57 protein-coding genes (2 of these 57 only partly in view) are annotated in these 52,747 nt (G+C 64.9%); 13 read left to right on the top strand and 44 right to left on the bottom strand.

Features of this window, described 5'->3' with window-relative positions; all coding sequences use genetic code 11:
* A protein-coding gene (locus AC0WRY_RS21375; RefSeq protein WP_194402743.1) for a hypothetical protein crosses the window boundary here: on the bottom strand, positions 1 to 146 show its beginning. The gene continues 427 nt to the left of window position 1, outside the view; the window shows 146 of its 573 coding nt (coding positions 1–146); its start codon is at positions 144 to 146; its stop codon lies beyond the left edge, outside the window.
* Positions 147 to 326: 180 nt separating this feature from the next.
* Here AC0WRY_RS21375 and AC0WRY_RS21380 point away from each other — a divergent pair, with 180 nt between their 5' ends.
* Positions 327 to 710, top strand: coding sequence for a VOC family protein (locus tag AC0WRY_RS21380; protein WP_194402744.1), 384 nt, complete (start codon positions 327 to 329; stop codon positions 708 to 710).
* 38 nt (positions 711 to 748) lie between these two features.
* Here AC0WRY_RS21380 and AC0WRY_RS21385 read toward each other — a convergent pair whose 3' ends face one another.
* Positions 749 to 1,249, bottom strand: a complete 501-nt coding sequence (locus AC0WRY_RS21385; protein ID WP_194402745.1) for a hypothetical protein — start codon at positions 1,247 to 1,249, stop codon at positions 749 to 751.
* A gap of 247 nt (positions 1,250 to 1,496) precedes the next feature.
* Here AC0WRY_RS21385 and AC0WRY_RS21390 point away from each other — a divergent pair, with 247 nt between their 5' ends.
* Positions 1,497 to 1,850 (top strand): GrlR family regulatory protein, encoded by a 354-nt coding sequence (locus tag AC0WRY_RS21390; protein ID WP_174719379.1) that lies wholly within the window; start codon positions 1,497 to 1,499, stop codon positions 1,848 to 1,850.
* A gap of 87 nt (positions 1,851 to 1,937) precedes the next feature.
* On the opposite strand, the gene AC0WRY_RS21395 is transcribed toward AC0WRY_RS21390, so the two are convergent.
* The 9 genes from AC0WRY_RS21395 to AC0WRY_RS21435 form a co-directional block, all read right to left on the bottom strand.
* The gene (locus tag AC0WRY_RS21395; protein ID WP_194402746.1) at positions 1,938 to 4,625 is read right to left on the bottom strand and encodes a PAS domain S-box protein; all 2,688 of its coding nucleotides are present in this window, start codon (positions 4,623 to 4,625) and stop codon (positions 1,938 to 1,940) included.
* Positions 4,626 to 4,746: 121 nt separating this feature from the next.
* Entirely contained in the window at positions 4,747 to 5,661 is a 915-nt protein-coding gene (locus tag AC0WRY_RS21400; protein ID WP_194402747.1) for a DMT family transporter, read from the bottom strand.
* 81 nt (positions 5,662 to 5,742) lie between these two features.
* Positions 5,743 to 6,537: an NUDIX hydrolase gene (locus AC0WRY_RS21405; protein ID WP_194402748.1), complete on the bottom strand. Its 795-nt coding sequence runs from the start codon at positions 6,535 to 6,537 to the stop codon at positions 5,743 to 5,745.
* Positions 6,538 to 6,541: 4 nt separating this feature from the next.
* Positions 6,542 to 7,495: a dihydrodipicolinate synthase family protein gene (locus tag AC0WRY_RS21410; protein WP_194402749.1), complete on the bottom strand. Its 954-nt coding sequence runs from the start codon at positions 7,493 to 7,495 to the stop codon at positions 6,542 to 6,544.
* A 129-nt stretch (positions 7,496 to 7,624) separates the two neighbouring features.
* The gene (locus AC0WRY_RS21415; protein WP_194402750.1) at positions 7,625 to 8,503 is read right to left on the bottom strand and encodes an SDR family oxidoreductase; all 879 of its coding nucleotides are present in this window, start codon (positions 8,501 to 8,503) and stop codon (positions 7,625 to 7,627) included.
* A 123-nt stretch (positions 8,504 to 8,626) separates the two neighbouring features.
* A complete protein-coding gene (locus tag AC0WRY_RS21420; RefSeq protein WP_194402751.1) occupies positions 8,627 to 9,487 on the bottom strand; it encodes a MaoC family dehydratase in 861 nt (286 codons plus the stop codon).
* A gap of 252 nt (positions 9,488 to 9,739) precedes the next feature.
* On the bottom strand, positions 9,740 to 10,129 hold the full coding sequence (locus tag AC0WRY_RS21425; RefSeq protein ID WP_063195061.1) for a Zn-ribbon domain-containing OB-fold protein: 390 nt from the start codon (positions 10,127 to 10,129) through the stop codon (positions 9,740 to 9,742).
* Positions 10,129 to 11,286, bottom strand: a complete 1,158-nt coding sequence (locus AC0WRY_RS21430) for a thiolase family protein (RefSeq protein ID WP_194402752.1) — start codon at positions 11,284 to 11,286, stop codon at positions 10,129 to 10,131. Before AC0WRY_RS21430 ends, AC0WRY_RS21425 begins: the two co-directional genes overlap by 1 nt.
* 354 nt (positions 11,287 to 11,640) lie before the next feature.
* Positions 11,641 to 15,132, bottom strand: coding sequence for an indolepyruvate ferredoxin oxidoreductase family protein (locus tag AC0WRY_RS21435; protein ID WP_194402753.1), 3,492 nt, complete (start codon positions 15,130 to 15,132; stop codon positions 11,641 to 11,643).
* A gap of 293 nt (positions 15,133 to 15,425) precedes the next feature.
* Here AC0WRY_RS21435 and AC0WRY_RS21440 point away from each other — a divergent pair, with 293 nt between their 5' ends.
* Positions 15,426 to 16,661 carry a cytochrome c gene (locus tag AC0WRY_RS21440; RefSeq protein WP_194402754.1) on the top strand — a complete coding sequence of 412 codons (1,236 nt, stop codon included), beginning with the start codon at positions 15,426 to 15,428 and terminating at the stop codon, positions 16,659 to 16,661.
* A gap of 54 nt (positions 16,662 to 16,715) precedes the next feature.
* On the opposite strand, the gene AC0WRY_RS21445 is transcribed toward AC0WRY_RS21440, so the two are convergent.
* Positions 16,716 to 17,360: a trimeric intracellular cation channel family protein gene (locus AC0WRY_RS21445; protein WP_194402755.1), complete on the bottom strand. Its 645-nt coding sequence runs from the start codon at positions 17,358 to 17,360 to the stop codon at positions 16,716 to 16,718.
* Between the two features lie 179 nt (positions 17,361 to 17,539).
* On the opposite strand from AC0WRY_RS21445, the gene AC0WRY_RS21450 reads away from it, so the two are divergent.
* Positions 17,540 to 17,932, top strand: a complete 393-nt coding sequence (locus AC0WRY_RS21450; RefSeq protein ID WP_194402756.1) for a hypothetical protein — start codon at positions 17,540 to 17,542, stop codon at positions 17,930 to 17,932.
* Between the two features lie 61 nt (positions 17,933 to 17,993).
* On the opposite strand, the gene AC0WRY_RS21455 is transcribed toward AC0WRY_RS21450, so the two are convergent.
* The 3 genes from AC0WRY_RS21455 to AC0WRY_RS21465 form a co-directional block, all read right to left on the bottom strand.
* On the bottom strand, positions 17,994 to 18,803 hold the full coding sequence (locus tag AC0WRY_RS21455) for an isocitrate lyase/PEP mutase family protein (RefSeq protein WP_194402757.1): 810 nt from the start codon (positions 18,801 to 18,803) through the stop codon (positions 17,994 to 17,996).
* Positions 18,804 to 18,855: 52 nt separating this feature from the next.
* The gene (locus AC0WRY_RS21460; RefSeq protein ID WP_194402758.1) at positions 18,856 to 19,206 is read right to left on the bottom strand and encodes an antibiotic biosynthesis monooxygenase family protein; all 351 of its coding nucleotides are present in this window, start codon (positions 19,204 to 19,206) and stop codon (positions 18,856 to 18,858) included.
* A gap of 91 nt (positions 19,207 to 19,297) precedes the next feature.
* On the bottom strand, positions 19,298 to 19,606 hold the full coding sequence (locus AC0WRY_RS21465; protein WP_194402759.1) for an NIPSNAP family protein: 309 nt from the start codon (positions 19,604 to 19,606) through the stop codon (positions 19,298 to 19,300).
* Positions 19,607 to 19,799: 193 nt separating this feature from the next.
* On the opposite strand from AC0WRY_RS21465, the gene AC0WRY_RS21470 reads away from it, so the two are divergent.
* Positions 19,800 to 20,498: a winged helix-turn-helix domain-containing protein gene (locus AC0WRY_RS21470; RefSeq protein ID WP_194402760.1), complete on the top strand. Its 699-nt coding sequence runs from the start codon at positions 19,800 to 19,802 to the stop codon at positions 20,496 to 20,498.
* Positions 20,499 to 20,759: 261 nt separating this feature from the next.
* Positions 20,760 to 21,008 (top strand): GCG_CRPN prefix-to-repeats domain-containing protein, encoded by a 249-nt coding sequence (locus tag AC0WRY_RS21475; protein ID WP_194402761.1) that lies wholly within the window; start codon positions 20,760 to 20,762, stop codon positions 21,006 to 21,008.
* Between the two features lie 156 nt (positions 21,009 to 21,164).
* Here the strand turns inward: AC0WRY_RS21475 and AC0WRY_RS21480 are convergent, their stop codons facing one another.
* Positions 21,165 to 21,449 carry a twin-arginine translocation signal domain-containing protein gene (locus tag AC0WRY_RS21480; protein WP_194402762.1) on the bottom strand — a complete coding sequence of 95 codons (285 nt, stop codon included), beginning with the start codon at positions 21,447 to 21,449 and terminating at the stop codon, positions 21,165 to 21,167.
* A 116-nt stretch (positions 21,450 to 21,565) separates the two neighbouring features.
* A complete protein-coding gene (locus tag AC0WRY_RS21485; RefSeq protein ID WP_194402763.1) occupies positions 21,566 to 21,880 on the bottom strand; it encodes a hypothetical protein in 315 nt (104 codons plus the stop codon).
* 126 nt (positions 21,881 to 22,006) lie between these two features.
* Here AC0WRY_RS21485 and AC0WRY_RS21490 point away from each other — a divergent pair, with 126 nt between their 5' ends.
* A complete protein-coding gene (locus tag AC0WRY_RS21490; RefSeq protein WP_194402764.1) occupies positions 22,007 to 22,660 on the top strand; it encodes a glutathione S-transferase family protein in 654 nt (217 codons plus the stop codon).
* An 82-nt stretch (positions 22,661 to 22,742) separates the two neighbouring features.
* Here AC0WRY_RS21490 and AC0WRY_RS21495 read toward each other — a convergent pair whose 3' ends face one another.
* A complete protein-coding gene (locus AC0WRY_RS21495; protein ID WP_194402765.1) occupies positions 22,743 to 24,620 on the bottom strand; it encodes a phospholipase D-like domain-containing protein in 1,878 nt (625 codons plus the stop codon).
* A 185-nt stretch (positions 24,621 to 24,805) separates the two neighbouring features.
* On the opposite strand from AC0WRY_RS21495, the gene AC0WRY_RS21500 reads away from it, so the two are divergent.
* On the top strand, positions 24,806 to 24,958 hold the full coding sequence (locus AC0WRY_RS21500; protein ID WP_194402766.1) for a hypothetical protein: 153 nt from the start codon (positions 24,806 to 24,808) through the stop codon (positions 24,956 to 24,958).
* 112 nt (positions 24,959 to 25,070) lie between these two features.
* Here AC0WRY_RS21500 and AC0WRY_RS21505 read toward each other — a convergent pair whose 3' ends face one another.
* Together AC0WRY_RS21505 and AC0WRY_RS21510 are read right to left on the bottom strand one after the other, a co-directional pair.
* Positions 25,071 to 25,418, bottom strand: a complete 348-nt coding sequence (locus AC0WRY_RS21505) for a hypothetical protein (protein WP_194402767.1) — start codon at positions 25,416 to 25,418, stop codon at positions 25,071 to 25,073.
* A gap of 102 nt (positions 25,419 to 25,520) precedes the next feature.
* Positions 25,521 to 27,053 carry an acyl-CoA carboxylase subunit beta gene (locus AC0WRY_RS21510; protein WP_194402768.1) on the bottom strand — a complete coding sequence of 511 codons (1,533 nt, stop codon included), beginning with the start codon at positions 27,051 to 27,053 and terminating at the stop codon, positions 25,521 to 25,523.
* Between the two features lie 379 nt (positions 27,054 to 27,432).
* Between AC0WRY_RS21510 and AC0WRY_RS21515 the strand changes: the two genes are divergently transcribed.
* Both AC0WRY_RS21515 and AC0WRY_RS21520 read left to right on the top strand, forming a co-directional pair.
* Positions 27,433 to 28,029: a hypothetical protein gene (locus AC0WRY_RS21515; RefSeq protein ID WP_194402769.1), complete on the top strand. Its 597-nt coding sequence runs from the start codon at positions 27,433 to 27,435 to the stop codon at positions 28,027 to 28,029.
* A gap of 183 nt (positions 28,030 to 28,212) precedes the next feature.
* Positions 28,213 to 29,205: a dienelactone hydrolase family protein gene (locus AC0WRY_RS21520; RefSeq protein WP_491120819.1), complete on the top strand. Its 993-nt coding sequence runs from the start codon at positions 28,213 to 28,215 to the stop codon at positions 29,203 to 29,205.
* 276 nt (positions 29,206 to 29,481) lie between these two features.
* Here AC0WRY_RS21520 and AC0WRY_RS21525 read toward each other — a convergent pair whose 3' ends face one another.
* From AC0WRY_RS21525 to AC0WRY_RS21545, 5 genes are all read right to left on the bottom strand, one after another.
* Entirely contained in the window at positions 29,482 to 30,138 is a 657-nt protein-coding gene (locus tag AC0WRY_RS21525; RefSeq protein WP_194402771.1) for a carboxymuconolactone decarboxylase family protein, read from the bottom strand.
* Between the two features lie 66 nt (positions 30,139 to 30,204).
* Positions 30,205 to 31,062 (bottom strand): class D beta-lactamase, encoded by an 858-nt coding sequence (gene blaOXA, locus AC0WRY_RS21530; RefSeq protein WP_371746108.1) that lies wholly within the window; start codon positions 31,060 to 31,062, stop codon positions 30,205 to 30,207.
* 36 nt (positions 31,063 to 31,098) lie between these two features.
* Positions 31,099 to 31,362 carry an EscU/YscU/HrcU family type III secretion system export apparatus switch protein gene (locus AC0WRY_RS21535; RefSeq protein ID WP_063195078.1) on the bottom strand — a complete coding sequence of 88 codons (264 nt, stop codon included), beginning with the start codon at positions 31,360 to 31,362 and terminating at the stop codon, positions 31,099 to 31,101.
* Positions 31,359 to 32,975: a flagellar hook-length control protein FliK gene (fliK, locus tag AC0WRY_RS21540; protein WP_194402772.1), complete on the bottom strand. Its 1,617-nt coding sequence runs from the start codon at positions 32,973 to 32,975 to the stop codon at positions 31,359 to 31,361. The genes AC0WRY_RS21535 and fliK overlap by 4 nt, the downstream gene beginning before the upstream one ends.
* Positions 32,976 to 33,057: 82 nt before the next feature.
* Complete coding sequence (locus AC0WRY_RS21545) at positions 33,058 to 33,852, bottom strand: ATP12 family chaperone protein (protein WP_194402773.1); 795 nt, start codon at positions 33,850 to 33,852, stop codon at positions 33,058 to 33,060.
* A gap of 75 nt (positions 33,853 to 33,927) precedes the next feature.
* On the opposite strand from AC0WRY_RS21545, the gene AC0WRY_RS21550 reads away from it, so the two are divergent.
* Positions 33,928 to 34,374 (top strand): hypothetical protein, encoded by a 447-nt coding sequence (locus tag AC0WRY_RS21550; protein WP_194402774.1) that lies wholly within the window; start codon positions 33,928 to 33,930, stop codon positions 34,372 to 34,374.
* A 138-nt stretch (positions 34,375 to 34,512) separates the two neighbouring features.
* Here AC0WRY_RS21550 and AC0WRY_RS21555 read toward each other — a convergent pair whose 3' ends face one another.
* The 4 genes from AC0WRY_RS21555 to AC0WRY_RS21570 all read right to left on the bottom strand — a co-directional run bounded on the left by AC0WRY_RS21555 (position 34,513) and on the right by AC0WRY_RS21570 (position 39,096).
* Positions 34,513 to 35,736, bottom strand: coding sequence for an RluA family pseudouridine synthase (locus AC0WRY_RS21555; RefSeq protein ID WP_194402775.1), 1,224 nt, complete (start codon positions 35,734 to 35,736; stop codon positions 34,513 to 34,515).
* Between the two features lie 52 nt (positions 35,737 to 35,788).
* Positions 35,789 to 37,126, bottom strand: a complete 1,338-nt coding sequence (locus AC0WRY_RS21560; RefSeq protein WP_194402776.1) for a replication-associated recombination protein A — start codon at positions 37,124 to 37,126, stop codon at positions 35,789 to 35,791.
* Positions 37,123 to 38,529 carry a DegQ family serine endoprotease gene (locus AC0WRY_RS21565; protein WP_194402777.1) on the bottom strand — a complete coding sequence of 469 codons (1,407 nt, stop codon included), beginning with the start codon at positions 38,527 to 38,529 and terminating at the stop codon, positions 37,123 to 37,125. Before AC0WRY_RS21565 ends, AC0WRY_RS21560 begins: the two co-directional genes overlap by 4 nt.
* A 183-nt stretch (positions 38,530 to 38,712) precedes the next feature.
* Positions 38,713 to 39,096, bottom strand: coding sequence for a winged helix-turn-helix transcriptional regulator (locus AC0WRY_RS21570; RefSeq protein ID WP_194402778.1), 384 nt, complete (start codon positions 39,094 to 39,096; stop codon positions 38,713 to 38,715).
* Positions 39,097 to 39,217: 121 nt separating this feature from the next.
* On the opposite strand from AC0WRY_RS21570, the gene AC0WRY_RS21575 reads away from it, so the two are divergent.
* Positions 39,218 to 40,231 carry a zinc-binding alcohol dehydrogenase family protein gene (locus AC0WRY_RS21575; protein ID WP_194402779.1) on the top strand — a complete coding sequence of 338 codons (1,014 nt, stop codon included), beginning with the start codon at positions 39,218 to 39,220 and terminating at the stop codon, positions 40,229 to 40,231.
* A 103-nt stretch (positions 40,232 to 40,334) separates the two neighbouring features.
* On the opposite strand, the gene AC0WRY_RS21580 is transcribed toward AC0WRY_RS21575, so the two are convergent.
* The 3 genes from AC0WRY_RS21580 to AC0WRY_RS21590 are packed head-to-tail and all read right to left on the bottom strand — an operon-like array spanning position 40,335 to position 42,802.
* Positions 40,335 to 41,651, bottom strand: a complete 1,317-nt coding sequence (locus AC0WRY_RS21580) for a chloride channel protein (RefSeq protein ID WP_194402780.1) — start codon at positions 41,649 to 41,651, stop codon at positions 40,335 to 40,337.
* A gap of 57 nt (positions 41,652 to 41,708) precedes the next feature.
* Positions 41,709 to 42,005 (bottom strand): DUF1330 domain-containing protein, encoded by a 297-nt coding sequence (locus AC0WRY_RS21585; protein WP_194402781.1) that lies wholly within the window; start codon positions 42,003 to 42,005, stop codon positions 41,709 to 41,711.
* Between the two features lie 8 nt (positions 42,006 to 42,013).
* Entirely contained in the window at positions 42,014 to 42,802 is a 789-nt protein-coding gene (locus tag AC0WRY_RS21590) for an SDR family NAD(P)-dependent oxidoreductase (protein WP_194402782.1), read from the bottom strand.
* A 202-nt stretch (positions 42,803 to 43,004) separates the two neighbouring features.
* Between AC0WRY_RS21590 and AC0WRY_RS21595 the strand changes: the two genes are divergently transcribed.
* A complete protein-coding gene (locus tag AC0WRY_RS21595) occupies positions 43,005 to 43,982 on the top strand; it encodes a Bug family tripartite tricarboxylate transporter substrate binding protein (RefSeq protein WP_194402783.1) in 978 nt (325 codons plus the stop codon).
* A gap of 78 nt (positions 43,983 to 44,060) precedes the next feature.
* Here AC0WRY_RS21595 and rplQ read toward each other — a convergent pair whose 3' ends face one another.
* From rplQ to rplF, 12 genes are all read right to left on the bottom strand, one after another.
* Complete coding sequence (rplQ, locus tag AC0WRY_RS21600) at positions 44,061 to 44,477, bottom strand: 50S ribosomal protein L17 (protein WP_011088131.1); 417 nt, start codon at positions 44,475 to 44,477, stop codon at positions 44,061 to 44,063.
* Between the two features lie 121 nt (positions 44,478 to 44,598).
* Positions 44,599 to 45,630 (bottom strand): DNA-directed RNA polymerase subunit alpha, encoded by a 1,032-nt coding sequence (locus AC0WRY_RS21605; protein ID WP_194402784.1) that lies wholly within the window; start codon positions 45,628 to 45,630, stop codon positions 44,599 to 44,601.
* A gap of 114 nt (positions 45,631 to 45,744) precedes the next feature.
* Positions 45,745 to 46,134 carry a 30S ribosomal protein S11 gene (gene rpsK, locus AC0WRY_RS21610; RefSeq protein ID WP_007603045.1) on the bottom strand — a complete coding sequence of 130 codons (390 nt, stop codon included), beginning with the start codon at positions 46,132 to 46,134 and terminating at the stop codon, positions 45,745 to 45,747.
* Between the two features lie 124 nt (positions 46,135 to 46,258).
* On the bottom strand, positions 46,259 to 46,627 hold the full coding sequence (rpsM, locus tag AC0WRY_RS21615) for a 30S ribosomal protein S13 (RefSeq protein WP_008549231.1): 369 nt from the start codon (positions 46,625 to 46,627) through the stop codon (positions 46,259 to 46,261).
* A 185-nt stretch (positions 46,628 to 46,812) separates the two neighbouring features.
* Positions 46,813 to 47,724: an adenylate kinase gene (locus tag AC0WRY_RS21620; protein WP_194402785.1), complete on the bottom strand. Its 912-nt coding sequence runs from the start codon at positions 47,722 to 47,724 to the stop codon at positions 46,813 to 46,815.
* Entirely contained in the window at positions 47,721 to 48,932 is a 1,212-nt protein-coding gene (locus AC0WRY_RS21625; protein WP_194402786.1) for a preprotein translocase subunit SecY, read from the bottom strand. Before AC0WRY_RS21625 ends, AC0WRY_RS21620 begins: the two co-directional genes overlap by 4 nt.
* 12 nt (positions 48,933 to 48,944) lie before the next feature.
* Entirely contained in the window at positions 48,945 to 50,276 is a 1,332-nt protein-coding gene (gene secY / locus AC0WRY_RS21630) for a preprotein translocase subunit SecY (RefSeq protein WP_100176995.1), read from the bottom strand.
* Between the two features lie 231 nt (positions 50,277 to 50,507).
* On the bottom strand, positions 50,508 to 50,993 hold the full coding sequence (rplO, locus tag AC0WRY_RS21635) for a 50S ribosomal protein L15 (protein ID WP_194402787.1): 486 nt from the start codon (positions 50,991 to 50,993) through the stop codon (positions 50,508 to 50,510).
* A gap of 75 nt (positions 50,994 to 51,068) precedes the next feature.
* On the bottom strand, positions 51,069 to 51,263 hold the full coding sequence (gene rpmD / locus AC0WRY_RS21640) for a 50S ribosomal protein L30 (RefSeq protein WP_011088137.1): 195 nt from the start codon (positions 51,261 to 51,263) through the stop codon (positions 51,069 to 51,071).
* Positions 51,264 to 51,286: 23 nt separating this feature from the next.
* Positions 51,287 to 51,880: a 30S ribosomal protein S5 gene (rpsE, locus tag AC0WRY_RS21645; RefSeq protein WP_025036985.1), complete on the bottom strand. Its 594-nt coding sequence runs from the start codon at positions 51,878 to 51,880 to the stop codon at positions 51,287 to 51,289.
* 47 nt (positions 51,881 to 51,927) lie between these two features.
* Positions 51,928 to 52,290 (bottom strand): 50S ribosomal protein L18, encoded by a 363-nt coding sequence (gene rplR / locus AC0WRY_RS21650; RefSeq protein WP_007603036.1) that lies wholly within the window; start codon positions 52,288 to 52,290, stop codon positions 51,928 to 51,930.
* A gap of 11 nt (positions 52,291 to 52,301) precedes the next feature.
* Positions 52,302 to 52,747: the 3' portion of a 50S ribosomal protein L6 gene (gene rplF, locus AC0WRY_RS21655; RefSeq protein ID WP_027549201.1), read on the bottom strand. The gene runs 88 nt beyond the window's last position; only the last 446 of its 534 coding nucleotides appear in the window; its start codon lies beyond the right edge, outside the window — the gene reads right to left on this strand; the stop codon is at positions 52,302 to 52,304.

Genomic DNA, 52,747 nt, shown 5'->3' on the forward strand with positions numbered 1-52,747 from the left:
CAGACGCCGCAGCCGACGATGATGGCGGCCAGCAACCACAACAGGCTGCGGCCAAATGAGACGCTGGCGATCGTGACGGCCCGCGCCAGCCGCTCGCCGGTCCCGGCAAAGCGTCCCAATCCGATCCGATCGAACCTGGCGTTCATGGTTGCATCACCAATCGCGGCCGAACCTCGTCGAGCGACGGAATAGGCCACTGCTTACTTAAATCGGGAAGACGACCTAAGGTTCCCGCACAGTTGCGAATCGGCGAGGACGGTGGCGATCACCGATCACGGCCGCTAACATGCGCTGCAACATCGCGAACGACCATCGGGAGCATCGAAATGCCAGTCGTCACTTGGGATCACGTCCATCTGCGCAGCCCCGATCCGGAGGCGACCGCAGCCTGGTTGCGGGACATCCTCGGTGGCGAGATCGTACGCGCGCCAGGACGCATCGACGTGAACCTTGGCGGTGCCAGGATCTTCATCGCGCCGCTCGAGGGCGACGGCGCGGTCAACCCGCCGCCTCCGCACCCGCATCAGGGCCTCGACCATTTCGGGTTGACGGTGAAGGACATCGATGCCGTCGCGGCCGAGATCAAGGCCAAGGGCGTCACCTTCACGCGCGAGCCGACCACGATCCGGCCCGGCGTACGCATCTGCTTCATCCGCGGCCCCGAAGGCATCTCCATCGAGCTGCTCGAGCGCGACCAGAAATATACCTGACGCCGCGCGCCGGACCCGACGAGTTGCCGGCGGCGTGGCTAGGTCATGCTGCCGGGCATGAAGCAGCGGATGGAGACGCCCATATAGCCGTAGATCGGCCAGACCATGGTGCGCCCCACCCGGTTCGGCTCGGAGATCACGGCCTCCGTGGGAACGTCGACCCAGACGAGCTCCTGCGGCTGCCCTTCGAGGCCGGAGGCATAGCGCGGGAGGCGGACACGATAGTGTCCGTCCTTGCTGTCCCAGTCGGTATCGGAGAGCGCCGAACCGTCGGCATCGGAGCAGCACGGCCCCTTTCCGCTGCGCAGGCCGTCGAACCAGGCTTTCAAATCCGCATTGGTATTGGCGAACTGGCCGCGATTGCGCGCATGGCCGATGGGGGCGGCGAGCGCAATCAAGGCCAAAACGCAAGCCAGCCTTGCTGTCGTGCTTCGCCAGCGTGTTGCGCTGCCGGAGCGCCCTCGTTCGCTTTTGCAATTGGTGGGACGCGCACTGTACAGACGCGGCTCATCGCCGCCGGAATCGATCCAGTTGCTCATCGTCTTGCTCCAGCACCCCGCGGCCAGTGCAACAAATGTTATGCATTTCGCGGGCCAAACCTGATTCGCAACGACCGGCCTCGCCCCATCATCAGGCCGTCATGAGGGCGTCACGCACAAGCCGGGACAAATACGGCTCGCGGCGGCGGCCGGCCGGCAAACTGCCGCGTTGCGCGAGGCGACACGCTTTGGCATAAAAGCCGGACCGGTTGCGCCATTGGGCGATGGCGGCCGACTGCGGGACGTTATGAAGAACGGCCTTTATTCGATTCACGTGACCCTGCTCGATGGTCGAGTCGGCAAGGGCAGCGGCGTGATTCTTTTTCGCGACGGCAAGATTCTTGGCGGCGATGCCTACCTCTATTACACCGGCAGCTACGTGGTGAAGGACGACACCACCTTCAAAGGCGAGGTCTTGGTGCAACGGCACACCTCGCCGCGGGGCGACGACAATCCGCTGTTCGGCGGCCCCGCTCCGGTCGGCATCGGTGTCAGCGGGACCTATACCGATACCCGTGCGGAGATGACGGGCACGGCACTGGTCGGCAAGGCCAGCCTGATTTTCGGCGCAACGCTGCACAAGCTCGCCGAGGCCGATTAGAGCATCATCCGGAAAACTGTGCTGCGGTTTTCTCTCGCGACAAACGCGGAACGCGTTTGCGCGGAGATCATGCTTGGACAACAGAAGCTATTCCGCAGCCTGCTCGAGCGGCGCCACGCGCGGCAGGATGATCTGGATGCGCGTGCCACTGCCCGGTTCGGAATCGAGATCGAGCCGCCCGCCGAGCCGGTTGGTGACGATGCTGTAGACGATGTGCAGGCCGAGGCCTGTGCCGCCCTGGTCGCGCCGCGTCGTGAAGAACGGATCGAAGGCGCGGCGGCGGACGTCGAGCGACATGCCGCAGCCGTTGTCGGAGAAGATGATCTCGACATTGTCCTTGCCGGACTCCCGCACCTGGATGTCGATGGTCCCCGGCCGGCCGTCCGGGAAGGCGTGCGCCACCGAGTTGAGAAACAGGTTGGTCAGCACCTGGCCGTACGGGCCGGGATAGCTGTTCATGGTCAGATCAGGCTGGCACTCGACATTGAGCGTGAGGTTGTGCTTGCGCAGGCCCGGCCGCAGGCTCATCACCACCTGCTCGGTGAGGTCGCCGAGATCGAACGTGCGCTGGTCCGAATAGTTGCGGTCGGCCGCGACCTGCTTGAACGACTGGATCAGTTCGGCCGCGCGGTTGAGGTTGGAGACGAGCTGCGAGGACGCATCGCGGCTGGTGCTGAGGAAATCGTTGAGCGTGGAGCGGCGGAGCTCGCCGCGCTCGACCTCAGCGGTGAAGATCGCGGTCTTGCGCTCCAGCGCGGATGCGACCGTGAGGCTGATGCCGACGGGATTGTTGACCTCGTGCGCGACGCCAGCAACGAGGCGCCCGAGCGCGGCGAGCTTCTCGGCCTCGATCAGCGAGGCCTGCGTCTGGCGCAGATTGCGCAGCGCCGTCTCGGCGGCTTCCTTGGCCTTGCGCATCTCCTGCTCGCCGCGCTTGCGCTCGCCGATGTCGAGCGCGACGGTGACGATCCGTTCGATCTCGCCCTCGGCGTCGAGCAGCGGCAGCTTGTTGACCAGCCATTGCCGCATGTTGCCGGAGGCGTCCTTGTACTCCTCCTCGTAGAAGCCGAGCCCCTTGCGGATGCTGAGCACGCGCTTGTCGTTCTCGTCGGTCTTGGCCGCGCCATAGCGCGACATCAGGTCCGCCGTGGTGCGGCCGAGCGCGTCGCCGGGCTCGATGCCGAAGATGCCCGCCATGTAGCGGTTCATCAGCACATAGCGAAGGTCGCGATCCTTGACGTTGATCACCGCCGGCACGGTGTCGATGACCTGCTGCAGCAGGCGCCGGCCTTCGGCAATGGCGTCTTCCGCCCGCTTCTGGTCGGTGATGTCGCGTAGCGTGCCCTCGTAGCGGACAATGTGGCCCGCTTCGTCCCGCACGCCGGTGGCGCTGTCGGAGAGCCACAGGATGTCGCCGCTGCGCTGGCGCACCTGATACTCGAACTCCCGCACCATGCCGTCGCGCGCCATCAGCCGCTGGTATTCGACGCGCGCCTCGGGATGGACGTAGATGGTATGGGCGATGTCGCTGATGCTGGCGATGAGTTGCTGCGGGCTGTCGTAGCCCATCATCCGCGCCAGCGCGGGATTGGCGTTGAGCAGATCGCCGGCCGGCGTCGTCACGTAGATGCCGTCGATCGAGCCCTCGAACAGTTTGCGGTAGCTCTCTTCGGCGAGGCGCTGCTCGGTCAGCGCGCGCACCGCCGCCTCGCGTGCCGTGTCGGCCTCCTCCAGCGCGCGGCGGAACACTTCGGCGGCACGCGCGATGTCGCCGATCTCGTTGTCGAGGTCGGCGGACGGAATGGAAGTGTCCTTGCGGCCGGCGGCGAGCGCGCGGATCGAGCGTGCGATCTGGGCGAGCGGACGGACCGTCCTGCGCACAACGAACAAGGCAGCCCCGATGCCGATCAGGACGCCTATGGTGCCGAGCACGATGCTCTGCCAGCGCGCCTCCGTCAGCGTCCGGGCGAAGTCGCGCGACAGCACGTGGCCGCGCCGGTCGCTGACCTCGCGCAGCAATTCGGTGACGCGGCCGATCAGCCGGCCCTCGGTTCCCAGCACCTCGCGGTCGATGTCGGCAATCTGCCGCTCGCGCACGGCCACGGCCATGATGGCCTCGGCATAATCGTTCACCGCCGAGCTCAGCCCGGCATCGGCGATGTTCAGTGCCCGCATGCTCTGGGCGGCCTGCTCCGCCGCGGACGGGTTGCGGGCAAGCAACCCGAGCGCGATGCGGCTCTGCGCCTCCGACAGGCGCGAGGCGAGCTCACGGTCGGCCGTGCCGGAGACGGCGACATCGAACCGGTCGCGCAGCGGCGGCAGGCCGGCGAGCAGCTGGGCGCGGCGGTCGATCAGGGTCGAGATCCGCTCGAGGCCGGTCCGGTAGGTCGCGAGGCGTTCGGTGACGCCGTCGATCATGTCCTGCTGCTCGGGCGCGAGCTCGATGCGGGTCTTCTTCAGGATCTCGCTGAGGGTCGAGGCCGCCTCACCCACCTGCTTGAACTGGATGCCGGCGCCGGGATCGGTGACGAAGTCGCGCGCGGCGAGGCGCAATTCGTTCATGCGGCGGTCGATGTCCTCGGCGAGGTCGCCGACGCTCTGGAGCCGCTGCAGCTCGGCGAAGGTCGTGTCGATGTGCCGGATCGCGATCACGCTCGCGGTCGAGGTGACGATGATCACCGCCAGCACGAGCAGGAAGCTGCCGAAGGTGAGCTGGCCGATGGAGAGCGAGAAGGTACGCTTTTTCTCAGGGATCGGCGTCAATTCGGCGGACATTGGTGATGAGAGGACCGGGCTACTGGGGGTCCAATATACGACGTATTGCCGCCCGGGGGGAACATGCCTCCGGACGCCGTTTATCCCAAATATCGCGGTCCCGGAGCCCTCTTCCCCCGGCCTATGACGGTTTGACGCTCGCCAGCCGCCGGGCCGGAATGGTCATGGCGGCGACGCCGAGGACCACGCAGGCCAGCCCCATCCAGGCGGTCCGACTCAGGCTCTCGCCGAGGAAGGCGACGCTGATGGCGACGCCGATGGGCACCCGGAGATAGGCCTGCGCGGTGGTGCCGACCGAGCCCAGGGTCTGGATCAGGCGGAAGTAGATCACGAAGGCCGCGGCGGTCGAGAACAATGCGAGCGCAAGCAACGCCAGCACGGAGCTCAGCGACGGCGACAGCGTCCAGGGCTGCTCGACCGCGAGCGAGGCCGGAAGCAGGACCGCGGCCCCGGCCAGCAGCGAGCCGGCGGCCGGCGCCATCGGATCGAGGCCCTTGAAGCTGCGGCCGAAGATCGCGGCGCAGGCGTAGCAGATGGTGGCGGCGACGATGGCGGCCTCCGCAATGAGGCCGCCGCCGATGTCGTGAAAGGCGTCGACGCCGACGATCAGCAGGATCCCGGCCATTCCGGCGACCACGCCGAACAGTTTCCGCGGGCTCGTCGCCTCGTGGCGGGTGACGACGGCCGTGAGCAGGAAGGTGAAGATCGGTCCGGCCGAGTTGAGGATGGTGGCGAGCGCGGCGTCGACATGGCGCTCGCCCCAGGCGATCAGCGTCCAGGGGATGACGCTGTTGAGCACGGCCTGGAAGCCGAAGCGCCGCCAGGTCGCGGCATCCGCGGGCATCTTGATGCCGCGCGCCCACATGACGAGGACGAGCAGCAGGCCCGCGATCGTGGTTCGCGCCGCGATCAGCGTGATCGGTGGGATGGTGGCAACGCCGAGCTTGATGAAGGTGTAGGAGCCGCCCCAGAGCGTTGCGAGCGCGAGTAGGAGCGCTAGCTCGACCGCGATGTTGGTGTCCTGCCGGTTGTCCATTCGGTGCGTCCCGTCCATTCCACGATGGACGGAACCTAGCGCGCCCGCAGGCGAAAATACTTCGTTGCTTGTCGAAGTGTATTAGCCGACCGCCCCGACCTCGAACACCTCACCGTCATAGCCGGCCTCGCGGGGGATGTGGAGCTGGCGGCCGGTTTCGGTCTTGGTCATGACCGGCATTACCGTAACGATCGACATGCCGCGGGCATGGTCGAGTGCAGCGCTCACGTTCGGCTGCTTGGCGAGCCGGATCAGATTGCGCGTGGTCGGGAACGGCAGCTTGAAGCGGCCGCTCTCGCCGCCCTCCACCGCCTCGCGCGCTGACAGCCAGATCGAGTCGGTGGACTCCCTACCGTCATGGGCTCCGAGCTGGTCGGGCGGCGCGGCGGCGAGGAAGAACCAGGTGTCGAAACGCTTTGGCATGCCCTCCGGCGTGATCCAGTGCGCGTAAGGCACCAGCGTGTCGAGCGCCAGTTGGAGGTTGTTGTCAGCCAATATACTGAGGAAGCTGACCTTGTGCTCGTTGAGCGCGACGCGATGCGCATCGGCGATCTCGCCGGCACGCCGGGCATCGACAGGCGCGCCCGTGTCTTTCGCGCGCGCCAGCAGAATGCCGCTCTCCTCGAACGTCTCGCGGATCGCGGCGATGCGAAAACCGCGGTCCGCTTCGCTGAGACCTTCACCGCCGGAATAAAGGTCGGCACGGGCGACGATCTCCTTGTCGCCGGCATCGACGCTGCCGCCGGGAAACACCAGCGCGCCCGAGTTGAACTCGATCTGATGATGGCGGACCATCATGAAGATTTCGATGTCCTTCTCGCCGTCGCGCAGCAGGAGGATCGTCGAGGCCGGGCGTGATGCTGATGCTTCGGCCATGCAACTAACCCGCGGCGCTGGATTGCGGGCCGAGATTGGCGCGCTTGTCGACCCGGGCAACACGCGACAAGAGGTACTCGACCTCCGCCTTCGCTGTCGCCGTGATCGTCGCGCCCGGCTTGCGCTGCGCGCTGGAGGCGATGATGCCGCGCTTCTGCAGCACGTATTTGCGGATGGTCAGGCCGACACCGGGCTGCTGCTCATAGCGGATCAGCGGCAGATGCGCGTCGAACAGATCATGCGCGGCATCGCGCTTGCCGGCCTTGGAGAGATTCACGACGTCGATCAGAAGCTCCGGGAAGGCGTAACCGGTCATGGCGCCGTCGGCGCCGCGCTCCATCTCGAAGTCCAGGAAGGTGCCGCCATTGCCGCAGAGGATCGAGAGCGGACGGAGCGAGCAGTCCTTCTGGAAGCCGCGCAGGGTCGTGATCTTCTCCAGGCCCGGCCAGTCCTCGTGCTTGAGCATCACGCAGTTCGGATTGTCCATGACGATCTTGCGGATCACGGCCGGCGTGAACACCACCGAGAGCGTCAGCGGATAGTCCTGCAGGACCCAGGGCACATCCGGGCCGATCGCCTCGGCCGCCTGCTTGAAATAGGTGACGATCTGGTCGTCGGTGCGCAAGGACGGAGGCGGCGCGATCATGACGCCGGCCGCGCCCGCGTCCATCGAGGCCTTCGCCAGCGAGCGCATGGTGGCAAAGCCCGGCGCGGAGACGCCGACGATCACCTGCATTTTCTTCGCGCGCTTGACGAAGCGCACCGCCACCTGCTCGGCCTCGGCGGCATCGAGCTTGGGGGCCTCGCCGAGGATGCCCAGCACCGTCACGCCGTCGCAGCCGACCTCTTCGTAAAAATCGGTCAGGCGGTCGATCGAGCGCTCGTCGATGCGGCCGTCGTCGTGGAATGGCGTCGGCGCGATTGCGAAAGTGCCCTTGGCGTCGGCGGTGAGTTTCATCAGTCCATTATCCCTTGTTCGTCATTCCGGGGCGGCTCGCAGAACGGAACTCTGGTGCGCAATTGCGCACCTGAGAATCTCGAGGTTCCGGGTTCGCTTCATCGAAGCGCCCCGGAACGACAACAACGGCTAAAACCGTCGCGCGCCCATCTTGATCTGCTCCTCGGAGAAGAAGATCTCCTTAGCATGATCGGCGATGTCCTGGGCCTTCCAGCCCGTGTGCGGCGGTTTCCAGCCTTCCATCTCCATCATCCGCATCTCGCGCACGCCGCGGGGCCCGGACACGCCCAGCACCTTGCCGGTCTGGTCGCCCGACAAGTCGCTGACCATGTATAGCACGGCCGGCGCGATGCCGTCCGGCCCCAGCGCCGCCCCCGGGTTCTCCTTATAGCGGGGCAGGTCTGCGGTCATGCGGGTCAGCGCGCCCGGAGCGAGCGTCCAGATCCGGATGTTGTATTTGCGGCCCTCGATCGCCAGCACGTTGGACAGGCCCCAGATGCCGCCCTTGGCCGCGCCGTAATTGGTCTGGCCGAAATTGCCGATCAGGCCTGAGGTCGAGGAGGTGTTGACGATCACGCCGCCGCCGTTTTCCCGCATCCAGCGAAACACCGGCATGGTGCAACAAAAGGTGCCCTTCAGGTGGACCTTGATGACCTTGTCCCAGTCGGATTCGGACGCCTTGTGAAAGGTCTGGTCGCGCAAAATGCCGGCATTGTTGACCAGGATGTCGGCACGGCCGAAATGCTTGATGGCGTCGTCGAAGACGGACTGGCCGCCCTCCATGGTGGAGATGTCGGCGCCGTTGGCGACCGCCTTGCCGCCCTCGGCCTTGATCGCATCCACGACTTGCTGCGCCATGGAGGTGTCGGCGCCGGAGCCGTCACGGGGCCCGCCGAGGTCGTTGACGACGACCGAGGCCCCTTCCCGCGCGAACAGCTTTGCGTAGGCCTCACCGAGCCCGCCGCCCGCGCCGGTGATCAGCGCAACCTTGCCGTCGAGTAGTCCCATGGTGGCGTCTCCCTGTTTGCTTCTTTCGGGTCCCGGCTCTTTCTTCGCCTGGTACTCTGGGCCCCCGGCTCTGCAGCGCACCGCTGAAGAAGCGCTGCGCTGCGTCCGGGGCACGAGAGAGTCCTAGCCCAGCACCGTCCTGCCGTTCTTGATCACCGTGACGCCCCTCGCCTTCACCTTGGCTTCGAACGAGATCGTGTTGCCGTCCTTCCAAAGGTCCATGGTCACGGTCTCGCCGGGATAGACCGGCGAGGAGAACCGAGCGACGTGCTGGCGGAAGGCGCTGGCGTCGTAGTCGGCATAGGTCTGGAGCACGCCGCGGCAGGTGATGCCGTAAGTGCACATGCCGTGCAGGATCGGGCGCGGGAAGCCGGCCTTCTTGGCGAACTCGGGATCCGAGTGCAGCGGGTTGCGGTCGCCGCAGAGGCGGTAGACCAGGGCCTGGTCGGGGCGGGTCGTGATGTCGATGGTCTTGTCAGGCTCGCGCGATGGGATCTTGTGCGGATCGGGCTGGGTCAGGTTCGGCCCGCCGAAGCCGCCATCGCCGCGGGCGAAGCGCGAGGCGACCAGCGTTGCCAACTTCTCGCCCTTCCCGTTCTTCAGCACGGTCTGGTGCACGATCACGACGCCCTTGTCCTTGCCCTTGTCGTAGACCTCGAGCACGGAGGAATCGGCGGTGATGTTGGCGGCCACCGGCAGCGGCTGGTGGAAGGTGATGTCGCGCTCGCCGTCGACCACCATGACGCGGTTGAGGTTCATCTCGCCCGGCCCCGAGCCCCACGCCGCGACGGAGGCAAAAGTCGGCACCACCTTCAGCGGTCGCGGCGTAAACGTGCCCTCGTTGACGAAGGCGAGCTCGTTCTCGTCCATGGGGTCAGCGCCGAGCCCGATGCCGTAGGCGTAGAGCATCACCTCGCGATCGCTATAGGCGTATTTCTGGCCGAGGTTCTTGAGGGATTTGAGCTCTTCGTATCGGGCGGACATTTTTCTGGTTTCCTCTCCGGATTCTTATGCGCCGCTGCCAGTCGAAGTGCCCTCTTCCCTTGTGGGAGAGGGCTGCGAGAGCCATGCGGCAAACTCGTTTGGGTGAGGGGTTGCCTCTGCAGGGAAAGTCTTTCCGCGGAGCGATACCCCTCATCCGGCGCCAAAGCCGAAGCTTCGCTTCGGCGTCCCTGTTAGAACGGCCGCTGGAGGCGGCCTACGCCACCTTCTCCCACAGGGGGAGAAGGGAAAAGGTCAGGCCACCGTGAAGAACGGCAGCGGGGCGCCGTCCGTCGGCTTGAACACCACCTTCACCTTCTGGCCGATCTTCAGCGTCGTCAGATCGCAGTCGACGAAATTGGTCTGCACCGACGGCCCCTCCTTCAGCGTGACGTAGCCGATGGCGTAAGGACCGGTCGGCGACTTCCGCATCAGGCTGTAGGTGTAGATCGTGCCTTCACCCGACGCCTCTTCCCACACCGTCTTGTCGGAGTAACAGAACGGACAGATCGAGCGCGGGAAGTAATGCGCCTCGCCGCACGCCGTGCAGCGCTTGATCATGAACTTGCCCTCTTTCGCCGCGTCCCAGAACGCAGCGGTCTCGGGGTTGGTCACCGGGGCCGGATACTTTTTCGTCTCGCTCATCACACGCGCTCCAGAATGGCCGTCGAGGCGGCGTGGCGAACACCCAAGAGGCCGCCGGTGCCGTGGGCGATGGCGAGATCGCAATTCGGAACCTGCACCTTGGGATGCGCCTCGCCGCGCAGCTGGCGCACAGCCTCGAGGATCTTGGTCATGCCGCCGCGGTTGACCGGATGGTTGCTGCAGAGGCCGCCGCCGTCGGTGTTGAACGGCAGCTTGCCGACGCCCGAGATCAGATTGCCGTCGGCGACGAACTTGCCGCCCTCGCCCTTCTTGCAGAACCCGAGGTCCTCGAGCTGCATCAGCACCGTGATGGTGAAGCTGTCATAGATCGAGGCGTATTTGATGTCCTTCGGCGTGATGCCGGCTTCCTCGAACGCGCGCGGGCCGGACCAGATTCCGGCCGAGTACGTGAGGTCGAGATCCTTTCCGCCGCGCGGGCCCTTCATCGCTTCGCCATGGCCGATCAGGCGCACGAGCGGCTTCTTCAAGCTCTTGGCGATCTCCGGCGTCGTCACGATCAGCGCGCCGCCGCCGTCGGAGACGACGCAGCAATCCATGCGATGCAAGGGATCGGAGATCATCGGCGAGTTGAGGACATCCTCGACGGTCACGACGTCCTTGAGCATCGCATGCGGATTGTATTGCGCGTGATGCGAGGCTGCGACCTTGATCCAGGCGAGCTGCTCCGAGGTGGTGCCATAGTCGTGCATGTGGCGCATGGCACACATGCCGTAGGCATTGTGCGTGGTCGCCCCATAAGCCGACTCGAAATCAGCTTCCGCGCCGGCCGCGCGCGGCGGCATCACACCGGTGCGCGGCTTGCCGGCCAGCGTGATCAGCGCGATCGAGCATTTGCCCGCGGCGATCGCCTCGGCGGCATGGCCGAGATGGATGATGTAGGAACAGCCGCCGGTCTCGGTGGAATCGACGTGCCGCAGCTTCTTGGTGTTGAGGCCGAGATAGTCGACCATGGGCCAGGCGCCGCCGGGCGCATCGCCCGCGCAGAAATAGCCGTCGACATCGTCCTTGCTGAGCCCGGCATCCTCGATCGCCCCCTTGGCGACCTCGGCGTGGAGCTGGGCGGTGGATTTGTCCGGCGCATGCCGGGTCGGGTGTTCGTAGATCCCGGCAATGTAGGCCTTGCCCTTGATGGTCAAAACAGAAGTCTCCGCTCGCGTTTTTTATTGCCCCGTTTTTCTGAACCGCGGTGGGCGGATTGGCAAGCGCGGAAATATTCCGCCCAGCGAGAGAGCAGCGGGTTGGCGCAACTGGGACGAACAGGACCGAGCTCACAGCGGCTGCGGCTTTCCCATTTCTCGAAAACAACCTCATGCACAGTAGAACGGGGATTGATTCCACTTGAGAATTCGCAAGGCAGAAAAGCGACTTTGCGAGCTCATCATGGTGACGCGGTGTAGAGCGGATTAGCCAAAGGCGTAACCCGCCACGTCGATCTCGACCCTTATGGTCGTGGCGGATTACGCTTCGCCAATCCGCCCGACGAGACCGCCCTACTCCGCCGCTATCTGCCTTGGCGCGGGCGGCGGGCTCGCCAAATCCGCCGCGAGCTGCGCGTAACGCACCTTGGCATCCGCCACGGCCTTCTCCTTCACCGGGCCGTAGCCGCGGATGCGGTCGGGCAGCGACAACAGCTCGACGGCGGTGTCGATCGTAACAGGCGACAACAGGCCGAGCACGGTGGCGACGTCCTTCTCGTAGCCGGCGATCAGGTCGCGCTCGAGCTTGCGATCGGCGCTGCGGCCGAAGATGTCGAGTGCCGTGCCGCGCAGGAACTTGAACTTTGCCAGCACGCGGAAGACGTTCAGCATCCACGGGCCGAAGGCGCGCTTCTTCGGGCGGCCGAGCGCGTCGAGGCCGCCGCCGAGGATTGGCGGGGCAAGATTGAAGTTGAACTTGAAGTCGCCCTCGAATTGGTCGCGGAGCTGCTGCTCGAAGGCGCCGTCGGTGTAGAGGCGCGCGACCTCGTACTCGTCCTTGTAGGCCAGCAGCTTGGCATAGTTCACGGCGACCGCGCGCGGCAGCGCATCGCCGTAGCCACCCTTCACCGCGGCATCGCGAACCTGCTCGACCAGCTTGCGATAGCGTTTGGACAGACGGTTGTTCTGATAGGCGGTCAGGTGCCTGGCGCGATGCTCGATGACTTCATCGAGCGTCATCGCGTCCAGCGTTTTGGGCGCAACGACCTCGTCGGTGCCTTTCAGCATGTCAGCAAGACGTTGGGGATCGGCGACCGCGAGGCGGCCGAGGCGGAAGGCTTCCTTGTTCATCTTGATCGAGACGCCGTTGACCTCGATCGCCTGCTCGATCGCTTCAGCCGACAGCGGGAACAGTCCCTTCTGATAGGCATAGCCCATCATCATCATGTTGGTGGCGATGGCATCGCCGAGCAGCTGCTCGGCGGGCTTGGTGAAGTCGAAGAAGACGGAGTCCTTGTGCAGAGCCGTCTCCAAGAGCCCGGTCAGCTTGCGGGTCTGGAAGTTGAAGTCGCGGTTGAGCACGAAATCGGCGGTCGGAATGACGTGGCTGTTGATGACGCCGCGGGTGCGGCTGGAGTCGCAGAGCGAGATCGTGTCCTTGGCGACGGCAACGACTTCGTCGGCGGCGAGCACGAGATCGGCCGTGCCGGTGACGATGCGCGAGCACGTCACCTCCGCCGGATGATCGGACAGGCGGACATGGCTGAGCACCGCGCCACCTTTCTGCGCAAGACCCGACATGTCGAGGATCATCGAGGCCTTGCCCTCGATATGCGCGGCCATGCCGAGCAGCGCGCCGATGGTGAGCACGCCGGTGCCGCCGACGCCGCCGACCGCGATGTTATAGGGCTTGTCAAGCGTCGGCCGCGACGCCGGCTCGGGCAATTCGCCGATATCGGCGAGCTCCGCCGGCGCGCGATGGCGCGGCTTGCCGCCGTCCACGGTGACGAAGGACGGGCAGAATCCCTTGAGGCAGGAATAATCCTTGTTGCAGGAGGACTGGTTGATGGCGCGCTTGCGGCCGAACTCGGTCTCCAGCGGCTCGACGGAGATGCAGTTCGACTGCACCGAGCAGTCGCCACAGCCTTCGCAGACGGCCGGGTTGATCATGACGCGGCGCGCCGGATCCTCCATCAGGCCGCGCTTGCGGCGGCGGCGCTTTTCGGCCGCGCAGGTCTGCACGAACACGATGGCCGATGTGCCCTTGAACTCGCGGCACATCTTCATGACGTTCTGCAGCTCGTCGCGGTGATACAGCTTCACGCCCGGGGCGATGGTGTCGGCCGGATAGGAGTCGGGCGCCTCCGAGACCAGATAGATCTCGCGAATGCCTTCGGCATGGAGCTGGAAGGTGATCTGCTGCGGCGAGAGATCGCCGTCATGACGCTGGCCGCCGGTCATGGCCACCGCGTCGTTGTAAAGGATCTTGTAGGTGATATTGGTCTTGGAGGCGACTGCCTGCCGGATCGCCAGCAGCCCGGAATGGAAATAGGTGCCGTCGCCGAGGTTCGCAAAAATGTGGTTCTCGTTGGTGAAGGGTGCGATGCCGACCCACGGCACGCCCTCGCCGCCCATATGCGTGAAGGTCTCGGTCGAGCGGTCCATCCACAGCGCCATGAAGTGGCAGCCGATGCCGGCGAGCGCGCGGCTGCCTTCAGGGACTTTCGTCGAGGTGTTGTGGGGACAGCCGGAGCAGAAGTAAGGCGTGCGGGAAACGGGCGCGACCGCCTGCATCTGGGTCGCCTGGCGGCCGTTGAACCAGTCGGCCTTGGCGCGGAGCATCTCCGCGATCTCGGGGTTGAGATCGAGCTTGAGAAGTCGCTCGGTAAGCGAGGTCGCGAGCGAGGCGACGCTGAGCTCGGCAGCGAAGGTCAGGAAGCGCTTGTCGTGCTCGTCCATCTTGCCAACGATGCGCGGACGGACGTCGTCGCGCCAGTTGAACAGCACCTGCTTGACCTGGTTCTCGACGATCTCGCGGCGCTCCTCGACGATGAAAATCTCCTCCAGGCCGACCGCGAATTCATGCACACCTTCCGGCTCCAGCGGCCAGGGCATGCCGATCTTGTAGAGGCGAAGGCCGATCTTGGCCGCGACCTGCTCGGTGATGCCGAGTTCGCGCAACGCCTGGCGCACGTCCTCATAGCTCTTGCCCGAGGCCATGATGCCGAAGCGAGCATTCGGCGAATCCATGGTGACGCGGTTGACCTTGTTGGCGCGTGCAAAGGCGATCGCGGCGAAGCCCTTGTAGTCCTGCAGGCGGCGGTCCTGCTCGAAGCGGTCGTCGGGCCAGCGCAGGTTGAGGCCACCGGGCGGCAGCTCGAAATCGGCGGGGATGATGAACGGCTTCATCTCGTCGGTGAGGTCGATCTCGGCGGTGGTCTCCACCGTCTCCGTGATCACCTTCATGCCGACCCAGCAGCCGGAATAGCGCGACATCGCGATGCCGAGCAGGCCCATCTCGATCATCTCATGGATGCTCGAGGGATAAAGATACGGCATCAGCGCGGACATGAAGGCGTGGTCGGACTGATGCGGGACGGTCGAGGATTTGGCGCCGTGGTCGTCACCGGCAAGGCACAGCACGCCGCCGTTCTTGGCCGAGCCTGCCGCATTGCCGTGGCGGAACACGTCGCCGCAGCGGTCGACGCCCGGGCCCTTGCCGTACCAGATGCCGACCACGCCGTCATATTTGGCGCCGGGCGAGAGGTTGAGCTGCTGCGAGCCCCAGACGGCTGTCGCCGCGAGGTCCTCGTTCACGCCGGGCTGGAACTTGATGTTGTACTGCTCGAGATGCTTTCGCGCGGCGAACAGCTGCTGGTCGTAGCCGCCGAGCGGCGATCCGCGATAGCCGGAGATGAAACCCGCGGTGTTGAGGCCGCTGGCGCGGTCGCGCCGGATCTGGGCCATGGGCAGGCGGACCAGGGCCTGGATGCCCGTGGTGAAGACGTGTCCGGTTTCCTGGGTGTATTTTTGATCGAGACTGATCGGACCCTGGTTGATGCCCATGCTGTCCTCTTTTGCCGCCCTGTTCAGGTCTTTGTCACTTCGCGTCGCTTAAGCCGTTGCCGTCCCGTTGTTTTTAGCTAGGGCGCGCCGACCAGTTTCGCCACTCTATGTCGGATAATTCACGATCCGCATCACAAATCTGGAGCAAAGGGAGGCCCGGGTAAAAATCGCAATTTCGTGGCCTGAAACACGCATGCCATTTTCAATTTGTGTCACCATACCCCCGCCATCGCGAAATGAATTGATGGCGCGCTTGCGTCGGTGCGGTCGATTGGTCGCAGGAGAAGCTTGGGATGCGGACGATTCTGACGGGCTTGGCTGTTGCGGGCGTGGCGTTGTGCAGTGCGGTTGCAGGCATGGCCCTCGCCGCCGAGCCGTCGCCGGAGCTGATCGCCTACGGCAAGACGCTGGTCGAGGCCGGCGACTGCGCGGGCTGCCACACCGCCGATCCCGCAAGACCGTTCGCGGGCGGCAAGCGCATCGACACCCCCTTCGGCGCGATCTATGCGCCGAACCTGACCCCGGAGCGCGACACCGGGATCGGCGCCTGGACGGACGCCGACTTCGTGCGCGCCGTGCGCACCGGCATCGCGCCTGACGGCTCGAACTATTACCCGGCCTTTCCCTATCCCTTCTTCACGAAGATGACGAAGGACGACACGCTGGCGATCCGCGCCTATCTCGGCACGCTCGCGCCTGACGTGAGCCGCAACAAGCCGCCGGAGCTGCGCTGGCCGTTCGGCTATCGCGGCCTGATGCGGATCTGGAACGCGATGTATTTCAAGCCCGGCCTGTTCGAGCCGGACCAGAGCAAGAGCGCGGCCTGGAACAGGGGCGGCTACCTCGTCACCGGTCTCGGCCATTGCGGCGCCTGCCACACCCCGAAGAATTATTTCGGCGCGGACAAGAGCGCGCAAGCCTTGTCGGGCAGCGAGGTCGGCGGATGGTACGCGCCGCGGCTCGATGGCGCGGCACGCACGGGATTGCAGTCGTGGAGTGCGCAAGACATCGCCGAATATCTGCAGAGCGGGCGCAATGCCAAAAGCCATGCCGGCGGACCGATGGCGGAAGTCATCGTCAACTCGACGTCCAAGATGAGCGAGGCCGATGTGCGCGCCATCGCGGTTTACTTGAAGGGCCTGCCGCCAGCGCGACGCGAGACCATCGTCACGCCGCCGGATGAGGCCGAGATGAAGGCGGGCCAGGCGGTCTATGCAAAACTCTGCATCGCCTGCCACGAAGCCGACGGCTCAGGCGCCCCGCGCATCTATCCGCCGCTGCCGGGCAATGCGCTGCTGCAATCCAACAATCCCTCCTCCACCTTGCGCATCATCCTCGACGGCGCCCACACCCTGACCACGCCGCGCGCGCCCAACACCGGTGAGATGCCGGGCTATGCCAAGCAGCTGTCCGATGCGGAGATCGCGGCCGTGACGAACTACATCCGCAATTCCTGGGGCAATGCGGGTCTGCTGGTCACGCCGGCGCAGGTCGCGAAGGCGAGGATGCGAGAGGCGAATGGCGAGTAGTGATTGGCGAATGGCCACCTCTATTCGCAATTCGCCGTTCACGCGCGACAGCGCTCACCTCTCCTCATCTCCCGTGAACACGAATTTCGGCATCTCCCATTTGTAGCGCACTGCCAGCAGACGGAAGCCGATGCCGAGCGCGAAGGTCAGGAGGGTCGAGAGCTCGGGGTTGAGCTTGAGGCCGAACGCGGTCGCATAGAACAGGCCGGTCACCACCGAGACGCTGGCGTAGAGCTCGGATCGGAACAAGAGCGGCACGTCGTTGCAGAGCACGTCGCGGAGCACGCCGCCGGCGCAGCCGGTCACCATGCCCGAGACGATGACGATCGGCAGCGAGGCATCCATCTGCCAGGCGACGTCACAGCCTGCCATGGTGAAGACGACGAGGCCGATGGCGTCGAGCACGATGAAGGCGACCTTCAGCCGGTGCACGAGACGCGCGAACAGGATTGTGAGGAAGGCCGCGCCGCCGGCGAGCGCGAGATAGGTCGGGTTTTGCACCCAGACCAGCGGATAATGCCCGAGGAAGAGATCGCGCAGCGTTCCGCCGCCGAGCGCGGTGATGCAACCGAGGAAGCAGACCCCGAGCCAGTCCATGCTGCGCCGCCCCGCGGCAAGCGCGGCCGTCATGCCTTGGGCGGCGATCGCGACCAGGGACAGGAAATGCAGCACGCTATCTGTCGGCGGCAGACTCCACATCGGTGTTTCCCCCGGGCTTGTTCCCTCGTCGCGACCATGGAACTCGCGCTCGGTTCCCGGAAGTGACAGGTTCCCGATTCCCGGTGGCGGAGCAACATGCGACGAAAGCATAAGGCGGGGCGGAACGGAATCTCGCATCCACGGGTTGTCGAGGCGTCTTAACCGAGGAGATCCAATCGATGGCTGACGACCGTTTTCCCAACGATCCGTACCGCCCGAACCTCGCCGACGATGAGTATCTTCGCGCGGCGCGCCGGGATGCCGACCTACAGGCCGATCCCGAGCTTGGCGAAGGCCCCGCCTCCAGCGGCAAGGTTGCGTTGTTCGCCGTTGCGATCGCACTGGTGCTGGGTGCCGTGTTCTACGGCCTGAACAATACCAGCACCGGAAATCAGGCGAGCACCACGCCCGCAACGCAAACCGCCCAGCAGGCGCCCGCGACCAATCCCGCGGCACCTCCCGGCATGCGCGACGTGACGCCGCGCACCAACACCTCGCCGGGCGTGACCACGGGTGCGGCACCAAGCAAGCCGGCCCCGGATACGCAGACGCCGTCTGACGGCGCGAAGTAAGAGATCACGACGAGTGCGAAGGCGGCGGGACGCAAAGCCCCGCCGCCTTTTCGTTGTGCCGCTAGCTGAACATCTTGTTGAGCTCGCCGCCGGGATAGCCGCTGCCGAGCTCGGTGAACGTGCCCTTCTCCGCCATCTCTTTGGCCGCGCGCATGAAGCCGCCCCAGGCGGCGCGGGCGAGCGAGCCGCCGACGCTGATCCGGCGCACGCCGAGATCCTCGGCCTCCTTCAGTGACAGGCCGGACGCGCCGATCAACAGGTTGAACGGCTTTGGCGCGACAGCCTTCACCACGGCGCTGATGTCCTCGCGGGTCTTCAGGCCTGGTGCATAAAGGCAGTCGGCCCCTGCGTCGGCATAAGCGGTGAGCCGGTCGATCACCAGCTTGAGATCGGTCACGCCCCACAAATAGGCTTCGCAGCGGCCGACCAGCAACGTGCCGCTGTCGCCGATCGCCTTGCGCGAGGCCTTGATGCGGTCGACCGCGAGTGCGCGCTCGTAGATCGGCTTGTCCTTGTCGCCGGTGGAATCCTCGATCGAGAGGCCGGCAACGCCGGTGCGCACGCAGCGCTCGACATTGTCAGCGACCCTGTCCGGCTCGACCGCGAAGCCCCCCTCGAAATCGGCGTTCACGGGAATATCGACCGCCGAGCTCAATGCTGCCAGATGCTGACAGATGTCCTCGACGCTGACATGGTTGTCGGCCTTGCCGATGGTCCAGGCAAAGCCCGCGCTCGACGAGGCGATCGCCTTGAAACCGAGATGCTGCAACGCCTTGGCGCTGCCGACGTCGACCGGATTGGGCAGGATGAAGCAGCCGCTCTCGTGCATCTTCTTGAAGGTCGCGCGCTTGTCCGCCGTCGTGACGTGCATTTTTGTTCTCCATTGTTGGCCGCGCAGAGATAGGCGCGCATGAATGCCTACGCTAGTGCGCGTCGTGCACGGCGCGACTGTCCTTGGGCGCTTCGTCCCGGTCGGTCATGCTGTAGTCCCTGACGATACTCGCAATGCGCAGATGATAGTCGGCAAAGATCTGCGCCCTGCCCTTGGCCTGGGTGCGGCGGTGCTCCATCGTGTTACGCCAGGCCGCAACCGCCGCCTCGTCCCGCCAGAACGACACCGACAGGATCTTGCCCTTGTCGGTCAGGCTCTCGAAACGCTCGACCGAGATGAAGCCGTCGATGGTTTGCAGGATCGGCTTCAGATCGGCGGCGAGGTCGAAATAATCCTGGCGATGTTCGGGCTTGGGCCAGACCTCGAAGATCACGGCGATCATGGGCGTCTCCTTTTGTTTGAGCATGATCCGGAAAACCGCGCTGCACTTTGCGCGAACGCGGCCCTTCGGGTCCGGATCATGCTGGCGTGGCCTACAATACCACCTGACGCAGGAAGGTGCGCTCTTCGGCGAGGATGAATTTGTGCTCCTCGGCGAAATGGAAATTGGCCATGCCCTCAGTGTCCTGTCGCAACCGGGCGCGATAGGCCTCATAGGCGGCCAGACTCTCGAAGGTGATCAGCCCAAAGGCGATGTTGTTGGTGCCCTCGTGCGGCATGAAATAGCCGATCAGGTCGCCACCGCATTTCGGGATGATGGTGAGCCAGCGCTTCGAGTACTCCTCGAATTGCGCGCGCTTGAAGGGATCGAGCTGGTAGCGGATGAAAACGGTGACGGACATGGTGGGCTCCTTGTTTCCACGCCGTCATTGCGAGCGCAGCGAAGCGATCCAGGAACCTCACCGCGGAGACAGCCTGGATTGCTTCGTCGCCCCGTGCAAATTGCTTCGCAATTTGTCACGGGCTCCTCGCAATGACGAACTGGTGACACGCTACGGCCTTGCCCGACCACAATGCTTCGGCTACCATCGAAGCATGAAATCAGGCCCCGACATCGCCATGGTCGCCTCGCTGGTCGGCGACCCCGCCCGCGCCAACATGCTCACGGCGCTGATGAACGGACGCGCGCTGACGGCGAGCGAGCTGGCGCAGGAAGCCGGCATCACGCCGCAGACCGCGAGCTCGCATCTGGCCAAGCTCGAGGCCGGCGGGTTGGTCGAGCCGGAGAAGCAGGGCCGCCACCGCTACTATCGCCTCACCGACGACGACGTCGCGGGCGTGCTCGAAGGTCTTGCAGGGCTTGCCGCGCGCACCGGCCATATGCGGGTGCGCACCGGACCGAAGGACCCGGCGCTGCGGCGCGCGCGGATCTGCTACGACCATCTCGCCGGCGATCTCGGCGTGCAGATGCTCGATTCCTTGCGCGAGCGGAATCTGGTCAGGCAGAAGAAGCAGGACATCGAGCTGACCGCCGAGGGCGAGCGTTTTCTCGCCAGGCATCTGCAGATCTCGCCCGACATGCTCACCCATCCGCGGCGCCCGGTGTGCAAGGCGTGCCTGGACTGGAGCGAGCGGAGGCATCACCTCGCCGGCACGCTGGGGGCTGCCATGATGCAGCGCTTCGCCGAGCTGAAATGGGCGGCGCGCGACGCCACGCCCGGCAGCCGCGTCGTGAACTTCACCCGCACCGGCGAGAAGCAGTTTGCCGCGCTGTTCGGCAACGTAAGGGACTGACCGGCGCGCGCTCCCATTGCGTCCTGGAGTGCTCCGGCGGCACGGCAGCTTGGAGGCCCCCGGCCGCCGGCGCCATTTCTGTCGCCTCAGGCCCTGTGCGAGGGAACGTTCATGCCGCATTCAGGTCATGATTGGCAGGTTTGGATCGCGCTGTGCCGATATGTTGCAAGATTTGACATGTCGAATCGCGTCTTTTGATTCATTGTGCGCCGCGAGCGCCGCCCCCAAAGACTTTCCCCCAAGGACGAGAAGGAAGATCAAATGAAATACCTGTTCGCCGCCGCCGTGCTTGCCACCGCTGTCGTCGGATTCGGTGAGGCGGCCAGCGCCGCTGAGGGCTGCGGCCGCGGCTTCTATCGCGGTCCCTATGGCAATTGCCGCCCGATGCGCGGCGCGGTCGTGGTGCGCCCCGCCCCGGTGGTGGTCGCCCCGCCGGTCGTGGTCGTGCCCCGCGCGCGCGTATGCCCCTATGGCTTCCGCTGGTACGCCGGCCGCTGCCGCCCGTTCTGATCTCTTCGCATCGCAAGATGGCCGCGCGGCGAAAGCCTGCGCGGCCATCTTCGTTTCGCGGCTCACCTGACGATTCGCATCGAAATTGAAGCACCTCCGAATCGAAACGGGGACCGCTGGCTGCGATCCCCGTCCAATTCACGCGCTCTGGCGAGCTTACCAGTAATGGCGGCGGTGCCAGCGCCGGTGATGCCGGCGCCAATGACGGCGGCGCCATCCCCAATGGCCGTGATGGCCATGCCAGTGCACCTGCTCGGGCGTCAGCTTGGCGGCTTCCTCACTGGTGGTGACGGCGGGATGAGCGTCGGCATTGCCTTGCGGCGCACGTGCGGGATCAATGACGGGCTGCGGTGACAGCGGCGCGGCCCGCGCGGTCGCGGCGAAGGCGGCGGCGCCCGCCGTCACCCCCAATGCAAGCTTCAAAAAGTTCCGGCGCTCCATGGCTTCTTCCTCTTGGATCTTCGTGCAAGTGATGCAGAGGAAGTGTCGCGGCCACGACATGAACCGAAGCTGAATCGCATGTTCAGACTCGGTGCGAAGCGAACATTCGCTGTGCCTCACGTGGAAACTTCCTGCGCCAGCACCAGCGTCTCGCGCGAGCGCTTCACGTCGGGCCAGTCGCGGTTGAAATCGACGACGAGCTTCTGCAACGCATCACCTTCCAGCATGGCCGCAAGTCTGGCCTCGTCGTCGAACTGATACATCGCCACGTGCAGCGAGGGATCATCGAGGCTCCAGAACCGCGACGCTCGGCTCACGCCGAAGGTCTCCATCGCGTCGGGCAGATGTTCCGTCTCGTACCATTTGTCGAAGGCAGCGCGCTTGCCGGCGTCGGGGACGATGGCGCGGACGACGAAGAAGGCGGCGGGCATCGGGTTCCTCCTGGTGTTGGCGCGAGCCTAACCGGTCAAATCGCCGGCGGCAAAAAGAGTGGCACCGGTGTCGGAACGGGCGCCCTTCGCTCGTCCTTTGTTCGAACCAGGACACGGAGACAGCAAATGGCCGACCTCACCCTCACCACCTTCAATTGGGTTCCGGAACCGCCGCGTGGCCTCGTGCGCGATCTCAGAGTGCGCTGGGCGCTGGAAGAAGCCGCCTTGCCCTATCGCGTCGCCAGCACGCCGTTCGACGATCGCAGGCCTGCGCACCTCGCGCACCAGCCGTTCGGCCAGGTGCCGTGGCTGACCGACGGCGACATCTCGATCTTCGAGACCGGCGCAATCCTGCTTCATCTCGGCGAACGCAGCGAGAAGCTGATGCCCACAGATCCGCGCGGCCGCGCCGAGGCGACGGCTTGGGTATTCGCGGCGCTCAATTCGGTGGAGATGGCCAGCCTGCCCTGGGGAATGTCGAAGTTCATGGGACATCCGACCGACACGGCAGCCTGGAAATTCGTCGACGACTTCCTCAAGCTTCGCTTGAAGCATCTCGAGCCGGTGCTAGCGGGGCGCGAATGGCTGGCGGGCTCCTTCTCGGTCGCCGACATCCTGATGGCGGACGTGCTGCGTCTCGTCGACATGTTCGGCGGGCTGGCGGACAGCCCCGCCTGCCGCGCCTACGTCGCGCGCGCCACCGGCCGCCCGGCGTTCATCAAGGCGCACGCCGACCAGATGGCGCATTTCGCGGCGGCGGACGCTGACCACAAGCATTAGGCAAAGGCAGCAATTTGCCGTTCCATCACCTAGACGAGCGCGGGTCGCGTCGGCAGATGCCCGCGCTCCAGGGATGACTGCTCTAGGTCGCCAGGCCGGCGAACGCCAGGCGATCGGTCTCCTCGCGACTTCCGGACTTGTAGTACGGGTCCGTCCAGCTATCATCCTTCTTCAATCCCGCGATGCGCGCCTCGACGCTCTTTTTCTTCTTGCCGCCTTTGGTCTTTCCCTCCACATGCGCGCGAAACCAATAGTGCTCGAACATGCGCATGAATTCCGTGATGTAGATGTCCATCACGGCGGTATCGCCACGAATGATCAGGCTGTTCTCGTCGTTGGTTTTCGTCGAGTTGTTGGAGAAATTGGCTGACCCCGTGACCAGGATCGGGTCCTGCCCAAACGGATCGATCGCGATGATCTTGGAGTGGATGTGAACTCCGGAATGGTGGAAGCTCTCCTCATGCTCGAGCAGCCGCCCCTGGAAATCGTGCAGCGCCGAGCTCAGCGTGGTTGCAACCGAGACCTGGTTGGCAGCGTCGTGCTCGAGCAGCTTCACGGCTCCCGCCTTGCCGAACGAACTGCCCTTGTCCGCCATCAGAAAGCGCAGCGTGCCCTTCGGCGTCTTCTTGAAGGTTGCGAGAATCTTCGGATGCAGGACGAAGGGCGCACTGACCATCACGATCTTCCCGGTCCGGCAAAGCTCCGCGTAGAGATCGATCATCTCCAGCTTCGACTGGGGAGAGAAGATCGGCGTGACCCCGTGTGGAATGCTGTCGCGATCCCTCGGCACCGGCGTCAAGAACTGGGTGTGCTTCTTGATGTCCCTGGCTGAATCGTTGTTGTACAGCGACTGGAAATAGTCGTTGTACGCCGTGGCGATCTTCACATTGTAGCTGGCGTGTCCCAGGTTGAGCTGGCCGTAGATCGCACCGTCGGTCCAGTTTGTCGATCCGGTCCACACCGCGATCGGCTGCATCGATCCATTCGCCCCCTTCTTCAGCAGAACGACGAATTTGTTGTGCATGATCGCGCCTTGTGGATCCGCATCGCGAGGTTTGGCGAATGTGATCCCTGCCGCCGCGATGGCCGCGCGATTCCTGGCCGCCGTCTTGTCCGCTGGATCAGGCTTGCCCTGCTTGCTCTTCTGTCGCGCGTGGTAGGCGACCTTGACGTCCACGCCACGGCCCGCCGCACGCGTCAATGCTTCGAGCAGCTTGGGCTTCTGAAATTCGTAGATCGCGGCATGAACGGCATAGCTGGAATCGACCGCCTGGCCGATAAACCCGATCAGCGCTTCCTCGAGCCCGCGCGAAAGCCACCATAGAGCGTCGGGGATCCTGGCGGGGTCGTTGTCGCCATAGCGGCTATTATAGGCGCGGCTCGCGGCAGCTCCGCGATTGAAGAACACCGAAGCATCATGGCCGTGGTTGTTTTCCGTTTTGACCTCGACCGTCACGCCGCCCTGAATGGTGTCGAATTCGCGGCGCCGCTCGGCTTCCTTGCCATCCTGGACGATCTTCGCCGCCGGATCGTAGCGCGGAACGACGCGGTAGCGATAAGACTTTCCGGGATCGACCGTGTAGTCGCCCCAGCGGAATTTCTGCAACGGAGCGCGAGCGGTCGACACCATCGGAGCGTCCTGATCCGGCGCCCGCGGCGCAGCGTTCTTGGCTGCTCCCCTTTTCTTGGCGGCCTTCTTGGCGGCCGGCACCGGCTTCGGGTCCGCCTCGACCGCTGGAATGGCGGCCTGCGCGATGTCGGCTGCGTCGAGCGGATCGACGTCGAACCGAAGCATGTTGGGCAGCCAGCGCCGCGCGCCGGTGTCGACATCCGTCCGCTCAATGGTGAATCCGAGGCAGCCCTTTCGCTTCGGCTCCTCGAGATCCATCGCCAGCAACACGTTGTTTGAGCCAGCAATGACACGCAGTGTCAGTCCATCCTTCGATGCCCGCGCTCGCATGGGAAAATTCCTTATGAAAAACTCAAAATCTACCCCTAGGTTATACGATTTATCATGTGTCGCAATACGTGTGCATTCTTCCGCCGCGGCGACAAGGCCCGCGGAGCGTGATCCGCCTCACATAATCAATCCAGCACCCGGCCTACGGTCGCCAGCACCGGACGGAAGCAATTGGAAGGTGACCCATGGTCCGCATCGAATATCTCAAGCGACAGATCGCCCGCGCCGAGCGGCTGGCCAAAGCCATCCTCGACCGCCAGACCGCCGACCGGCTGCAAGCCTTCGCCGCCGAATGCCGCACGGAATTGTCGGAGCTGACGCTCAAGACCGCCGCGTGAGGCGTGTTGACGCTGGATGCGTCGGGCGGATTAGTGCCAGCGTAATCCGCCACTTCCCCATCCAATAACGCAAACCTTGGCGGATTACGCTATCGCTAATCCGTCCTACACCTCACACCAGCTTCAACGGCGCATCGGCAACGACGCGCAGGTCAATACTGCCGATCAGCGCCGCACGGCGCGCCTCCGCCGCGCTGATGGCCTCGTCCGTCTGCCGCAGCGTCGAGACGTTCGAGCCGAGCGAGACGATCCCGCCGAGCACCAGCGCGATCGATCCGAGTGCGGCGGTCTGACCGAACCCGAACACGCCGAGGATCGTCACCACCAGCAGCGCCGCCCCTGCACCGATGGCGATCTTCGACGCCAGGATGTACTTGCGGCAACGCTCGGCGATCTCGGCGAGAGCCTCGATGCGATCTTCAATGTCGGAGATTTCGTCGGTCGGATCGTCTTCGGTCATTGGATCGAGGATGCCGATTGTAGGGCGGATTAGGCGTAGCCGTAATCCGCCGCGTTCGGATGAGTGGCGGGTTACGCTTCGCTAACCCGCCCTACGCGGTCCTCACAAGGGCAAATTGTCGTGCTTCTTCGCCGGCGCTTCCACCTTCTTGTCCTTCAGCATCGCCAGCGCTCGCGCGATCCGCTTCCTCGTCGAATGCGGCATGATGACGTCGTCGATGTAGCCGCGTTCGGCGGCGATGAACGGGGACAGGAAGCGGTCTTCGTATTCCTTGGTGCGGGCGGCGATCTTGTCGGGGTCGCCGATGTCACTGCGGAAGATGATCTCGACCGCGCCCTTGGCGCCCATCACGGCGATCTGGGCGGTCGGCCAGGCGTAGTTCATGTCGGCGCCGATCTCCTTGGAGGCCATGACGTCGAAGGCGCCGCCATAGGCCTTGCGGGTGATGATGGTGACCAGCGGCACCGTGCACTGCGAATAGGCGAACAGCAGCTTGGCGCCGTGCTTGATCAGGCCGCCATATTCCTGCGCGGTGCCCGGCAGGAAGCCTGGCACGTCGACGAAGGTGACGATCGGGATGTTGAAGGCATCGCAGAAGCGCACGAAACGCGCGGCCTTGCGCGAGGCGTCCGAGTCGAGCACGCCGGCCAACACCATCGGCTGGTTGGCGACGAAGCCGACGGTGCGGCCCGCAATGCGGCCGAAGCCGGTGACGATGTTCTTGGCGAAGCTCTCCGCGATCTCGAAGAAGTCGCCCTCGTCCACGACCTTCAGGATCAGCTCCTTCATGTCGTAAGGCTTGTTCGGATTGTCGGGGATCAGCGTGTCCAAGGACATGTCGACACGGCCGATGTCGTCGAAGCTCGGCCATTCCGGCACGCCGTCGGTGTTGTTGGACGGCAGGAAGTCGATCAGACGCCGCATCTGCAGCAGCGTCTCGACGTCGTTCTCGAAGGCGCCATCGGCGATCGAGGAGCGCGTGGCGTGCACCGAGGCGCCGCCGAGCTCTTCGGCGGTGACGACCTCGTTGGTGACGGTCTTCACGACGTCGGGGCCGGTGACGAACATGTAGCTGGTGTTCTTCACCATGAAGATGAAGTCGGTCATCGCGGGCGAATAGACGTCGCCGCCGGCGCAGGGGCCCATGATGACGGAGATCTGCGGGATCACGCCGGAGGCGAGCACATTGCGGCGGAACACGTAGGAATAACCGGCGAGCGCGGCGACGCCTTCCTGGATGCGGGCGCCGCCGGCATCATAGAGGCCGATGATGGGCGCCCTCGCCTTCATCGCCATGTCCTGGAGTTTCGTGATCTTCAGCGCGTGCGTTTCCGACAGCGAGCCGCCGAACACCGTGAAGTCTTTGGCGAAGACAAACGTCTTGCGGCCGTTGACGGTGCCCCACCCCGTGACGACGCCGTCGCCGGGGATCTTGTTCTTCTCCATGCCGAACTCGGTGGAGCGGTGCTGGACGAACATGTCGAACTCCTCGAACGATCCCTTGTCGAGGAGCAGCTCGATCCGCTCGCGCGCGGTCAGCTTGCCGCGGGCGTGCTGCGCCTCGATGCGCTTCTCCCCGCCGCCGAGCTTGGCGCCGGCGCGACGATCTTCAAGGGCGTCCAGGATGTGCTTCATTTGCTCCCGCCAGTTCTTAAGCCTAAATGCGATTGCCGGGGGTTCTAACACGGCATTTTGCAAGCCGGAAAGCGCCTTTCGGCGCCGCAGGGCTGCCTTGAAGCAGCGGGAAAGCGCAAGGAATTCCAAAGTTTTACCGGCTAGCCGATGGCGGACGCGGGAATGGCCGGACGGCCCGGCTTCCCCATTCACCCGGCCCGGCCGGGGCGGCTCGCAGAGGCGCGCCTGATCCCGGCCGGGGCCTCGCAAATTGGTGTCCCCGCCCGGTTGACCGGGCCTGCCGATTCAGGCTTGCTCCGCATTCGCGATCAGGCGCCGAATGTTGCGTGAGCCCAGTCGGTACGGCGGCGGTCACCACAGCCTGGCTCAAGCGTCACACATGTCTGCGACGGTCGTCCCCCTGCCGCCGAACTCATCGTCAGATACCGTCGACTTCCTGCGGCGCATGGCCAGCATGGTGTCGGGGCGAAATGGCGAGATGCTGCTGCGCGCCGCGAGCCTGATCGAGCAGCTCGGCCAGCGGGCGATGTCGGCCGAGCGGCTGTATCACCAGCAGCAGATCGAGAGCACGCGCAACGCCGAGCTGCGCGAGGCGGCCGAGCTCGCCTCCGATGCCATGGTCGGGCAGATCGACGTGCTGCGGGCGCAGCTTGCCGAGGTCACCGCGGCAGCCGCCGCCGAGCGCGCCGCCTTCGATGCCGAGCGCGGCAAGCTGATCGGCCTGATGCAGAATGCCGAGAGCCATATCGTCAAGCTAACGACCGAGCTGCACAGCTTGCGCGCCTCCGTCGACAGTTTCAACGAGACCGCGGTCTCGGTGCCGATCGAGGTGCTGCGGCTGGCGCGGACGCAGTTCGATTTCCTCTCCGCCGGCTTTGCCCGCAAGGGCGACGTGATCTCGCAGGCGATGAGCGAGATCGGCGGCTTCGCGATCGACCAGGCGCTGACCGCGAAGAAGACAGCCGACGAGGGCTGAAGTCTTTCAAAGCAAGGTGTCCGGGCTTGTCCCGGGCATTCACGTTCTTTGGCAGCGTCCGATAGACAAGATCGTGGATGGCCGGGACAAGCCCGGCCATGACACCGTGGAAGCAGGCGGCATCAAAATTGACAGCCCGCAAGTCCGTTGGTCTACTCCCTGAAAATCACACGGGAGGATCCGATGCCGACGGCATTCCGCGCCGCCATGGCGCTCATTGCGCTCTGCGCTGCCACCGGGCTCGCTTATGCGCAGTCGCTGCCCAAGGAAGTCGCCACCCGCGCCGAGATCTACCCGATCCCCTCTCTCACTCTCTCCGACCAGAAATTCCTCAGCGGCGATGCGGCGGCCGGCAAGCCAGTGACGGTGGCCGGCGAATTCCGCGTGGCGCAGGGGACCGGCAAACTCCCCGTCGTGGTGCTGATGCACGGCTCGAGCGGCGTCGGCGCCACCACGGAAGCCTGGGTGCACGCCTTCAACGCCATGGGCATCTCGACCTTCGTGATCGACGGTTTCACCGGCCGCGGGCTGACGGTGGTCGGACCGAACCAGGCGCTGCTCGGCCGGCTCAATCTGATCATCGACATCTACCGTTCGCTGGAGATCCTGGCGAAACACCCGCGCGTCGATCCTGACCGCATCGTGCTGATGGGCTTTTCCCGCGGCGGACAGGCAACGCTCTACGCAAGCCTCGACCGCTTCAACAAGCTCTGGAACAAGTCGGGCATCCAGTTCGCGGCGTACGTCCCGTTCTATCCGGACTGCTCGACGACGTATGTTGGTGACAACGAGGTCGCCGCGCGCCCGATCCGCATCTTCCACGGCACGCCAGACGACTACAATCCCGTGAAGAGCTGCAAGGCGTTCGTCGAACGGCTCAAGGCAGCGGGCCGTGATGTCGTGCTGACCGAATATCCCGACAGCGCACACGGATTCGACAGCGGCCTGCTCGGCGTCAGCACCGTTGCGGTGTCAGCCAATGCGCAAACCGTGCGCAACTGCCGGATCAAGGAAGGCGACGGCGGCGTGCTGATGAACGGCGAGACCAACGCGCCCTTTACCTATAAGGATTCCTGTGTCGAGTTGAACCCGCATGTCGGCGGCAATCCAAAGACGGCCGCCGAGGCGCGCAAGGCGGTGGAGGAGTTCTTGCAGGTTTTGTTCAAGCTGGGGTGAATGCGCCTGCTCCGCGCGCGGTGCCGTAGGGTGGGCAATGCGAAGCGTGTCTACCTAACAATCACGACAGAGAAACAATCGTGGGCACACGGCGCTACGCGCCATTGCCCACCCTACGGCAGCTGCGCATGTGCGCCACATACTCCGTCATTGCGAGCGCAGCGAAGCAATCCAGACTTCCTCAACGTAAAAACTCTGGATTTCTTCGCATCAGCGAGCTCCTCGCAATGACGTGGTGGGAGCGCCGTTCGCAATGACGGGCCGAGAGAGTGAGACCTACGGCTCGCCCGGCTTGAACGGCTCCTCCTTGCCCGGCGGCACGGTTTCCTCCGCCATGGCCAGCAGCATTGCGACCATCACGTAATTGCCGGCGAGTGCGGTGAGGTCGACGATCTGCTGATCATTGAACACCTTCTTCGCCCGCGCGTAAGTCTCGTCGGTGACCTTCTTGGTCGTGGTAAGCTCAGTGACGAAATCGTAGACCACGGTCTCGTCCTCGGCCATCTTCGACGGGCGCTTGTTGGCCTTCAGCTCCGCGATGATATCGGAGGAGAGGCCCGCCTTGGCTGCCAGCGGCGCATGCGCGAACCATTCCACCTGGGAACGCCATTGCCGCCCGATGATCAGGATCGCGAACTCGTTGAGCTTCAGCGGGACCGAGGTCTCCCAGCGCAGATAATGGAACAGGTCGAACAGGCGCTGGCCCAACACGGGGCTGCGGATCATAGGATTGTAGGGACCGCCGATGCCGACGCTCGACACCTTCATGATTTGCTCGCCAAGCGGCTTCTGCTTGGCGTCGAGCTGGTCCATGGTGAGCTGCGGAAAGCGCGGCTCCTTGCTGGTTGCGGGGCCGGCAAACATGGTGGCGGCAAGCCAGCCGCCGGCTGCAGCGAGCGTAAGCGACGACAGCCAGATTGGTGTTGAGTTCATTGTTGTCCTCCCGGTTATCTTTCTTGCCCGGAAGGATGCTAGTCGAGCGGCGCTGGCGCGACAGCGCTAGATCGCGCCGATCTCGGCAAGGCAGGCTTGCGTCAGGCTCATGCGCTCGCCGATGAGGCGCGGCTCCTTGCAATCCATGTTGAGCGCGAACACCGTGTGCACCTCGCCCTTCTCGGCCCAGCCGACCATCCAGCCGAGCGACGGCTCGCCGCGCTCGGCTCCGAGCAGGCCGGACTTGGCGCGGATGATGGCCTCGCCCACCTTGGTCACCGGCAGGATGTCGGCGACCAGATCCTGGCTGCGCTTTGAGATCGGCAGCGCGCGGCGGCGCAGCCGGTCGACGAAATCGATCTGCTCGACTGGATCGATGCGTAAATTTCCGGTGAGCCAGAACTGGTCGACGCCGCCGCCGATGTCGCGATTGCCGTAGTCGAACTCGTCGACATATTTCTGCATGCGCTCCTGGCCGATGCGCCGCGCGATCTCCTGATAGACCGGCACCGCGCTGACCGCGATCGCGCTGCGCAGCGTGTGATCCTTGTTCCAGGCTTCGATCGGCCGCTTCACGCCATCCCACGGGAAGACGTCCTTGTCGGGATCGGTGACGACGCCGGTCTCGAGCGCGATCAGCGAGTTCGGGATCTTGAAGGTCGAGGCCGGCAGCTTGCCCTCGCCCGAGCGCTCCTTGTCGCTGGCGACGATCAGATAGTCCTCGACCTTGTAGCCGACGAAGGTGCCTGATGTGCCGAGGTCGGTGAAGCGCTTTGCGAGACTGTCACGGATCTCATTGCGCGGCGGCGCGACGTGGGCGAGCGCGCGCTGCGGCAGGATGGCAGATGCGGCAAGAAGGCCGAGAGTGGAGCGGCGGGTGAGCAAGAGCGATGTCCATTGACTGATGAAAGCGGCCGCGACCATGCAGACGCTCCATGGTGAAACGATGACAGGTAGGACCTACCGCCCCCGGCCCGACAGCCGCAGCACGAACACCAGGACCTCGGCGACGGCCTTGTAGAGGTCCGGCGGGATCTCCTCGCCGAGCTCGACCTTGGACAGCGCGCCGGCCAAGACCTCGTTTTCCTCGATCGGGATGTCGTGAGCCTTGGCGATCTCGACGATCTTCTCGCCGATCGTGCCTTTGCCCTTGGCGACGACGACGGGCGCGCCAGAGCCCTTCTCGTAATGCAGCGCGATCGCGAGCTTGGATGGATCACTCATGTGGCGCGATCCAGGAAGTGGCCGGCGCGGGCCGGTGCCGGCTGCGGCGGCGTGCCGTCGCGGACCAGGATGTCGCCGGGGTTGAGCTCGGCCCTCACCAGGGCCTGGTTGAGCTCACCGATGCCGGCGCGAAGCTGCTGCGCGGTCGCCGTCCGCTCCGCCCACATCCGCACGAAAGTCTTGTCGCCATTCAACGTGATCAGAGCATGCACCGGGCCGGCGGGCTCGACATTGAGCGTGAAGCGCGCGCGCCAGGCTTGCTTGGCGGGATCGGCGGATTCGCCAGCACCATCGCGCGAGATCTCGAACTGCGCCATCGCGGTGCCTTGCGGCGTTGCAAAGGGTATCTCGAAATTCCACTGCGGCACGCTGGGATCAACGCGGTGACCGCTGGCATCCGTGCGATCGGGGAGCGAAGCGACCTGGAGCAGGGTCTGCCGCGCGATCGCGGCATCGGTCTCGTCGAGCAGGCGATGCACGGTCGCGGAGAGCGGCGCATCCGGCGCGAGCGATGGCGTGGCGATCGATTGCGCAGATGGCAGCGCGCCACGGAACGGGGGCGGTATCGCGCGGGCCGCGGCTTCGAAGAGGTGGCCATCGGGCACGGCCTTGTTGGAGCCGGGCACGTTACCGGTGAGGCGCGGCAGGTTTTGCGTGACCTCCTGCAGCAGGCTTGCGGCAAGGCCGGCGGACATGCGCGGCAGCGCCATTTGCGGCGCGTCGGCCGCCATATCGGCCAGCACCGCGGCCGCGGGATTGGCGTTGCGCGGCGTTTGCGGCTGCTGGGCAATGTCGGGGGCGATCGACGGCGAGACGGTCTGCGCGACCTCACCCGCTGGCTGCGCCGGCGCGGCGGCGACCTGCGGTGTCGCCGTGGTGCCGGCCGGAATCGTGGCGCCCTGGCTTTGCGGTGCGGCCGTCTGGATCGTCGCCAAGGTCTGGCGCAGCACCAGCAGCGCCGCCTTCAAATCCGGAACGCTACCTGAGGACGGGGTCGTGCCTGCAGCAAGTGATGCCTCGAGGAATAGTCCTGACTTCTGGAAGGCGGATTCGATGTCGCCGCCATCGAGGGCGCCGTTGAGCTGTGTCTGCTGTGCCAACACGTCCAGCACCGCCTGCTTCAACCCCGCCGGTAAATCGCTGCCGGTGACGACGGCCGCCAGATCAGCGAACAGCGGCGCCTGGCTGCCCTGCTTCGTCACGGCCTCGGCCGCTGCCGCGGTGACGGCGACCTGCTCCAACGGCGTGAGCGTATTTCGCGGCACGCTCGCCGACGGCGCCAGCGGCGGGCTTTCCACCAGCGAGGCGGCGCGGGGCGTCAGCGTGATCTGATCAGTGGCGGCCTCGCCTGCCCCGCTCATGACCGCAAGGCGGATGGTGCCGTCGTTCTGCGACACCGCGAGCTGCAGATTCTGCCCCGGCGTCAGCGCCACCTCCGACATCACGTCCATCGAGAGGTTGGCGATCGCGATCCGCACCAGATTGTCGGCCATCACGCTGACGACCCTGGCATCGACGACGCTGCCGGCCTGAAGCACGAGGTCGGGCGTCGTCGCATCAGCCGCGGGGCTGGGCGCACTGACGGGAAGGATGGACGTGACGGGCGTCGGCATCTCAGGGGGCCCAAGGAAGCACTGGAGCGAGCACGGGAGCGAGCACTCTCCCCACCCTAGCGTCTACGTCGTAAACCTCTCGTTAAGGACCTTTGGCCACGGCCGCCCTGACCGCCGCCAAGACCGTCACGGCGGCCTCGAAATCCCGGAAGCGCGTGGCCCGGCGGGTAGCTGCCTCCTCGTCCACGCCCCATTGCTCGGCGTTCCAGTCCTCGTCGACATGGGCGGCGGCCCAGACCTGGTCGGCATCGTGCACGTCATGGGCCAGCGCCAGGGCCAGCAGCGCCGAACCAGTCAAGGTGGTCACCACGTGGAGCGCGGCGACCGACCAGGCATCCTCGGGCAGCGCGGCTCGTGCCGCCTTCAGCGCTTCGTCCGGCTGCCTCACATGCATGACGCCCTCGGACAGGATGAAATGCGCCCCCAGCGTCTCCGCGGCCCAGAACAGCACTGGATCCCAATGCGCGGCCTCGCGGGCCACGAGCCCTTCCGGGTGGCCGGCGCGATAGAACAGCAAATCGGACTCGAAGTACTTTGCAAGGTCGTCGCTGACGATCTCGACGCGGTCGACGACGCCTTCGACCACGCTGTTGGCGATCCGCGTCAGCGGCATGGTCACGGGATCGATGCTCGCACCCTGGGCAGCCCATTCCGCGGCGACGCGATCTGCGAGCGTCCGCGCAGGGATCACGACCTGGCGGCCAGACGGCGTGCGGATCGGCTTGCCATCGAGCGTGATGGCAAAACCACCCTCGGCCTCGGTGACGCCGGCCTCCTTGTAGAAGCGCTTGCGCAGCGGCGTGCGCGCAGACGCGCGCGCCGATTCCCGCGGATCGGGCGGAGGCTGGCCTGCGGCTTCTTCGAACAATTCGCGCATGTGAGTTTTCGGTCCCGGTCCCTGGATGCTAGGCTTTTAAGATAAGACCGGGAGCCGATAAAGCGAGCGGCGGGCATGAGGGAACTTGCGGGCATTGCGGCCCTGCTGGCCGGGGTCTGGCTGGCCGCGGCGGAGGCCGGCTTTCGTACCCCCGAATCGCTGGTCCGTAACATCTATGCTCATTACGGCGATGGCGCGCCGGAGCTGTCCAAAGGACTGCCAAGGGATACGGCGACCGCCCGGCAATTCTTCGATCCGGCTATGCGCAAGGCCTGGTCCGCGCCGCGGGCCGAGCCTTACGACTTCCTGGTGCAGAGCCAGAGCTGGAAGCTCGGCCCGGTCGCCATCGCGGTCGTTCGCAGGCAATATGACAAGACCTATGTCGCGGCGAATTTCGACAACCGTGGCAAGCCCGTGACGCTGAACTTCATCGTCGTCAACGGGCCGGAGGGCTGGTTGATCACGGATGTCGAGAGCCCGCATGACAGTTTACGGATGTTTCTGGAGCAGTTTCGGAAGTGAGGGGTGAACCGATCGCTGCTTCCCCAACGTCATTGCCAGTGCAGCGAAGCAATCCAGACTGCTGCCGCGGCGGCAGTCTGGATTGCTTCGTCGCGAGGGCTCCTCGCAATGACGAGGTGGAGGCGAGCCGTGCGCCCCCTACTCCTCCGGCGCGTTCTCGATCGGGTCGAACCGGCTGGCATCGAGTCCGAGCAGATTCCACGACTGCTGCATGTGCGGCGGCAGCGGCGCGGTGGCGTCGATCACGCCGCCGCGCGGATGCGGAATGACGATGCGGCGCGCGAGCAGATGCAGCCGGTTCTGCAGGCCGCCCGGCAATTGCCAGTTCTCGATGTTGAAATATTTGGGATCGCCGACGATGGGATGGCCGATATGGGCCATGTGGGCGCGCAGCTGGTGGGTGCGGCCCGTCACCGGCTTCAGCGACACCCAGGTGAGCTTGTTGCCGGCGGTCTCGACCATCGCGTAATAGGTCACCGCGTGGCTCGCGCCCTCGTCACCGTGCTGGGCAACGCGCATGATGGTGTCGTCCTCGCTCTCCTCCTTGGCGAGGAAAGTCGAGATGCGACCCTGCTTCGGTTTCGGCAGGCCCGGCACCAGCGCCCAATAGGTTTTCCGCGCCGACCGCGAACGGAACGCGCCGGTCAGATGCGAGGCGGCAAAGCGCGTCTTGGCGATCAACAGACAGCCCGACGTCTCGCGATCGATGCGGTGCACGAGGCGCGGCTTCTGGCCCTTGGCATCGCGCATCACCTCAAGCATCTGGTCGATGTGCCGCGTCATGCCCGAGCCGCCCTGCACGGCAAGGCCGGCCGGCTTGTTGAGGACGAGGACGTCGTCATCCTCGAAGATCGTCATCTCCTTCAGCGCCTTGAGCGTCTTCTGCGCAGCCTCCGAAAGCTCGCCGACGACCTTCGGCGCGTCGAGCTTCAGCGGCGGGATGCGGACGCTCTGGCCCTCCTCCAGGCGATCCTTGCTGTCGACGCGCTTGCCGTCGACGCGCAGCTCGCCTTTGCGGACGACGCGCTGGATGTGGGAGAACGACAGGCCAGGAAAGCGCGCTTCGAGGAAACGGTCGACGCGCATGTTGTTCTCGTCGGCCGTCACCTTGACGGTCTGCACCTTGGTCGGCAGCAGCGGCTCGACGGGTTTTGCCGGCACAGCCCTCTCCGGCTCAGCCTTGGGCGGACGCCGCTCGGCGCGCTCGGGGGCACGCCGCTCGAAGCGCGGCGGCTTGCCGCCGGGCTTGCTGCTCGGACGCGGGCCAGCTTTCTTTGCGCCCCGCGCCTGATGCGGACGTGAGTCTTCGCGCTCGTCACGCGAGCGCGGCTTCGGGTTCATTCTCTTGATGCGGCGGCTCATGGTTGCCTGCCTACCCTAAAAGGCGGCTCCCGTCACGGCGAAATGGCCGTTTCTAGCCCGAGCCGCCCCGCTCCTTACGCAGCTTGGCCCAGTAATCCAGCCGCTTCCGGATCTCGCGCTCGAAGCCGCGCTCGGGTGGGTCGTAGAAGGTCTGGCGGCCCAGGGCTTCGGGGAAGTAGTCCTGGCCGGAAAAGGCGTCGGGGGCGTCGTGGTCGTATTCGTAGGCCGCGCCGTAGCCTTCCGACTTCATCAGCTTGGTCGGGGAATTGAGAATGTGCTTGGGCGGCAGCAGCGAGCCGGCTTGCTTGGCGACCTGCATCGCCGTGCCGAAGGCGGTGTAGACCGCGTTCGATTTCGGCGCGGTGGCGAGATAGACCACGGCCTGCGCGATGGCGAGCTCGCCCTCGGGATGGCCGAGGAAGTCGAAGGCGTCTTTCGCCGCATTGGCGATGACGAGCGCCTGCGGATCGGCCAGGCCGATGTCCTCGACTGCCATGCGCACGACGCGGCGGGCCAGGAACAGCGGGTCCTCGCCGGCGTCCAGCATCCGCGCAAGGTAATACAGCGCCGCATCGGGATCGGAGCCGCGCACCGACTTATGCAGCGCGGAGATCAGGTTGTAATGGCCGTCGGCCGATTTGTCGTAGATCGGCGCGCGGCGCTGCAGGATGTCCTGCAACTGCGCGGCATTGAAGATCTCGTCCGCCCGTGCCGAGCGCCAGACCTCTTCGGCGAGCGTCAGCGATGCCCTACCGTCGCCGTCGGCCATGCGCACCAGCACCGCGCGCGCCTCGTCATCGAGCGGCAGCTTCCTGCCCTCGACGTCCTCGGCATGGGCGAACAGCTTTTCGATCGCGGCTGCGTCGAGCGAACGAAACACCAATACGCGCGCGCGAGACAAAAGCGCCGCGTTGAGCTCGAAGGACGGGTTCTCTGTGGTGGCGCCGACCATCACCACCGTGCCGTCTTCCATCACGGGCAGGAAGGAATCCTGCTGGGCACGGTTGAACCTGTGCACCTCGTCGACGAACAAGAGCGTGCCCTTGCCCATCTCGCGGCGGGCGCGGGCGGCGTCGAACGCCTTCTTCAGGTCGGCGACGCCGGAGAACACTGCGGAGATCTGCTCGAAATGCAGGTCGGTCGCATCCGCCAAAAGCCGCGCCACCGTGGTCTTGCCGGTGCCGGGCGGCCCCCAGAACACCAGCGATCCCAGCGTGCGGGTCTCCAGCATGCGTGTCAGAGCGCCGTCGGGACCGAGGATATGGTCCTGGCCGACGACCTCCGACAGCGTGCGCGGGCGCAGCCGGTCCGGCAACGGATGCGGAGCTTCCTGGTCGAGCCCGGCCGCCGCGAAGAGCGTTGGCGTCTGCTGTGGTCGCTTTGGACTCATCCGCCCAGCGTAACGTTGATCTGCTGGCCGCCGCGCACCACCGTGATGCGCCAGAGCCGCGGACGTTCTGCGGCAGCCTTCTCGAGGTCTCCGGTCTTGCTGATCTTCTGGTTGTTGACGGCCAGGATGATGTCGCCCTTCTGGAAGCCGACATTCGCAGCCGCGCTGTCGCCGCCGAGATCGGTGATCACGACGCCTTCGGTGTCGGCGTCAAGATGCAGCTCGTCGGCGACCGCCGGCGTGATGGTCGAGACCTTGGCGCCCTGGAACGGCGAACGCGCAGTGACGACGAGTTCGTTACGTCCCGCATCGGGCGCGGTCTCCAGCGCCACCGTCAGCTTCAGCGGCTTGCCGCCGCGCTGCACGTCGATCTGCGCGGTGCCGCCGAGCGGACGGGTGGCGAAGCGATAATCGAAAGCGTTGGGATCATCCACGCTCTGGCCGTCGATACCGATGATGAGATCGGAGGATTTCAGGCCGGCCTTCGCCGCGGGGCCATTCGACACCACGCTCGCGACCAGCGCGCCAGTCGGCGAGCGCAGGCCGAGGCTCTCGGCGATTTCCGGCGTCACCGCCTGCAGTTTCGCACCGAGCCATGGCCGCTTCACAGCCTTGCCGCCGCTTTTGGCGGAGGCCACGACGACGCGCACCATGTTGGCGGGGATCGCAAAGCCGATGCCTTGCGAGCCGCCGGAGCGCGAATAGATCGCGGTGTTGATGCCGGCGAGCCGGCCGTTCATGTCGACCAGCGCGCCGCCGGAATTGCCGGGATTGATCGCCGCATCGGTCTGGATGAAGAACTGGTAATCGGTAATCCCGACCTGCGTGCGCGCCAGCGCCGAGATGATGCCGTGGGTCACGGTCTGGCCGACGCCGAAGGGATTGCCGATTGCCAGCACGACGTCACCGACCAGCAGCTCATCGGAGTTGGTGAATTCGAGCGCCGGAAACTTCTCCTTCGAATCCTTCAGGCGCAGCACCGCAAGATCGCTGCGGGAATCCTTCAGCACGATCTCGGCCTCGAACTCGCGCTTGTCCGACAGCGATACCTTCACCTGGTCCGCGCCTTCGATGACATGGACGTTGGTGACGACGAGGCCGGACGTATCGACGATGACACCGGAGCCGAGCGAGCGCTGCACCTGCTCCTGCTGCTGGCCCGGCACACCGAAGAAGCGGCGGAAGATCGGGTCGTCCAGCAGCGGGTTGCGGTTCTGCACCACCTTGGCCGCATAGACGTTCACCACGGCCGGCTGAACCCGCTGCACGATCGGCGCATAGGACAGCCGCAGCTCGGCCGGCGAGGACGGGACCCGACGGTCCTGCGCCGCAGCCGGATTGAATTGGGCGGAAAAGGCTATGCACGAGGCCGTGACGGCGGCGGTCCAGATCGATCGAAACATTCCTACCTCTTGGAAAAGACGCCGGAATATAGGCGCGTTCGCCCCCCAATAGAAGGGCGCAGGGCGGCTATATTCGGCCCGCCCCTGACGTCGGAAGCATGCAAGCCTGGCGTGCGGACCGGCCATTTGCCTCGTGCCAAATGATGACCGCGCATCCATTGTCGTGCGACAGATGTTCCCGACCTAGGCTGCGCGCTTACGCTTCTTGACCGGCTCCATTTCGGGCGCAGGCCCGCAGGACAGGAGCCGTTGGTGGTTCTCGCCCCAGGCCTTCAAAATATCGATCACCGGCTTGAGGCTCTCGCCGAGCTCGGAAAGACAATACTCCACGCGCGGCGGCACCTCCGCATAGACCTTGCGGATGACGAGCTTGTCCTCCTCCAGCGCACGAAGCTGTTTCGTCAGCATGCGCTGGGTGATCCCGGGCATCCGGCGGCGCAATTCGCCGAAGCGCTGGGTGCCGCCCTGCAGATGATAGAGGATCACGCCCTTCCACTTGCCGTCGATCAGATCCAGCGTCGCCTCGACCGAGCAGCCCGGGCGCCGGGCAAAGTCGCGCCTTTTCATGCGTGTTTTCCCAATAGTATCCGAACAGGGACTATATCCCCGAATTTACAGTACTTGCCAAATTGGAGCCAGAGCGACAGTTAGGACGCCAGGCGAGCACGCCATCTGATGGAGACAAGCCATGAAGGCCGTCGGCTACACAAAATCGCTTCCGATCGAGGACGCGAATTCGCTGATCGATTTCGAGACTGCAAAACCCGAACCCCGGGGGCGCGACATCCGCGTCGCCGTGAAAGCGATCTCGGCCAATCCGGTCGATTACAAGGTGCGCAAGCGTGCAGCGCCGCCCGAGGGCGAGACCAAGATCCTGGGCTACGACGCAGCCGGCGTGGTCGATGCCGTCGGGCCGGAGGTCACGCTGTTCAAGCCGGGCGACGAGGTGTTTTACGCGGGCTCGATCCTGCGCCAGGGCACCAATTCCGAATTTCATCTGGTCGACGAACGCATCGTCGGCAACAAGCCGAAGAGCCTGTCCTTCGCGCAAGCGGCCGCCCTTCCCCTCACCTCCATCACCGCCTGGGAATTGCTGTTCGACCGGCTCGGCGCGGTGCCCGGCAAGAGCGTCGATCCGCGGACGCTTCTGATCACGGGCGGCGCCGGCGGCGTCGGCTCGATCCTGATCCAGCTCGCGCGCCGCCTCACCGGCCTCACGGTGCTCGCGACGGCGACGCGGCCGGAATCGCAAAAATGGTGCCTCGATCTCGGCGCGCATGCCGTGATCGACCACGGCAAGCCGATGAAGGAGCAGATCGAGGCATTGAAGCTGCCGCCGGTCGCGCTGGTGGCGAGCCTCACCTTCACCGACCAGCACTACAAGGCGATCGCGGACTTCATGGCGCCGCAAGGCAGGTTCGGCCTGATCGACGATCCGCCGGAGTTCACCATGAGCACCTTCAAGGGCAAGGCGATCTCGGTGCACTGGGAATCGATGTTCACGCGCTCCTCGTTCCAGACGCCGGACATGATTGCGCAGCATCGTCTGCTGAACGACGTCTCCGACCTCATCGACAAGAGCGTGCTGCGCACCACGCTCGACCAGACCTTCGGCACTATCAACGCCGTCAACCTCAAGCGCGCGCATGCGCTCCTGGAGAGCGGAAAATCGCGCGGCAAGATCGTGCTGGAGGGGTGGTAGCAGTTGCAACATCGGTGCATAGGGTGGGCAAAGCGAAGCTTGCCCACCCTTGTCGCGATGAGAGAGAGATGGTGGGCACGGCGCAACTGCGCCTTTGCCCACCTTACGGCATCTTGTCCAGTGCGGGGCGCGTCGCCCGTTCGACAAAGCCTTTAGCCAGCGCGTGATAGATGCCCTCCTCGCAGATCATTCGCGAGGTCACATGCGCGATCAGCGCGGCCCCCATCAAGGGCACGACCATGCCGTGATTATCCGTCATCTCGGTCACGATCACGAACGCGGTGATCGGCGCCTGCACCACGCCGGCGAAGTACGAGACCATGCCGAGCAACATGATGGCGCCGAGCGGCGCATCGTGGAAGAACGCGGCGACGTTGCTGCCGATGCCGGCACCAACGGCCAGCGACGGCGAGAAAATGCCGCCCGGTATGCCGCTGATCGCGGCAAAGGTCGTCGCCAGGAGCTTGAGCACACCGAAATCCCGCGGCAACGGCGCGCCGTGCTCCAGCGCCGTCTTTACCTGGTCATAGCCGGTCCCGTAAATCGTATCGCCGGAGACCAAGCCGCAGATCGCGACAGCGATGCCGCACGCGAATGCGAACCAGAGCGGATGGCCCTTGATCGCGCGTCCGAGTGGATTGCTGAATCCGCGCGCCATCGCGATGACGATGCGGCTGAACAGGCCGCCTGCGAGGCCGCCAATCACGCCACAGAGCGGAACGGCCAGCCAGTCCGCGCCGCGCCCCAGCGACATCGCGCTGCTGCCGAAATAGGCGTAATTGCCCGCCAGCGCCAGCGAGGTCAGGCCGGCCGCGATCACGGCCGCAATGATGAGCGTGGAGGTGCGGGTCTCAAATGCGCGGCTCATCTCCTCGATGCCGAACACGATTCCGGCCATCGGCGTGTTGAACGCCGCGGCAACGCCCGCAGCGGCGCCTGCCAGGATCAACCCCGGCTGGCGGCGCGGCGAGACGCGGCCAAGCGCGAACATGATGGAGGCACCGACTTGCACCGTGGGTCCTTCCCGGCCAACGGAGCCGCCACACAGCAGACCGAACAGAGTGAGGATCACCTTTCCGATCGCGATCCGCATCGAAACCAGACTTTCGCGTGCCGTCTGGTCGGTCAGATGGCGTGCGGCGATCGCCTGTGGAATCCCGCTGCCCTGCGCGTTGGGAAACAGCCGGATGGTCAGATAGGCCGAGAGCATGAAACCGAGCGGGGTCACGGCCAGCACGGCGTAGCGGGACTGCGCCAGCAGCAGCGCGAAAGCCTGCTGCGCCAGATCGGCGAGTTGCGCCAGCGCCACCGCCGCTGCGCCAACCCCGATGCCACCGAGCAGGAAGATCGCCTGCCGCTGCCATCGCGCGGAGGTCAATCTGAAGAGGCGTTTATGGCGGGTCGACAGAGGCCTGAGCATGAACGCCCATCCTACCCGACGGCGCGCCAAATGGAACCCGCAGGGGCGGCAGACCAGCTAGGCTTCGACGACTCCCTCGACGAACAGCAGCCGCCGCTCCAGCGCCGTCTGCCGCAGCTTCAGCGCCTCGGCATATTCCGGCGAGGCGTACCATTCCTTCAATCGCGCCATCGATTCGAATTCGACGATAATGACGGCCTTCGGCGGGAGGTTGCCTTCGGCAAGCTCGGCTTTGCCGCCACGGACGAGATAACGTCCGCCGTACTGCGCGATCGTCTTCGCGGCGAGCCTGCGATAGGCTTCAAAGCCGTCCGCGTCGCGCATCTCGACTTCGGAGATCACATAGGCTGTCATGCACGACCTCACGCAATGGTGTTGACGATGCCGCCTTCCGCGCGCAGCGCCGCGCCGTTGGTGGCAGATGCCTGCTTCGAGGCGACATAGACCACCATGTTGGCGATCTCGTCCACGCCGGCGAAACGCTGGAGTAGAGAGCTCGGGCGATGCTGCTTGACGAAGTTGGCGGCGGCCTCGTCCACCGACTGTCCGTTCTGCTTGGCGAGATCCTTCACGAAAGTCTCGACGCCCTCCGACATGGTCGGGCCCGGCAGCACGGAGTTGACGGTGACACCGGTGCCGCGCGTGAGCTGCGCCAGACCGCGGGCGACCGAGAGCTGGGCCGTCTTGGTCATGCCGTAATGGATCATCTCGACGGGAATGTTGAGGCCGGACTCCGAGGAGATGAAGACGATGCGGCCCCAATTGCGCTTGAGCATGCCCTTCAGGTAGGCGCGCGACAGCCGCACGCCGCTCATCACATTGACCTCGAAGAAGCGGCTCCAGTCCTCGTCGGGAATGTCGAAGAAGTCCTTCGGCTCGAAAATGCCGGCATTGTTGACGAGGATGTCGACGTCCGGCAGCGCCGAAACAAGCGCCCTGCAGCCCGAAGCGGTCGAGACGTCGGCGGCGATGCCGCGGACCTTGGCGCCAGCCCCTTCCAGCTTGCGCACGGCCGCATCGACCTTGTCCTGGCCGCGCCCGTTGATCACGACGCTGGCGCCGGAGGCTGCAAGGCCCTTGGCGATGGCATGGCCGATGCCGGCGGTCGAGCCAGTCACCAGCGCGGTTTTTCCGGAAAGGTCGATGTTCATGTAGTATCTCCATCAAATCGATGAGGGGAATATCGGACGCGATGGACCGCGCCGCAATTGGCGCTCACCAATCGGTGAGACGGTCACGAGCTGTTCCGGGTGCAGCGAGGGAGGCATACAACCAGTCTCGATCGCAGATGGAACGATTATTGCTAGCCACACCCGGGCATCTTTGCTCATGCGAACACGGAAGGACCAAGCGATGAAGAGAACCGCCCTCACTGTTGCGCTCGGGTTGCTCGGCCTGATCGGCGGCAACTCGCCCGCGCCGGCTCAAGCGGTCTATCCGGACAAACCGCTGCAATTGATCGTGCCCTTCCCGCCCGGCGGCGCCTCCGACGTGGTGGCGCGCATCATCGGCGGCGAACTGGAGACGCGGCTCGGCAAGCCCGTAATCATCATGAACCGCCCCGGCGGCGGCACCACGATTGCCGCCAAGGAGGTCGCGCGAGCGGCGCCTGACGGATACACCCTGTTCTTCAGCTCGAACTCGAGCTTCACGCTGCCGGCGGCCGTCAAGGAAAGCGTGCCCTACGACGCCGCCAAGGACTTCGAGCCAATCGGCCAGACCGGCAAGATTACGCTGGCGCTGGTCACCTACCAGGACAATCCGATCAAGGACGTGGCCGCGCTCGTCGCTGAAGCCAAGGCCAATCCCGACAAGCTCTCGCTGGCGTCCTTTGGCGTCGCGACCGTCTCGCATTTTGCCGGCGAATTGTTCAAGTCGGCGGCGGGGATCAAGATGGTCCACCTGCCCTACAAGGGTAGCGCGCCGGCGATGAACGACCTCATCGGCAAGCACATCCAGTACCACGTCGACACGGTGATCGCGGTCAAGCCGCAGATCGAAGCCGGCACCGTCAAGGTGCTCGCCGTGTTCTCGGGCAAGCGCACGCCGTACCTGCCCGACGTGCCGACGCTGGCCGAGCTCGGCTATGGCAACATCGATTTCGCGTCATGGGGAGCGGTGGTCGCGCCGAAGGGGCTGCCGCCGTCCGTTCGCGACAAGCTGTCGGCGACGCTGGAGGAGATCATCGGCAGCCCGTCCGTCATCGAGCGCTTCACCAAGGTCGGCTTCGAGCCCGGCTTCGCGCGTTACAGCGATTGGGCGGGCGCCATCGGCAAGGAGACCGCCGAAATGAAGGACATCGCGCAAAAAGCGGGGATCAAGGAGGAATAGTCCCGGCGAATCTGCGCCAGCCCAACAACAAAAACGGCGCCCGAGGGCGCCGTTTTCAATCCGTATCCGCTGAGTGGCTTACGCCGCCTCGGCTTCCTTCTCCTGCACGGGGCCGGAATCCTGGCCCTTGGCATCGACGTCGCGATCGACGAACTCGATCACGGCCATCGCGGCGTTGTCGCCGTAGCGGAAGCCGGCCTTGATGATGCGGGTGTAGCCACCCTGGCGGTCCTTGTAGCGGGTCGCCAGGACGTCGAACAGCTTCTTGACCTGATCCTTGTCGCGCATCTCGGAGATGGCCTGGCGGCGCATGGCCAGCCCGCCCTTCTTGCCGAGGGTCACGAGCTTCTCGACGATCGGGCGAAGCTCCTTGGCCTTGGGCAGCGTGGTGACGATCTGCTCGTGCTTGATCAGCGCGGCCGCCATGTTGGCGAACATCGCGCGGCGATGCTCGGCCGTGCGGTTGAGCTTCCGATGAACCTTGCCGTGACGCATGTAACTATTCCTTACGTTAGAACTGCCGCGACGGTTCGTCGGACCAGTTGCACAGGTGGGCTTCCTGCGTTCGCCCTTAAAAATGACGGCCGGGGACGCCGGCCGTCACGGTGAAGTCAGATCAGTAATGATCCTCGAAGCGCTTGGCGAGCTCGTCGATGTTCTCCGGCGGCCAGCCGGGCACTTCCATGCCGAGATGCAGACCCATCTGGGCCAGCACTTCCTTGATCTCGTTCAGCGACTTGCGGCCGAAGTTCGGGGTGCGGAGCATTTCCGCTTCGCTCTTCTGCACGAGGTCGCCGATGTAGACGATGTTGTCGTTCTTCAAGCAGTTGGCCGAACGCACCGACAGCTCGAGCTCGTCCACCTTCTTGAGGAAGGCCGGGTTGAAGGCGAGGTCCGGGATGATCTCCTGGGCGACTTCCTTGCGCGGCTCTTCGAAGTTGACGAACACGTTGAGCTGATCCTGCAGGATGCGGGCGGCATAAGCCACCGAGTCATCCGGCGAGATCGCGCCGTTGGTCTCGATCGTCATGGTCAGCTTGTCGTAGTCGAGGATCTGGCCCTCGCGGGTGTTCTCGACCTTGTAGGAGACCTTGCGGACCGGCGAGTACAGGCTGTCGACCGGGATCAGGCCGATCGGCGCATCCTCGGGACGGTTGCGCTCGGCGGGCACGTAGCCCTTGCCGGTCGCGACCGTGAACTCCATGCGGATCTCCGCGCCCTCGTCGAGGGTGCAGATCTGCAGGTCCGGGTTGAGCACGACGACATCGCCGACGGTCTGGATGTCACCGGCGGTGACAACGCCGGGGCCCTGCTTCTTCACGACCATGCGCTTGGGGCCTTCGCCCTGCATCTTGATCGAGATGTCCTTGATGTTGAGCACGATGTCGGTGACGTCCTCACGGACGCCCGCGATCGAGGAGAACTCGTGCAGCACGCCGTCGATGTGCACCGACTGCACCGCCGCGCCCTGGAGCGAGGAAAGCAGGATGCGGCGCAGCGCGTTGCCGAGGGTCTGGCCGAAGCCGCGCTCGAGCGGCTCGGCGACGATGGTTGCGAAACGCGAGGAATCGCTGCCAGGCATCACCTGGAGCTTGTTCGGCCGAATCAGTTCTTGCCAATTTTTCTGGATCGTCACTGTTTCACCCATACAGGCCAGCCAATTTGAGGCATCAAATACTGGCGTTGGAGAAAGGCCGCAGGTCGCACCCGCGGCTTCTTGCAAAGTCATTGCGGGCGCGATGCGCCCGCAACTCGTAAAAAATCAAACGCGACGACGCTTGCGCGGACGGCAACCGTTGTGCGGGATCGTGGTCACGTCGCGGATCGAGGTGACGGTGAAGCCGGCGGCCTGAAGCGCGCGGAGCGCCGATTCGCGGCCCGAACCGGGACCGGCGACTTCGACTTCCAGCGTGCGCATGCCGTGCTCCTGCGCCTTCTTCGACACGTCCTCGGCGGCAACCTGCGCGGCGTACGGGGTCGACTTGCGCGAGCCCTTGAAGCCCATCGTGCCGGCGGAAGACCAGGCAATCGTGTTGCCCTGCGCGTCGGTGATGGTGATGGTCGTGTTGTTGAACGACGAGTTCACATGCGCGACGCCGGAGGCGATGTTCTTGCGCTCACGACGACGAACGCGGGTGGCTTCCTTACCCATTGAGTACCTTTCCTGGAGATCTCAAACGCCGCCGTAATGCCAGCGGCTACACCTGTGGAACGAAAAGCGCGTGGCGAACGGGTCATGCCCGTGTTCGCCACACGCCGTGATTGGATTCGAAAACTTACTTCTTCTTGCCGGCGATGGCCTTCGCCGGACCCTTGCGCGTACGCGCATTGGTGTGGGTACGCTGGCCGCGCACCGGCAGACCGCGACGATGACGCAGACCGCGATAGCAGCCGAGGTCCATCAGACGCTTGATGTTGATACCTACTTCACGGCGCAGGTCGCCCTCGACGAGATAGTCGCGGTCGATCACTTCGCGGATCTGGAGCACTTCAGCGTCGCTGAGCTGATTGACGCGACGATCCACGGGGATCTTCACCTTTTCCAGGATCTCACCGGCGATCTTCTGACCGATGCCATGGATGTACTGGAGCGCGATCAGCACGCGCTTGTTGGTGGGAATGTTCACGCCGGCAATACGGGCCACGGCCTTCTCTCCTGTTGCCGATCCTCGTCAGGATCGGGCTTTAAGTGCTTGTGTTCTCGGGCAGGTGTTCACAAACGCGAACACGACGCCCTCCCCCGGTCTTCCTGGGGCCCGGCATCGTCTGAAACTATCCGACTTGGATGCGGGGCTTATTAGGGGATTCCAGGGGCTTTCGTCAACCGCTGCTAGCGCTTGGCTCGCTTTTTCGTGACCTTTTTTGCAGCCTTCCTGGCACCCTTTTTGACGGCCTTCTTGGCGGTCTTTTTGGCGGCCTTTTTGGCTGCTCTCCTACCGGCTTTCTTGCCGACCTTCTTGACGGCTTTCTTGACAGTCTTCTTGGCTGTCTTCGGGCCCTTTACCGCCTTGGCGGCCTTTTTCGCCGATTTGGCGGGCTTTTTGGCCGTTTTCGCCGGCTTTTTGGCGGCCTTTGGGGTCGCTGCCTTGGCCGCCCTCGCCTTCTTGGCCGGCGCCGCCTTGGCTACGCTCTTGGCGCGGGTCGCGGGCTCGACCGTCCCTAGAGCCTGTAGCTGGCGGTCAATGGCGCGGGTGACCTCGTCGATGGCCATCATACCGTCGATGGTCGAGAGCTTCCGCCGCTCGGAATAGTAGTGAATCAGCGGTTCCGTCTGGCTGCGGTAGCTGGCCAGCCGCTTGGTCAGGACCTCCGGGGTGTCATCGAGTCGGACTTCCTCCCCGCGCTCCCGCATCTGGGCGACGCGGGTCTCGACGCGGTTCAGAAGCGCGCTTTCGTTGACGCGAAGCTCGATCACGGCGTCGAGCTTGAGGCGCTTGTTCCTCAGCAACTCGTCCAGAGCTTCGGCCTGCGGCACGGTGCGCGGGAAGCCGTCGAGGATGAAGCCGTTCCGGGCGTCCGGCTGGTCGATCCGGTCGGAGATGATTCCGACCACGACCTCGTCGGGCACGAGGCCGCCGCTGGCCATGATCTCCTTGGCCTTCAGGCCGACCGGCGTTCCGGCCGCAACCGCGGCACGCAGCATCTCGCCGGTCGAGAGCTGGACGATGCCATAACGCTGCACCAAGAGCTGCGCCTGGGTCCCCTTGCCCGACCCCGGCGGTCCCAGAAGTATAATTCTCATCGGCGTACGCCCCCCGGATTGGTGAGCGATACGTCGCGCACCTGTGTTTTGATATCAAGAGCAGTGCAAACCACTACCACCGCCGCACCACCATTGACGACCATACTATAAGGCAGTCCGATCCCGTAAAGCTCGAACACCTCCGGAATCAACTGCAACGCAGTCAGGTAGACGGCTCCGACGACCGTCGTCAATGACACGACGCGATCGAGATGGGCAGCGGTCACCTCGCCGGGCGCGACCCCGGGAATGATACCGTCACGCTGCGCCAGAGATTTCGCCGTGTACTCGGGATCGACGACATAGGCCGTGTAGATGAAGGCGAGCGCGAACACGGCGATCGACACCAGAATCATGTGCACCGGCTGGCCCAGCTGAAGATGCTGATACGCCGCCGCGACCAGCGGATGATCACTGCCCAGAACGACGCCGGCAAAGGCAAGCGGCAGAAAGAAGATCCAGGGCGCCACGGTGGCCGGAAGCAAGAACCCGGCGCTGTTGAGCTTGATCGACAGCGTCGCATCCCGTCCCGGCAGTTGCCGCGTGCCGACGTTGCGTGCGGCGAACCGGACCTGGATATTTCGCCGCGCACCTTCGACGAGCACGATCACGACAACGGCCGCGACCCAGAACACCGCATGGCCGAGGACGAGGCTACCCGAGATCATGCCCTGCCGGAAAGCATCCATGATGCCGGCGATGTTTTGCGGAATCGCGACCAGAAAGCCGGCGCTCAGGATCAGCGCCAGGCCGTTCCCGATGCCGTGGCGTGTGATCTGCTCGCTGAGCCAGACCAGCACGAAGACGCCGCCGACCAACGAGGCCGAGGCCGTCATCACGAACCAGCCGTCGGGATTCCTGACGAGGCCCGGGATCGACGTGAGCGTCGAGGCGAAGCCGTACGCTTGAAAGGCTGTAAGTCCGAGCGTCAGGCCAAGCGTGGCACGCGCAATCTTGCGCCGTCCGCGCTCGCCTGATCGCTCGGGGGAATTCAGGCGACGCCACACCACGGACAGCAGCCGGATCAGGATTGCTGCCGTCAGGTAAGGAATGAGGCCCAGCGCAAAGATCGAAAGCCGGGAGACGAGATCCAGCGTCGGCGAGACGTCGAAGACATCAACCCCGGGAATCGGGATCTGCGTGCCCAGCCTGAAAACGAGAAGCGCGCCGATCGTGATAGCGATGCGGCGCGCGAGCTCGATGGTCATTTGCGGGCGGGCTTACCTGCGGCGGCCGCGCAGCTTCGACTTGCGGATCAGGCCTTCATACTGGTGCGCCAACAGATAGCCCTGCACCTGTGCCACCGTATCCATGGTGACGCTGACGACGATCAGCAGCGAGGTGCCGCCGAAGTAGAACGGCACCGAGGCGTAGGAGATCAGGATCTCCGGGATCAAGCAGACGATCGCGAGATAAATCGCGCCCAGCACGGTGATGCGCGAGAGCACGTAGTCGATATATTCCGCGGTGCGCTCGCCGGGACGGATGCCCGGAATGAAGCCGCCATGCTTCTTCAGATTGTCCGCGGTCTCGGTCGGGTTGAACACGATCGCGGTGTAGAAGAAGGCGAAGAACACGATCAGCGCCAGATACATGATCAGGAACAGCGGACGGCCGTGGCCGAGCTGGGTGGTGATCCACTGGAACCATTCCGGCCCACTGCCCGCATTGAAATTCGCGACCGTGGTCGGCAGCAGCAGCAGCGAGGACGCGAAGATCGGCGGGATCACGCCGGAGGTGTTGAGCTTGAGCGGCAGATGCGAGGACTGGCCCTCGAACATCTTGTTGCCGACCTGGCGCTTCGGATACTGGATCAGGAGCCGGCGCTGGGCACGCTCCATGAACACGATGAAGGCGATCACGGCGACCGCCATGACGATGACGACCAGGATCAGGCCGGTCGACATCGCGCCCTGACGGCCGAGCTCGAGCATGTTGGCGAGCGCCGCGGGCAGCTCGGCGACGATACCGGCGAGAATGATCAGCGAGATACCGTTGCCGATGCCGCGCGAGGTGATCTGCTCGCCCAGCCACATCAGGAACATGGTGCCGCCGGTCAGCGTGATCGCGGTGGACAGGCGGAAGAACATGCCGGGGTCGCTGACGACGTTGCCGGCGCCCTCGAGGCCGACCGCGATGCCATAGGACTGGAACGCGGCCAGGATCACGGTGAGATAGCGGGTGTACTGGTTCAGCAGCTTGCGGCCGGACTCGCCTTCCTTCTTCAGCGCCTCGAGCTGCGGCGAGACGGTGGTGAGGAGCTGGATGATGATCGAGGCCGAGATATACGGCATGATGTTCAGCGCGAAGATCGCCATGCGGTGGATGCCGCCGCCGGCGAACATGTTGAACATGCCGAGGATGCCGCCTGCCTGGGAGCGGAACACCTGCTCCCAGATATTGGGATCGATGCCGGGCAGCGGGATGTAGGTCCCGAGCCGATAAACGAGCAGCGCACCCAGTGTAAACCAGATGCGCTTCTTCAGTTCGTCAGCCTTGGCAAACGCACCGAAATTGAGATTGGCTGCCAGTTGTTCCGCTGCAGAGGCCATCTTGGACTTTCTCCCGCCGCCTATTGCGCCGTCATGCCCGCGGCCGGGCTACTAAAGCGCGATGATATCGCGCTTTAGGCTATCGTTTGAGCATGATCTTTCCGGAAAACCGCGTCACACTTTTCCGGATCATGCTCTCGCGGACGCCGGACATTATCTGGGGCTCGGCTTCGATAAGTCCACGTCCCGCATGCGTAAAGGCCCGCGAGCCGCGGGCCAATGACGCAGTTGTTACGCCGCCTCGCCTTCTTCCTTGGCAGGGGCGAGGATCTTCACCGAGCCGCCGGCCTTCTCGACCGCTTCGATCGCGGTCTTGGTGGCGCCGTGCACTTCGATGTTGAGCTTGGACTTGAGCTCGCCACGGCCGAGCAGCCGCAGGCCGGCCTTGGCGCGGCGCAGCACGCCGCCCTTCACCAGGGCCTCGACGTTCACGACGCTGCCGGCGTCGATCTTCTTGGCATCGACCGCTTCCTGGAGCCGGTCGAGATTGATCTCGGCGAACTCGACGCGGAAGATGTTGTTGAAGCCGCGCTTGGGCAGGCGGCGATGCATCGGCATCTGGCCGCCTTCGAAACCCTTGATGCGCACGCCCGAACGCGCGGTCTGGCCCTTGCCGCCGCGGCCGGACTGCTTGCCCTTGCCCGAACCGATGCCGCGGCCGACGCGCATACGCTTCTTGCGCGAGCCGGCGTTGTCGGCGATATCGCTGAGCTTCATCGCCCTTCTCCTTGTTTCTTGCGCCTGATCTTCGCCGAGAACGGGTAGCCCGCTCTCGGGATCACGCGCCTTTGCTTACTTCTCGTCGACGATGCGGACGAGATGGTGAACCTTCTCGATCATGCCGCGGACCGCCGGGGTATCCGGCAGTTCGCTGGTGCGGCCGATCTTGTTGAGCTTGAGCCCGATCAGCGTCGAGCGCTGCGAGTGATGGCGGCGGATCGCGCTGCCGGTCTGCTCGAGCTTGATCGTCTTTGCGGCCTTGGCCATGGGAGTCTGCTCCAAAGCTGTCGTTAGTCGGCAGCCGCCTCGGCATCGCCACCGATACGGCGCGACTGCAGAGTGGACACCTTGATGTTGCGGCGGGCTGCGACCGAACGCGGCGAATCCTGATGCTTCAGCGCGTCGAAGGTTGCGCGAACCATGTTGTAGGGGTTCGACGAGCCGATCGACTTGGCCACCACGTCTTGGACGCCGAGCGTCTCGAACACGGCGCGCATCGGACCGCCGGCGATGATGCCGGTACCGGCCGGAGCTGCACGCAGGTAGACACGGCCCGCGCCATGACGGCCGGCGATGTCGTGATGCAGCGTGCGGCCCTCGCGCAGCGACACGCGGGTCAGGTTGCGCTTGGCGGACTCGGTGGCCTTGCGGATCGCCTCCGGCACTTCGCGCGCCTTGCCGTGACCGAAGCCGGCGCGGCCCTTCTGGTCGCCGATCACGACCAGCGCTGCGAAACCGAAGCGCTTGCCGCCCTTGACGACCTTGGCCACGCGGTTGATGTGGACGAGCTTGTCGACGAACTCGCTGTCGCGCTCCTCGCGCTCCCTGCGTTCACGTCCGCCGCCGCGTTGATCGCGTCCACCACGCTGTTCGCGTTCTGCCATGGTTTTTCCAATCCTTCAGAGGCTTACGCCTCAATCCTCAAATTCCGTTAGAAGCTCAGCCCGCTCTCACGCGCGGCGTCGGCGAGAGCCTTGACGCGCCCGTGATAGAGATAGCTGCCGCGATCGAACACGACTTCCTTGACGCCCTTCTCGGCGGCCCGCTCGGCCAGCAGCTTGCCGACCGCCTTCGCCGCATCGATGTCGGCGCCGGTCTTGCCGCCGTCGCGCATCGACTTCTCGAGCGACGAGGCAGAGGCCAGCGTCTCACCCTTCAGGTCGTCGATGACCTGGGCGTAGATGTGCTTCGACGAGCGGAATACCGACAGACGCGGACGGCCACCACCGGAGCGGCGCAGCTTCAGCCGCACACTCCGCTTGCGCCGGGCATTCGTAACCTTGGCTTTGGACATGACCGGCTCCGTTACTTCTTCTTGCCTTCCTTGCGGAAGATGAATTCGCCAACATACTTCACGCCCTTGCCCTTGTAGGGCTCCGGCGGGCGATAGCTGCGGATCTCGGCCGCGACCTGGCCGACGCGCTGGATGTCGCTGCCCGTCACCGTGATCTCGGTCGGCTTCGGCACCGTGATCGTGATCCCTTCCGGGATCGCATAGACCACGTCGTGGCTGTAACCGAGCGCGAGCTGCAGGTTCTTGCCCTGCATCGCGGCGCGGTAACCGACACCGGTGATCTCGAGCTTCTTCTCGAAGCCCTTGGTGACGCCTTCGACCAGATTCGCGACCTGGGCGCGAGCGGTGCCGTACAGCGCCCGCGCGCGATTGGTCTCGACCCGCGGGTTCACCTTTACCTGGCCGTTCTCGAGCTTCACCTCGACGTCGTCATGGACGACGAACTGAAGCTGGCCCT

The sequence above is a fragment of the Bradyrhizobium sp. T-12 genome, assembly GCF_058314695.1.

Bases quoted from the DNA above. Each gene is read 5' to 3' on its own strand.
- AC0WRY_RS21380 (WP_194402744.1), top strand. From the start codon at position 327: ATGCCAGTCGTCACTTGGGATCACGTCCATCTGCGCAGCCCCGATCCG.
- AC0WRY_RS21385 (WP_194402745.1), bottom strand. From the start codon at position 1,249: ATGAGCAACTGGATCGATTCCGGCGGCGATGAGCCGCGTCTGTACAGT.
- AC0WRY_RS21390 (WP_174719379.1), top strand. From the start codon at position 1,497: ATGAAGAACGGCCTTTATTCGATTCACGTGACCCTGCTCGATGGTCGA.
- AC0WRY_RS21395 (WP_194402746.1), bottom strand. From the start codon at position 4,625: ATGTCCGCCGAATTGACGCCGATCCCTGAGAAAAAGCGTACCTTCTCG.
- AC0WRY_RS21400 (WP_194402747.1), bottom strand. From the start codon at position 5,661: ATGGACAACCGGCAGGACACCAACATCGCGGTCGAGCTAGCGCTCCTA.
- AC0WRY_RS21405 (WP_194402748.1), bottom strand. From the start codon at position 6,537: ATGGCCGAAGCATCAGCATCACGCCCGGCCTCGACGATCCTCCTGCTG.
- AC0WRY_RS21410 (WP_194402749.1), bottom strand. From the start codon at position 7,495: ATGAAACTCACCGCCGACGCCAAGGGCACTTTCGCAATCGCGCCGACG.
- AC0WRY_RS21415 (WP_194402750.1), bottom strand. From the start codon at position 8,503: ATGGGACTACTCGACGGCAAGGTTGCGCTGATCACCGGCGCGGGCGGC.
- AC0WRY_RS21420 (WP_194402751.1), bottom strand. From the start codon at position 9,487: ATGTCCGCCCGATACGAAGAGCTCAAATCCCTCAAGAACCTCGGCCAG.
- AC0WRY_RS21425 (WP_063195061.1), bottom strand. From the start codon at position 10,129: ATGAGCGAGACGAAAAAGTATCCGGCCCCGGTGACCAACCCCGAGACC.
- AC0WRY_RS21435 (WP_194402753.1), bottom strand. From the start codon at position 15,132: ATGGGCATCAACCAGGGTCCGATCAGTCTCGATCAAAAATACACCCAG.
- AC0WRY_RS21440 (WP_194402754.1), top strand. From the start codon at position 15,426: ATGCGGACGATTCTGACGGGCTTGGCTGTTGCGGGCGTGGCGTTGTGC.
- AC0WRY_RS21445 (WP_194402755.1), bottom strand. From the start codon at position 17,360: ATGTGGAGTCTGCCGCCGACAGATAGCGTGCTGCATTTCCTGTCCCTG.
- AC0WRY_RS21450 (WP_194402756.1), top strand. From the start codon at position 17,540: ATGGCTGACGACCGTTTTCCCAACGATCCGTACCGCCCGAACCTCGCC.
- AC0WRY_RS21455 (WP_194402757.1), bottom strand. From the start codon at position 18,803: ATGCACGTCACGACGGCGGACAAGCGCGCGACCTTCAAGAAGATGCAC.
- AC0WRY_RS21460 (WP_194402758.1), bottom strand. From the start codon at position 19,206: ATGATCGCCGTGATCTTCGAGGTCTGGCCCAAGCCCGAACATCGCCAG.
- AC0WRY_RS21465 (WP_194402759.1), bottom strand. From the start codon at position 19,606: ATGTCCGTCACCGTTTTCATCCGCTACCAGCTCGATCCCTTCAAGCGC.
- AC0WRY_RS21470 (WP_194402760.1), top strand. From the start codon at position 19,800: ATGAAATCAGGCCCCGACATCGCCATGGTCGCCTCGCTGGTCGGCGAC.
- AC0WRY_RS21475 (WP_194402761.1), top strand. From the start codon at position 20,760: ATGAAATACCTGTTCGCCGCCGCCGTGCTTGCCACCGCTGTCGTCGGA.
- AC0WRY_RS21480 (WP_194402762.1), bottom strand. From the start codon at position 21,449: ATGGAGCGCCGGAACTTTTTGAAGCTTGCATTGGGGGTGACGGCGGGC.
- AC0WRY_RS21485 (WP_194402763.1), bottom strand. From the start codon at position 21,880: ATGCCCGCCGCCTTCTTCGTCGTCCGCGCCATCGTCCCCGACGCCGGC.
- AC0WRY_RS21490 (WP_194402764.1), top strand. From the start codon at position 22,007: ATGGCCGACCTCACCCTCACCACCTTCAATTGGGTTCCGGAACCGCCG.
- AC0WRY_RS21495 (WP_194402765.1), bottom strand. From the start codon at position 24,620: ATGCGAGCGCGGGCATCGAAGGATGGACTGACACTGCGTGTCATTGCT.
- AC0WRY_RS21500 (WP_194402766.1), top strand. From the start codon at position 24,806: ATGGTCCGCATCGAATATCTCAAGCGACAGATCGCCCGCGCCGAGCGG.
- AC0WRY_RS21505 (WP_194402767.1), bottom strand. From the start codon at position 25,418: ATGACCGAAGACGATCCGACCGACGAAATCTCCGACATTGAAGATCGC.
- AC0WRY_RS21510 (WP_194402768.1), bottom strand. From the start codon at position 27,053: ATGAAGCACATCCTGGACGCCCTTGAAGATCGTCGCGCCGGCGCCAAG.
- AC0WRY_RS21515 (WP_194402769.1), top strand. From the start codon at position 27,433: ATGTCTGCGACGGTCGTCCCCCTGCCGCCGAACTCATCGTCAGATACC.
- AC0WRY_RS21520 (WP_491120819.1), top strand. From the start codon at position 28,213: ATGCCGACGGCATTCCGCGCCGCCATGGCGCTCATTGCGCTCTGCGCT.
- AC0WRY_RS21525 (WP_194402771.1), bottom strand. From the start codon at position 30,138: ATGAACTCAACACCAATCTGGCTGTCGTCGCTTACGCTCGCTGCAGCC.
- blaOXA (WP_371746108.1), bottom strand. From the start codon at position 31,062: ATGGTCGCGGCCGCTTTCATCAGTCAATGGACATCGCTCTTGCTCACC.
- AC0WRY_RS21535 (WP_063195078.1), bottom strand. From the start codon at position 31,362: ATGAGTGATCCATCCAAGCTCGCGATCGCGCTGCATTACGAGAAGGGC.
- fliK (WP_194402772.1), bottom strand. From the start codon at position 32,975: ATGCCGACGCCCGTCACGTCCATCCTTCCCGTCAGTGCGCCCAGCCCC.
- AC0WRY_RS21545 (WP_194402773.1), bottom strand. From the start codon at position 33,852: ATGCGCGAATTGTTCGAAGAAGCCGCAGGCCAGCCTCCGCCCGATCCG.
- AC0WRY_RS21550 (WP_194402774.1), top strand. From the start codon at position 33,928: ATGAGGGAACTTGCGGGCATTGCGGCCCTGCTGGCCGGGGTCTGGCTG.
- AC0WRY_RS21555 (WP_194402775.1), bottom strand. From the start codon at position 35,736: ATGAGCCGCCGCATCAAGAGAATGAACCCGAAGCCGCGCTCGCGTGAC.
- AC0WRY_RS21560 (WP_194402776.1), bottom strand. From the start codon at position 37,126: ATGAGTCCAAAGCGACCACAGCAGACGCCAACGCTCTTCGCGGCGGCC.
- AC0WRY_RS21565 (WP_194402777.1), bottom strand. From the start codon at position 38,529: ATGTTTCGATCGATCTGGACCGCCGCCGTCACGGCCTCGTGCATAGCC.
- AC0WRY_RS21570 (WP_194402778.1), bottom strand. From the start codon at position 39,096: ATGAAAAGGCGCGACTTTGCCCGGCGCCCGGGCTGCTCGGTCGAGGCG.
- AC0WRY_RS21575 (WP_194402779.1), top strand. From the start codon at position 39,218: ATGAAGGCCGTCGGCTACACAAAATCGCTTCCGATCGAGGACGCGAAT.
- AC0WRY_RS21580 (WP_194402780.1), bottom strand. From the start codon at position 41,651: ATGCTCAGGCCTCTGTCGACCCGCCATAAACGCCTCTTCAGATTGACC.
- AC0WRY_RS21585 (WP_194402781.1), bottom strand. From the start codon at position 42,005: ATGACAGCCTATGTGATCTCCGAAGTCGAGATGCGCGACGCGGACGGC.
- AC0WRY_RS21590 (WP_194402782.1), bottom strand. From the start codon at position 42,802: ATGAACATCGACCTTTCCGGAAAAACCGCGCTGGTGACTGGCTCGACC.
- AC0WRY_RS21595 (WP_194402783.1), top strand. From the start codon at position 43,005: ATGAAGAGAACCGCCCTCACTGTTGCGCTCGGGTTGCTCGGCCTGATC.
- rplQ (WP_011088131.1), bottom strand. From the start codon at position 44,477: ATGCGTCACGGCAAGGTTCATCGGAAGCTCAACCGCACGGCCGAGCAT.
- AC0WRY_RS21605 (WP_194402784.1), bottom strand. From the start codon at position 45,630: ATGGGTGAAACAGTGACGATCCAGAAAAATTGGCAAGAACTGATTCGG.
- rpsK (WP_007603045.1), bottom strand. From the start codon at position 46,134: ATGGGTAAGGAAGCCACCCGCGTTCGTCGTCGTGAGCGCAAGAACATC.
- AC0WRY_RS21620 (WP_194402785.1), bottom strand. From the start codon at position 47,724: ATGAGAATTATACTTCTGGGACCGCCGGGGTCGGGCAAGGGGACCCAG.
- AC0WRY_RS21625 (WP_194402786.1), bottom strand. From the start codon at position 48,932: ATGACCATCGAGCTCGCGCGCCGCATCGCTATCACGATCGGCGCGCTT.
- secY (WP_100176995.1), bottom strand. From the start codon at position 50,276: ATGGCCTCTGCAGCGGAACAACTGGCAGCCAATCTCAATTTCGGTGCG.
- rplO (WP_194402787.1), bottom strand. From the start codon at position 50,993: ATGAAGCTCAGCGATATCGCCGACAACGCCGGCTCGCGCAAGAAGCGT.
- rpmD (WP_011088137.1), bottom strand. From the start codon at position 51,263: ATGGCCAAGGCCGCAAAGACGATCAAGCTCGAGCAGACCGGCAGCGCG.
- rpsE (WP_025036985.1), bottom strand. From the start codon at position 51,880: ATGGCAGAACGCGAACAGCGTGGTGGACGCGATCAACGCGGCGGCGGA.
- rplR (WP_007603036.1), bottom strand. From the start codon at position 52,290: ATGTCCAAAGCCAAGGTTACGAATGCCCGGCGCAAGCGGAGTGTGCGG.